This window comes from Paenarthrobacter sp. NPDC058040 (assembly GCF_042885775.1).
GTDB lineage: Bacteria > Actinomycetota > Actinomycetes > Actinomycetales > Micrococcaceae > Arthrobacter.
Genome location: NZ_JBHVRN010000020.1, coordinates 1 through 55,983, shown reverse-complemented (window position 1 = coordinate 55,983; position 55,983 = coordinate 1). Strand labels below are relative to the sequence as shown.

The following is a 55,983-nucleotide window of genomic DNA, read 5'->3' as shown; positions in this document are numbered from 1 at the left end:
TCACTGAGGCGGTCCAGACCTGTCATAAGATCATTTCCATGGCGGGTAAACAGGCAGAGGTTCCTCTTGCTATCTCAGTAACTCCAACCCTCGTCGCTGACCAGGTCTACGAGGCCCTTCGGGGTGCCATCCTCACGGGGGAGCTCCCAGGAGGATCTCCCCTTCGCGTGCGGGACGTTGCCAACATGGTAGGTACGAGCGTCATGCCAGTCCGCGAAGCCATTCGTCGCCTTGAGGAAACAGGGCTCGCAACCCGCGTAGCGGCACACCGTGGCGCGGTCGTTAGACAGTTCACGGTTACAGAACTCATCCACATCTACGACGTCCGCGCGATGCTGGAAGTGGAAGCAGCCCTACGGGGCACGCCAAAGGTCACCAACTCGGAAGTCGAGCTGATGGACGCAGCCCTGTCGCGCATGAATCAAGCCGTGAAGGAAGGCAGGGTAGGGGATGCCCTGGACGAGGACGAGGTACTGCTCCGGACGCTGTACTCGGCCGCGGGCAATCCTGTTCTCATGGACGTAATCGAGAACCTGTGGCTGCAATGCAGGCCATACAAAGTTATCGGGGCCACTGAAGCCATTGAGCGCAATGATCAAAGCCTCTGGACGCCCCAGCCGGCAATCCTTGAGGCAGTGCGGGCAGGAAACACGAAAGCTGTCATCAAGTTGACCAAACAATCTGTGGCTAGTGCGCGCAAGCGACTCGAAAAGCGTCTTGAGACTCAGTGACGTGGTCGGTTCCGAAGCCGGAACGCGTCACGGTCCAGTTGCCGTGTTTTGGCCTCCGGGCGGTTGCTTCTACGACCAATGCCCTCGAACGGCCACCATGACCAGGCAGTGAAACTGGCATCGCAGCTGCATAGGGGCCCGCTTTGGCGTATACAGCCCCAGCATCGATCTCCCGCAGCGCGTTGCCCACCGATACCTCCAATTGCCCCGCGGAGATGCTCAGTTGCTGCCCCTGGAACATCACGAGATTCGGTGGCAGCCAAACACCCGGCTTACTGCGGTGCAAACGGCTCCAGCCACTTCGGTCGGCTAAGACGCAAAGTGCCTGCAACAGCGGATTCCACACAGTCATTAATTGATCCGAAGTAAACACCTCGGCTGGTAAGCCCGGGACCATAATGTGCAAATTTGCCGGAGTTCGTCATGACGGTCTGGGCTGACTCTGGGAAAGAGCTCGGGTTGAGCATGCACAGGCACGTGTCGGTGTTCACGGTTGCACCAAAGTCTTCCAAGGTTTGAAGAAGCCCGGCTTGCTTTGCTTTCTCGTAGGTGAATCTGCTTGTCGTTACCAAAACCGTGGTGTCATGATTTTTCGTCTTTCCCTTGGTGGCAGCAGCCATTTCGACGAATTCTCCGAAGGTAAAGTGCGGGCTGCCTAGGACAACCTGGCTCACTGCCTTCCCAGACCCGGTTGATAGGTCTGCCCACACTTCCTCCAGTTCGTGCAGTTCCACGTCGAGAATTTTCAGTGGTTCCAGGCCCTGAAGTGCGGCGTCCACAGTTTCCGCCTCAGGAGTGATCCCCACCATGTGGAAAAGGCCGACGGCACCTGAAGTGGTGATTGTAGAGCTGAACGCCTTCAAGTCCTCAAGGCTTGGTTTAGTCCTGATGCCGTCAATTACTGGAACCAGTTGACCTGTGTGTTTGCCTATTAAGTATCCAAGGGTGGCGAAGTAGGTTCCGTCCGGATTTTGAACCGCGGGCACGCGGACCAGGAAATTTCCTACCCGGTTGCTTTCCATGTGCAGCCCGGACTGCGGCACACGACCTGTGATTGCAGCGCAGACATCCATGAAATCTCCGTGGCGGTTTGTGCGTGCGCCGATGACGCTGTTGGCGTACGTGATGGCGTTTGATTCTGCCCACAGGATGTCCTGCCCGTACTTCGGCGCATCGGGGTAGACATACGGTGTGCAGGAGAATATCGGCCGGGCACCCATCGCTTCAAAGGCGGAGGCAAGTTCATCGGCTTTGGCGGCGAACTCTTCCTCGATGTTCCGGTCCCGCCACCTCTTCCTATCTATGGAAATCGCATTGATGGTGGTGGGGACCCTGACCTTGGCTCCCAGCTGGGTGAGCTGACGGATGACCCGGAGGCTGCCCTCACCGGTATAGATGCTTCCGCCAATGTGAACGTGGGAGATATCGATGAGGCGCCGTGCCCCTTGAATCCGGGCTATGGCAAGAATAATGCGCATTGCGATCTGGGCAGCTTCACCGTGGTTGCCGGCGAGCATGCGCTTGTCCTCGCGGCTCAGTTGGACAGCGTCTTCTGACGCCGATGCCGAACCAGTCTTAAAGCCCGTCATACAGGCGCACCGTGCCTTCCATATCAATTTCTGCAAATTGGCCGCTGAGTGCACACTCGAAATCGTTGGTGTCCAGCACGATAACCGGAATTGTTTGCTGGTAAAACTCCTCAAAAACAACAACACCCAGGGAAATTATTTCGTCGGCTTCCCTCATGATGATGGCAGCAGGGCCATTTCCGAGGAAAAGCGCATCCACGAGAACGGCGCTGCCTGTGCTAGAGCCCTTACCCTTAGGGAGGACAAGGATCTTGCCAGCGACGCTTTGGCCGCGAAGGGAATGGCGATGATCAATGACGGTGCCCGTGCTGGGATCCAGGCCGCCCCAGAAGCTCAGCATTTGTTGACTACTTATCACCTCTCCGCGGCCGGCGCCGGGCACCAGTACCTGCGAAGCCTTCGCGACATGAGTTGGCTTGGTAGTACTCGTCATTCGTTCTTCCTGTTGTTTGTTTAGCTACTACAGAGGTGCGGTTGGAAAGCTGCCGGTGGCGGGAGCGCCAGAAGGTCGAAGCTGCTCCTCGCAGCCTGTGGTTCGTTGCGTTGCTGGGGGAATGGATTGACGCGCTCTGCTCCTGCCACGGCGTACGGCGCGGATGCAAAGATGATCCCGGCCGGACTGGTGGCGAGCACCGGAGCGGGGACTCTGGCCCCTGCTTGACGGCGCCCGGTGGTGTGGACGCCTGGCATGTGCGTCGCCACTTGGAGGTCTAACCACAATATAGATGAGATTTGTGATCTCATCAATAGGCAACCCTCCGGCCCGGTTCCTTCCCGGCAGCCTTAAATGACCTGGTCTGGAACCTGTCCTCGGGAACCGGCCGAGTCTGCATCGAGGAATTCGTCGGACACCGGAGGCTGCCGAAAGACCGTCGGCGTGCCCGACCAATGTGTGGAATAGCTGCCAGCCAGCCGTTAGGGGCAGATTTATGAGCCGGCAGGAGCTCAGGATGGGCTGACAATCATTCCAAGTCTCGCGGCGTCCGCGCGAAGTGTCTCTACGTAGAAGGTGATGTCTGTTGACTTCATCCGCTGCGAGAGTCCCGAAGCCGCGAGGCCCGCGACGAGTCTGCCTTGGCCATCGTGGACCGGTACCGCTACGACAAAGAGGCCCTCTTCGAGCTCACCGTCCAGTGTGGCGAAGCCCTGGATGCGGGCTTTGTCGAGCTCAGCAAGCAGTGCTGCGCGATCCGTAATCGTGAACTCCGTCATTGCGTCCAGTTCCGCCGGCACTACGGAGTGGATCTGGCGCTTGTCAACGTTCGCTAGCAGGATTCTTCCGGTAGCGGTTGCGTGCAGCGGGAAGCTGCGGCCTACATACTGCTGGGAAGGGGCCAGCAAACGGGTGCTGGAAGCCTGGGCAATCGTCTCCTGGGTAGTGGAGCTGGTGAACATGACGAACTCGACGGATTCGTTGACCTTGGCCGCGAGGCCATCCAGGATTACCTGTACGCGCGGCAGGATGTCCCTGTAGGGGTCTGCAAGCCGGCCGAGGTGGGCTGTCCGCCAGCCGAGCTTGAAGGTGCCACCCTCGCGGGCAAGAAGCCCGGTGTGGACAAGACTCTGGAGGATCCGGAAGGCCGTGGGGCGGGGCACGTCCGTCTCGATGGCGAGCTGCGCCGCACTGGCACCATCAGGGTGCTCGCCGACGGATATGAGGAGCGAAGCTGCCCGGAGGGCCGACCGATTCAGCTGGCTTAGCTCAGGGTCAATATCGGTCTCTCTGTCGTTCATGTCCGGCACCTGTCCGCTGATGGGAGACACCCCCCCTGCTCTGATCTATCGGGTTTCCATCCTACGGATCACGTCAGGAAAGACACATCCGGCACAAAGGCCCTCGCCCCAAACTATCCACCGCTCCAGCGCGGTTCTCGGTGCTCCCCCGCAACAGGGGATTGTCTTGACCCGGACCGCTGTGCAAAAATGAACAAGATGTCCATCAATTGGACAGACTTAGATCTACAAGCACACCTCAACTCACCTGCATCCGCGAAAGGATCGACGATGACCCTGCCCACGACCATGGCGGCCGTCCTGCTCACCGGCCATGGAGGCCCAGAAAAACTTGAGTACCGTACCGACGTTCCTGTGCCCAAACCGCGCGCCGATGAAGTTCTTATCCAGGTCGAAGCGGCCGGTATTAACAACACCGATATCAACACCCGCATCGGCTGGTACTCGAAGGCAGTGAGCGGGGACACCAACTCCACAGCAGCCAGCGGCGCAGACACCGCTGATGCCGACGATGCCTCCTGGTCTGGCGTGCCGCTAAGCTTTCCACGCATCCAGGGCGGGGACGTATACGGCAGGATCGTCTCTGTAGGCAATGATGTCGATGAAAGCCGGATCGGGGACCGCGTCCTTGTCCGCACGCTGATGCGCCACTACGTTGAGCACCGGCCCTATGAATGTTGGACTTACGGCAGTGACTGTGACGGTGGTTTCGCCCAATTCGCAGTCGCACCCGACAGCGAGGCCTACGCAATCGACTCGGACGTCTCAGCGACAGAGCTGGGAGCTGTCCCTATTGCCTACTCCACCGCGGAGGGCATGCTGCACCGGGTCCGGTTGGGTGCGGAGAAAGTCGTCATTACGGGCGCCTCCGGCGGGGTAGGTCTCGCGGCCGTGCAACTGGCCAAGCTGCGCGGGGCGGAAGTCATCGCCATCTGCTCATCCAGCAAGGCCGACGTCGTCCTCGCTGCCGGCGCGGACCAGGTGATTGAACGTGGCGCGGACTTGGTCGCCGAACTGGGCCCCCGTTCGGTGGATGTAGCGGTAGATGTAGTTGGAGGGGCGGGTGTGTCCGAACTGTTGGGTCTGCTTCGCCGCGGGGGCCGATACGCCATTGCCGGCGCCATCGGGGGGCCGCTGTCCGAGATCGACCTGCGCACGATCTATCTCAACGACCTTTCATTGTTCGGCTGCACCTTCCAGGAAGACGAAGTGTTCGAAAACCTGGTGCGGTACGTCAATAGTGGCCAGATCCGGCCGCTCGTTTCCAAGACCTACCCGTTGAGCGAGATCCACCGTGCACAAGAGGACTTCGTTTCCAAGTCATTCCCCGGCAAGCTCGTGCTCGTACCGCCTGCCGTTCAGTCGTAGCCCCGGCCCGTGTGGCGCCAAGAAACATAGGACCCAGGAATCGGAACCCATGAAAATTACAGAGATTGCCATCTACGCCTACGATCTTCCCGTGCGAAACGGCCCCTACCGTATGTCACATGGTGAGATCTTCTCACTCAACACCACTCTCGTTCGTGTAACTACCGACACCGGACTGACTGGTTGGGGCGAAACGTGTCCCCTCGGCCCAATCTATGAACAGACCCATGTAGGAGGCACCCGCACAGCCCTGGCCGAAATGGCTCAGGGGCTTGTCGGACAGGATCCGACCAATATTGTTCTGCTGCACCGGCGCATGGACGACCTACTCTACGGGCACCGGTACGCCAAGGCTGCATTCGACATCGCAGCCCACGACATCACAGGCAAACACCACGGCGTTCGTGTCGCCGATCTGCTCGGCGGCGCCGAAACTGAACGGATTCCCTCATATTATGCGCTGGCCGTTGACGAACCCGACGTTGTTGCCGAACGCGCCGCAGTGAAAGCGGCAGAAGGCTACCCCCGGCTGCAGCTTAAAGTTGGGGGCCGCCCGGTTGATCTGGACATCGAGACGATCCGCAAGGTCTGGGAGCGCGTCGGAAACCGGGGAATCAGCTTGGCCGTCGATGCCAACCGCGGCCTAACGGTGCGCGACACACTGCGGCTCAGCCGCGAATGCCCTGACATCCCCTTCATCATCGAACAGCCCTGCAACACTATCGAAGAGGTACTGGATGTGCGTTCGCGCACAAACCATGCGGTCTATCTGGACGAACTCACCACCGACCTTGCCAAAACCGTCGGCGCTGTTGCCCGGCGCGAATGCGACGGCCTCGGTCTGAAAGTCACCCGTGTCGGCGGTTTGCATCCTATGTCGGTCATTCGCGATGTGTGTGAGACCTACTCAACGCCCCACACCAGCGACGATTCCTGGGGCGGAGACATTATCGCCGCCGCCTGCGCGCACTTGGGAGCCACCATACGGCCTGACCTCAACGAAGGCGTATGGATTGCCCAACCCTATATCGAGGGCCACTACGACCCTCGCGGCGGCGTCACGGTCGAAGGCGGCCACATCCGTCTGCCGCAAGGACCCGGCCTCGGCATCGAACCAGACGAAACACTCTTTGGATCACCCCTGGCAGTGTTCGGCTAGCCAGTCCCGGGCACCAAGCAGCAATGCCCGGCGCCGTCGGTGTGGATGCCGCCCCGACGGCGCTCCGGCGGCTCCGTTATCGTCGTAAGCCCGGAAACCGGCCGGTGACGCTGGTACCGGGAACCATCTTGGCTGCCGAGAGGCAGCTGCCCGGGAATATGAGTTAGCCGGCCCCGAGCGTGATGTCGTATGCAGCTATGCGGCGGCAGAGCCAGACAAGTGCCCAACGGGGCTGCCGTAGACGGTATTCGTGTTTCCCTCCGCGACGACCTGGTCATCATAGGTGATTGACACCCCGGGTATCGGAGAAGTTGAATTCGCTGAGCTTGCGAGGTTGTCCGCCCAGGATGATTCCGGCGCTTGAGCCACTGTCTGCGAGCGTGTCGTAAATTGTGATCTTCTAGTCGCGGGCCCGCGAGTCGATGATTTCAAGTGCAGGAACCACAAAGTCTGTCGCTGCAATGATGCCCACGGCCGTGACATGCGGCCCGCCAACGTTGCGTTTGCACACGAAGTCTGGCTCGAGCTCGATATAAGGTTCAATGAGCTCATCCTGTGACCGCGGCAGGTTTTCGGGGTAAAACTGGCTGGCCAGGAGATAGCCGAAATCGGGTTCATCGACAGCAAAACTGTTCCGCTCGGCCTTAGCAAGGTAGCCAGGCATGACGCCCGCCTCTTTGTCACTGTCCCCTACCTAACGGCAGAGACTTCCTGCTGCATCCTAAAGGCGTCAGCACCAGTTCGATCGTCGGTGGACTCACTAGTGCTGGACTCACGGGGTCATCCTCGCGCCTGTGACTGGTCTTTGGTTGCAGAATGCGCGCCGCGGTGTCTGTGACCCTTATGGGCATCCACGTATCACCTTTAAGCCTGCGGGGATGCTTTCGCTGTCCACCATAGAGGACGCAAGTCCGGGAAACTCCAATAGGGCGGCTGAAAGCCATTGCCTTCTACGGCTGGTTGCGCGGTGCCGATACGGCCACGCTGCGGGTTTCGCTGCGGGTCACCAGGACGCGGCCAAGGCCCCTATCCTGGAATAGCCAAAAGAGCGTACGGTCGATCGCGATCATGTCGATCCGACCCGCCACTGTTTGGCCGTCCGTGCGCAGTACGGTGACGTGGTCGTCCCTGCGCAGCTTGGACCAATCAGGGATTGGATGCTTCCCCCGGGGTGCGACCGGAGCTTGCGGGGGTACGGATCTGGTCATTTCGTTATCCCGCTTTGGCAATGGGTGAATGCCCCTTGCAGGGGCCTTGGGACTGGTTTCCGGCCCCGGGCGTCTCGTGCGAGAGGTTAGCCCGGGGCCGGATTCTTGGGGTCCGGGAGCCGGACTTGTCTTTATTCGGGTTTGCCGTCCACGAGGCGGTTGATGTGCCAGGGGTTGGCGTCTTTGACGGCTGCCGGTCGCAGTTCCTCAGGGAAGTTTTGGTAGGCAACGGGGCGCAGGAACCGGTCGATCGCCAGCGTTCCCACAGACGTGGTCTTCGCGTCCGAGGTCGCCGGGAACGGCCCACCGTGGACCATGGCGTGACCCACTTCGACGCCCGTCGGCCAGGCGTTGATAATGATCCGGCCGACCTTGCGTTCCAGCGTGGGGATCAGAGGAGCGGCGGCCTCGTAGTCGGCGTCGGTCAGGTGCAGGGAGGCCGTCAGCTGGCCTTCCAGCTTGGCCGTGGCTTCGACGAGGTCCTCAATACCCTTGTAGCGGACTACGAGGGATGCGGCGCCGAAGACTTCCTCGTGCAGGACGGGGTTGTTGATGAACACGTCGAGGTCAGCGCCGAAGACGGCGGGTGCGGGTGCGTTCTCACCGGGGCCCTTTGTGCCGCGGCCAAGGATTTCGACGTCGGGGGCTGCTTCGAGCGCGTCGTGGCCGTGCTGCCAGGCGGTGGCGATTCCACCGGTGAGCATGGTTTGTCCGTGAAGATGGGCGATCTCAGCCGTGACGGCCGAGGCAAAGCGTTCGCCTGATTCTCCGGCCGGAACGAACACCAGCCCGGGCGAGGTGCAGAGCTGGCCGGAGCTGCCGGTGACGGAGCCGATGTACTGCTTGGCGAGGGCAGTGATGTCGTCGCCGGTGCCTGCGAGGGCGCCGGGGAACACATAGACCGGGTTGATGGAGGACATCTCCGCGTAGACCGGGATCGGTTCGGGGCGTGCCGCGGCGGTCCGCATGAGGGCGGTGCCGCCGGCACGGGAGCCGGTGAAACCCACTGCCTTGATTACGGGGTCTGCTGCCAGGGCCTGGCCGATGCTTGCGCCGGAGCCGTAGACGAGGGAGAACACTCCTGGGTGCAGTTCCAGGTCCTTGACGGACTTGGTGATGGCGTGGCCGACGAGTTCGGCAGTGCCCGGATGGGCGTTGTGGGCCTTCACGATCACCGGGCACCCTGCGGCGAAGGCCGAGGCTGTGTCTCCACCGGCGACGGAGAAGGCGAGCGGGAAATTGCTGGCACCGAAGACAGCGACGGGCCCCAGGGGAATCTGGCGCTGGCGGATGTCGGCACGCGGCATCGGGGTGCGCTCGGGCTGGGCGGGGTCGATCCGCGCACCGCGGAAGTCGCCCTGGCGGACAACATCGGCGAAGAGGCGCAGTTGGCCGGTAGTGCGGGCACGCTCGCCCCGGAGCCGGTCCAGGCCGAGCCCGGTCTCCTTGGAGGCGCGTTCGATGAGTTCCTCGCCGATGGCTTCGATGTTTTCCGCGATGGCGTCCAGGAACCGGGCGTGGTAGTCGGGGTCAAGGGCGCTGAAGGATTCGAAGGCGTGCTCGGCTGCGGCCGTGGCTTCCTGCAATTGCTTTTCGCTGATAAGCGTGTAGGAGGGTTCCAGTTGTTCATTGGTTGCCGGGTTGATGCCGAAGGCGGTGCCGGCGGTGCCGGCGGTTACCTCGCCGGCGATAAGGGAATGACCGTGAAGTGTCATGAGGGGTGCTCCTGGGTTGATTGGCTTAGGTGTTTCCTGCTCAGTTGTTGCCGGGGCCCAGGTGCCAGATTCCCAGCGCTGAGAGGAGCTCGCGGGGATCCCATATGACCCATTCTTCGGCGAGTTTGTCGCCGAAGAAGGTCAGGAACGAGGCCCCTGTGACGGTGACGTTGCGGCCTGTAGCGGGCACGTCCATGAACTCTCCGGTGTGCGTGCCGGTGGTCTGCCAGCGGATGGCCACATGGTCGCCGTCCTCAATGATCTGAAGGATCTCTGTTTTGGAATCGGGGAAGGCTGTGTGCATCTCTTTGATGGTTTCCCGCAACCTGGTGTATCCCTCGGCGCCGGATTTGGAGCGGCGAACGTAGCCAGGGGCCAGCAGTTGCTCGAAAGCGGAAAGGTCGCCGTTGCCCCAGGCACCGTTCCACGCCTTGAGGATGATGTCGTAGCGGCTCATGATGCGCTCCTTGCTTCTGCCGGGGCTGCTACAGCCGGTGCAGGAAACTCGATGGGAAGGTACTGGCCGAACTTGCCGCCACGGAAGAGCAGGGCGTCCCCGCTGCCTTCCTCCATGTTCGTGACGGATCCGACCACCATGTAGTGGTCGCCAACGACTACTTCGGCCGTGACGATGCAGTCGATGTAGGCCGTGGCGCCGTGCAGGTGGGGGGTTCCGAGCGGTCCCGGGCTGCAGGGCAGCCCTTCAAACTTTTCAGGGCCCTTACGGGAGAGTGACTTGCAGATGGGGATCTGGTCATCGGCGAGGATGTTCGCCGTGAACTTTTGCAGTTTGCGCAGCTTCGGCCAACTGGAGGAGGACTTGTCCACGCAGAACATCACCAAGGGCGGCTCCAGCGACAGGGACTGGAAGGTGCCTACGACGAGCCCAAGCTTTTCGTTGTCGTCGTTGATGCCGGTGATGGCGGTGACGCCGGTGGGCAGCTTGCCCAGGATCTGGCGGTAGAAGGCAGGTGTGATGTCGGCTGGTGCCGGCGGATTGGCTGGGGTGATATCCATGTCAATCTTCCTTGATCGAAGGGATGGAGATTTCAGTGGTTGTGGGTGAAAGTGCCGAAGCGGCCGCCATGGAAGATCAACGGCTCGCCTTCACCGGGGGTCATGTCCAGGACGCGGGCGATCACGACGACGTGGTCCCCTGCGGTGAATTGCTGTTCGACGCGGCAGTCGAACCATGCCAGGGCTCCGTGCAGGTGCGGGGTTCCCCACTCGGATTCACTCCAGTCCACGGTGCCGAGCTTGTTTTCGCCTTTGGCCGAAAGTGCCTTGCATACGCTTTGCTGGTTGTTGGCCAGCAAGCTGACGCTGAACGTTCCAGCCTCGGAGATTTTCGGCCAGCTGGTGGACGAATGCATGACGCTGAATGTCACGAGGGCTGGTTCCATCGACAACGAGGCGAAGGTTCCCACAATCATGCCGTTGTGGACCCCAGTTAGGACGTCCGTGGAGCATACGGCTGCGACGCCGGTGGGCAGGTGCCGCATCACGGAACGGTAGGTGTCGCCGCTGATGGGACGGGCGGCAATGGCGGTGCTGGTCATGGCTGGGCTTTCAGTTCCTGGTTGATCTGGCGGCTGACGCGCAGGCCGGATTCGATGGCGCCGTCGAAGAAGCCTGCCCAGATGTTGGCGATGTCGCCGCTGGCAAAGTGCAGGGCTCCTTCGGATGCTTGCTGTGCTGCGTGGTATTTGGTGAGCTGGCCGGGGCGCTGGACGAGCCAGGTTTCCTCGGCGTAGGGGTCCTCACCCCATTTGTGTCCGGTGACTTCGATGACTTCCAGGTCGTCGCGCCATACCTTGATGGCTTCCTGGACCTGCTGGATGTCCGTGACGTCGATGCGGTTGCCGTCGGCGCCGAAGCCCACCAGGACGGCGTCGTCCTCGCCAACGAATTCGGTGCGGATCACCGAGAGGGGCTTGTCCTGGGCGGAGTAGGCGAAGAACGGCTTGATGGGGCCCTTAACCCGGATCCAGGCTTTGACGCCTTGGGAGGCCGTGCGTTCGCGGGACGGGGCGAGCTTGCCCTCGGACAGGGCAGGTGTGACGTCGAGCTTGTGCAGGACGTTGACGGGCAGGGTGATGACGATCTTCTTCGCGCGGATCTGCTGGCCGTCGCCGTAGGTGACCGTGCCGCCGTCGTGGTTGTGTTCCACCCGGGTGACCGGGGAGTTGAGGCGGATGTCCGCCGCAGTGTCTGCGGCGATCGCGTTGATCAGGCCATCGTTGCCGTCCTTGAGGCGGTAGATAGCCGAGGCCTCGTGCATGAGGTGCCAATGGCCGGAGGAACCTGCGGTCCAGCGCAGGGCGTTGACGTAGGCGCACTGGTCCAGGGGTGCGTTGAAGTGGCCCACCCAGGCGGCTTCGTTGGCGTTGCGCTCGTCCTCGGAGAGGTCCAGCTTGTCCAGCATTTCCTGCAGATTGTATTGGTCTGCGTCGGCCAGGTTCTCCACCGTGAGCGGCGCGTCGGGGCGGGGCAGCCACTTGACCGTGTCCTCGAGCAGGCGTGTCATGCCGGGGTCGATGAGCTTCATGAAGTCGTCCAGGTTGCCGTGGCGAACTTCGTTGCCGGCCAGCCAGAACGTCTCTTCCGAGCGGGGGCCGCGAGAGACGTCCAGGCCGTACCGGGTGACTTCGGCCCAAACGTGGGGCTGGGTCCAGTGCATCCAGTTTCCGCCGAGTTCAAGGTTCTGGCCCAGGCGGCGTTCGGTCCACAAGCGGCCACCGAGCCGGTCGCGGGCCTCAAGGACAACAACGTGGTGGCCTCGGTTGGTCAGTTCGCGGGCAGTGATGAGTCCGGCCAGTCCGGCGCCGATGACGACGACGTCGGCCTGTTCGGTGTCGAAGGTTTCAGTCATGGGTATCTCCGTTGATCTAGGTGGCGATGCTTAGGGGGCGGCCGGGGCGAGGTTCTTTGCGCGGTGGGCCGTGGCGGGGTGGCCGTCAAGGGTGTACTTCTGGCCGAAGAGCTTCTCGCGCAGCGTCACCGGTTCCTGCTCCTCATCGCGGGGCGGGGCGATCAGGCCCTGTGCGCGGAGCTCGGGAAGAGCGAGTTCAATGAAGTCCTCCCAGCTTCCGGGCTTGGTGGTGTAGCTGAGGTTGATGCCGTCAACATCTGCTTCGTCCCGCCAGCGGCGCAGTTCCTTAGCCACTGTTTCGGGGGAACCGATCACCGTGGATCCGGTTCCACCGACGGCGAGGAACCCGGCGATTTGGCGCGGGGTCCAGTCGCGGTCCGGGTCGGCCTTGGAGAACATGTCCACCATGGATTGCCCGGCCTTCGTGCCTACCGAGCGGAGCGGAGTGTCGAGTTCGTACTCGGACATGTCGATTCCGGTCCAGCCGCTGAAACGCGCCAGGATGCCGTCGATCGGGGCGTTGTCCACGGCATTCCGGTACTTGGCCTGAGCCTCTTCATCGGTGGGAGCCACGACCACGGTCAACAGGACGACGATCCTGACGTCGCCCGGGTCCCGGCCGGCGTCGGCCACGGCCTGGCGGAGCTTCTCCACCGAGCGTTGGGTGCCTTCAACGGAGGTGCCCTGGAGGAACACGACTTCGGCGTGCTTGCCGCCGAATTCCATGCCTCGTGATGAGGCGCCGGCCTGGAACAGGACGGGGGTCCGCTGCGGGGACGGTGCACACAGGTGGAAGCCCGGAACAGTGAAGTACTTACCGGAGTGTTCGATCTGGTGGACCTTCGCAGGGTCGACGTACGTCGCCGAGGCCGGGTCATTGGCTACGGCGTCTTCTTCATAGGACGCTTCCCAGAGCTTGTAGACCACTTCCATGTATTCATCGGCCATGTCGTAACGCTCGGCCGGCGTGAGCTGCTGCTCACGGCCGAGATTGCGGGCCGCGGCTTCGGAATAGGAGGTCACGATGTTCCAACCCACGCGGCCGCCGGTGAGGTGGTCCAGGCTGCTGAACTTCCGGGCCAACAGGTATGGCGGCTCGTAGGTGGCCGAGACGGTCACGCCGAAGTTGAGGTGCTTGGTCACTGCCGCCATGCCGCTGATCAGGACCGTGGGATCGTTGATCGGAATCTGGGCAGCATCCCTGAGGGCTGCGTCTCCGTTGCCGCGATAGACATCGTGGTAGCCGACGTTGTCTGCGAAGAAGATGCCGTCGAAGCCGGCGTTTTCCAACATCTGCGCAGTGCTGGTCCAGTACTGCAGGTCGGTGTAGCGGTGACCTTGGTCGCCGTCGTTCCTCCACGACCCCGAGGTCAGGTGGGCGGGGGCGAAAACATCAAAAGCAAACAGGCTCAAAGGCGCATTTTTCATGGCAGCGGTGCTTCCTTGGACTCGTGCCGGACTGTGCAGGCAACTTCACTGACAACGTTCATCTTATGAACACTGCGTTCAATTTAGAATGTTGCTTGGATCACTGTCAAGAGGCCGGAAACATTGGGGGCTCCAGTCGGGTGATCCTTGACACGCAATGTGTCGGCTGTCATATTTTGATCATGACGTTCAACAAGCGAACGTGCGCATTCCTGTATCAAGGAGCTCCTTCACGGTCCAGTTTCTGCCGTACGAAAAGAACCCGCCTTGGAATCCAGCGGATGAGAACACGGAAGTCCTCCGCGACGAAACGACGAACCACGACTTGCCCGGTGTCTTCCACCAGTCGCCGGCTGTCAGGACCGGGGCTTCCCACTTCAAGACACAAAAGGACAACGATGTTCGAAAAATCCGAAACGCAACGCTCGGCCGCCGTCCGTGATACTAGGCGTCTGCGAAGTGAAGACTGCATAATTGTCGACAACAGCGAGCTGCGAAAGGCACAGATCGGTGCTGGCGTAGGCAATTTCATCGAGTGGTATGACATCGGAATTTACGGCTACTTGGCTGTGACCATGACGTCTGTTTTCACTGAAGGCATGGACGAGCGCATGGGCCTGCTGATTACCTTGCTGGGCTTCGCCGTTTCCTTCGTGGTGCGTCCTCTCGGCGGTATGATCCTGGGCCCTCTCGGAGACAGGATCGGCCGACGAAAGGTCCTCTTCTTCACTATGGCCCTGATGGCCGCCGCTACCACGGTCATCGGTTTGCTGCCCTCCGCCGGGCAGGTGGGCCTCTGGGTCATCATTCCCCTCTACCTGCTGAAGATGCTCCAGGGCTTCTCCACCGGCGGCGAGTATTCGGGCGCCGCAACGTACATCGCGGAGTTTTCCCCGGACCGCAACAGGGGCTTCATGACCGCCCTGCTGAACTCCGGCTCCATGCTTGGCTTCGCCGTGGGCGCCGGCGTGGTTGCCGTGACGACCATGGTGACCACGTCGCAATGGGGCGAATCGGCCATGCGCGACGGCGGCTGGCGCATACCCTTCCTGATCGCCCTGCCCTTGGGCATCGTCGCCATCTCCCTGCGAAGCCGGATCCCGGAATCGCCCAGCTTCGAAGTGGCCCACGAAAAGACCGCCACCCAAAACGTAAACCCCATCTTCGTGCGCCAAAACCTGCCGAACATCCTGCGTTTCTACTGGCCGCAGATTCTCATCGGCATCGCCCTGATCGCGGCGGACGGAACCTCCTCTTACATGCTCACCAGCTACATGCCGACGTACTTGGAGACACAAGTTGGTTCGCATGCCGTGCACACCGCAGTCGCCGCCGTCGTTGTTTTGGTGCTCCAGGCCATCCTCATACCAGTTGTTGCCCGCTGGTCCGACCGTATTGGCCGTAAGCCGATCTACACCATGGCCGCCGTCGGGAACCTTGTTTTGCTCATCCCCGCTTTTGCCCTCATGCACGTCGGTGCCCTATGGTCCCTTTACCTGGCCATGTTCCTGGTGATGGTGCCCAGCGCGTTCTTCCTGGCGCTGACCGGTGCTGTCATGTCTGAGCTGTTTCCCACCGCTTCGCGCTACGGGGGTGTGGGGGTCACCCACAACCTGTCCATTTCGATCTTCGGCGGTACCACGCCCCTGGTCAGCCAGATCCTCGTCGAAGTCACAGGCAACGCTTACGCGCCGGCGTTTTACATCATGTTTTTCTCGGCCGTCGCCCTTGTAGCTGTCGTGAAGATGCGCGAATCCGCCGCGCGTCCGCTTCTGGGCTCCGTCCCCGTGGTCAGTAGCAGTGACGAGGCGGAAGCCTTGGTCAAGGATCAGGACAACAACGAACGTCTGGACACTGCGACCATGCTGCTGACTTCGGAGCCTGTGGGAACCGCTGGTTCCTCGCACCGCTGAGAGTCGGCCAGACACCGGGCAGGGCAGTGTGACCCCAATGGCGGATTGCCCCGCCGGAGGTTGCCTGCAGACCTGCTCCCGCGGCGGAACAACCAGCCCCCGGCAGAAGGAAGAGAAGCGACATGGCCCAAGCAAAAAACGAGGCGTTCCCCCATGGGACGACGCCTTTGGGGGACCCAGGAGCCACCAACAAGTCAGTCATCAAAGCAATGAGTTTGCTGCGTGAAGTGGGTCGCCACAGGCAGGGCATAAACGTGACCGAACTGGCCCAGGCGGTGGCCGTTACACGACCGACGGCCTTCCGGCTGCTGCTGTCCCTGGAACATTCGGGCTTTGTCGATCGTGTGGACAACCGGTATCTTCTTGGCTGGCAGGTCGGACGGCTGGGCAAACTGGCAGACCCCTACGCGGCCGTTGTCTCCCGTATCCAACCGATCTTGGACGACTACGCCGCCCAAATGCGGGAAACGCTGGGGTTCTCCGTACCGCAGGGAGACCTTGCTTACGAAACGATCGCCGAGGCCACCGGAACCCGCTACCTGAGCGCCACGCACTTTCAGATCGTGGGCAGGGGCTACCCGCTACACGCCAGCGCTTCCGGAAAAATACTGCTGGCCGAACAGCCTGATGAGCGCCTATTCCAAACAGTACCCGAGGTGCTCGAACGTTTTACAGATTCCAGCATTACCAGCCGGGCGGCGTTAATAGCCGAAGTCCGGAAAGCCCGGGAAACAGGCTTCGCCGTCCTGGACAACGAACTCGAGGATGGGCTCTTTGCTGTAGCGTGCGCCGTTCGGGATCCCGATAAAAAACTGGTCGGAATCCTCTCCGTTAACGGACCCACGCAACGCCTTCGCTCCCGCAGCGTCCACGAAACCGCCGCGCAACTGTTCACCGCGGCACGTGCCATCTACCAAGCCATCAACACTCCTAGCAAAGGAACGCCTTGACCAACCCACAAGTCCAAATCCTCCGGTCGATTTCAAGCCTTTCCCTGCCCCGACTGGAGCCCAAACCGACTGCAACCAATGGCACCGAACCCCAGGACGCTACCGACAACGCCTTCACCGTCGAGGCAAGCAAAGTAGATATAGGGTTCTGGGAATGCTCCCCCGGAACCTTCACCACAGCCCGGCACGGAGTCAACGAAGTCATTCTGGTCCTGGAGGGCAAAGCCGCCTTGGTCTCGGACTCAGGAGAACGCACCGAGCACCAAACCGGGGACATGCTACTTATCCCGGATGGTTGGAGCGGCGTCTGGGAAATCCACGAGCACTTCAAGAAGCAATACATCACCGTTTCATCTGTCGCGTAGATCCGCTAACCGCCCGCAGCCACAAGGTTGAACACCTCGTTCGAAAACAGAAGAGGCAATAGGATGGGGTGGAGCGAAAGCCAAGGGCCTTGCCCTGACTAGATGAAGCGGGAGTAGACATGGCAACGGAAGCTGAACAAGCGGACATCGATGATGGTGTTGCGGTACCGGAAGAGCCCGCTGACTTGACTAACAAGTCCGTCATCAAGGCCACGGTCCTGCTCTCCGAACTCGGCCGCCACCGGCACGGGATCACTGTCACAGAACTTGCCCAGGCTGTAGGAATGACCAGGCCGACAGCGTTCCGCCTCCTGCTCAGCCTCGAACAGACAGGTTTCGTGGACCGTGTGGACAGCCGCTACCGGCTCGGGTGGGAGATGTCCCGCTTGGGCCGGCTGGCAGACCCGTACGCCGGAGCCGTCGCCCGCATCCAGCCCATCCTCGACGACTACGCCGCAAAACTGAAGGAAACCGTTAGCTTCTCCATGGTCAGAGGGGAGCTCGATTTCGACGTCATTGCCGAGGCCTCAGGCTCGCGGTATCTAAACGTCTCCCTGTATGTCGGCGAAACTTACCCCTTGCACGCCAGCGCTACAGGAAAGTTATTGCTCTCGGAACTCAGCGATGACAAAGTCTCCGAGGCGTTGCCCAAACGGCTTGCTTCCTATACCCCGCACACCATCACCACCAGGGAAGCGCTCTTGAAGGACCTGCGCGAAATCCGGGCACGAGGATACGCCATTTTGGATAACGAACTCGAAGAAGGGCTCTTCGTCGTCGCCTATCCCGTCCGTGAAATGGACGGCAGGTTGATGGGCATCATCTCGGTAAATGGACCCGTCCAGCGACTCAAATCCACCCAACTCCCAGGCACCATCGACCAACTCGGCAAAGCCGCACAAGAGATAACCAAAGCACTGACTTAGCAGGACCGGAAGACACGGCGGAACCCCAGCAAAGGGGTTCCGCCGTTTTTTGTTTCCGCAGACTGTTCACGACGTAACCCGTTGCGTTCAGTTGAGACCTGTGCCACAATGTGTAGACGTTCATTATATGAACGTCACGTTCAAAAACTTCTATCTCAGACGATGATACGCCGAGGTGTCCGTCTAAGCGGAAAGGGAGGGCAAATGTCCATCTCCATCGCCCATCGAGTACTAGCCAATGCCTTCGGCCGCCGCGTTGTGGCCCCGCTGGATGCGGCACCGGCCGCATCGGAAAGTGACGGCCTGTCGCGGCAGAGCACTCTTATGGGGCAGGTAACCTGCTCACCGTGGGAGGGCCTGTATCTGGACCAGGCTCACACTTCGTCCATTGCGGACGAGCTGGTCCAGGATCTGGAATCATTCCTCAAAAGCCTAGTGCGCGGAGAATAAACGATCGTCGACGGCAACCTGGCGCCGCTCGACCCCGCCGGTAGTCGCTCACCATTACGCATTCAGGGCGTCGCCGTTGGCCTCATCAACGTGGTGAGAATGCTCGCCGATCATGGTGCAGGCTGGTGGGCGCGCCCATGGCCACCACCCCGCTCTCCGCGGTGGAAACTGTTGGGCATCAGTGTCGCAGATGCCGTGGGCTGACTCTCAGAAAAGAAAAGACCGTTGAGCCCCGCAATATGAGAGCCCCGCACCTAACTGCGTAGTGTAAATTCCGCGCATCCGCACTCCAGCCAGGCGGCTGGCACGCGTACCTTTTGTGATTCCGCGACGGTTCTACGCCCGACCAGCGGCCTAGGCTCAATCCCAGGGAGAGGTGTCCTCGAACTGCTTGCGTCCTGGTGGTCATGACGTGAAGTTGCAGACCGTCCGATCACTACCACGCGCACCTTCACAGGGCCCTAGCCTTTCTTAGCCGTGGGCCATGATGAAGGTTCGCTGTCTGTAGGCGAGGTCATGGGCCAGCCAGCGACCAGGAGATGTTCAGACCAAGGGCGCTGCCGAATCAAGCTTAGCTATTGTTGGCGATCATCGGTCCCGTCGGCCACCGGTAACACTTCCGATGACATGGCTTCGAGTGACCCTTTCCTGAGGCTGATGCGACAGGAGCGCCGGTCGCGCGACGTTGCTGCAGCAGTCGAACATTGCCCAATCCGCTGTTGACGGCCAGCAAGAGCAGCGGTCGACGGCACGATGGCCGCTGCCGGCCGCGGTCCCCGACGCAACCTCTGTGGAATTGGGAGAATGCCTTTGCTCCCGTGCTTTGGTGAAATCGAAGCTCTACAGCATTCCGTTGCGTAGGGAGTGAACGGAGCGTTCATCATGCGTTTTAACCGTCCGACTCAATGCGGGCATAAATGGGGCGCTTCACAAAGCATTTGCCCACCCTCGAGCTATTGACGATGTGATGCTCACCACTCTACGCTGTGATCACTAATTAACCGCGGCGTTCATCAATTGAACGTCTGCAGGTGACTTCCTCCCCCAACTTCATTAGGAAGCCATGGACAACGAAACCCCTTTCATCCGAGTGGACAACCTCACCAAGGTTTTCCACCCCCGGCGCGGCGGAAGGAAGCTGCGCTTGTTTTCACCACAGTCGGCTCCGGCGGGGTTCACCGCGGTCGACAATGTCTCGTTCGACGTCAAACGCGGCCAGATCTTCGTCATCATGGGCCTCTCCGGCTCCGGCAAGTCCACCATAATCCGCATGATCAACCGGCTCATCGACGCCACCGACGGGTCCATAACCGTGGACGGCAAGGACGTGCGGTCGTTGCAACCGGCAGGGCTGCGCGACTACCGGAACCGGACCATCAACATGGTTTTCCAGCACTTCGGCCTCTTCCCGCACAAGTCGCTCGTAGACAACGTCGCCTTCGGGCTGAAAGTGCGCGGAGTCGCTAAGGCCGAACGCGAGGCCAAAGCGGCCAACGCACTGACCATCGTTGGCCTCGGTGACCGCATCCATGCGATGCCGGACCAGCTGAGCGGTGGCATGAAACAACGTGTAGGTCTGGCCCGTGCCCTGGCCACCGACGCCGAAATCCTCCTGATGGACGAGCCATTCAGCGCCCTGGACCCCTTGATCCGCAAGGACATGCAGGAACTGCTCATCAAGCTCCAGAACGAGCTGAAAAAGACCATCATCTTCGTCACCCACGACCTCAACGAAGCAATGTACCTGGGCGACCAAATCATGGTGATGAAGCAGGGTAAGAACATCCAGCGCGGAACCGCGCTGGACCTCCTCGAAGCACCGGCCGATCCTTACATCGAAGAATTCGTCGCCGAAGTGGACCGCAGCCGCGTCCTCACCGCAGCGATGATCGCCCGCCGTCCCGGTTCGGGAGGGCTGCAATCCCACGCCACCGTCCGGGTCGGCGCAGATACAGTCCTACACGAACTGCTCCCCACTCTGGCAACCGGAGCAGATCCCCTGGAAGTAGTAGACCCGGACGGCACCATCATCGGCAAGATCACCGCTGACGACGTATTTTCAGCACTCGCACCAAGCAAAAGGACCAGCCATGCAGTTTAGCGTCGGAACAGGATTCGCTGCCGTCATCGACTGGCTTTTGAGCAACTTCGGGGGGTTCTTCGACGGCATCTCCTGGCTCGTCAACCTCCTCGTCGGCCAAGTCTCCGGAGTTCTCATAGGCTTACACGCACTTGTAATCATCGGACTCCTGGCTGGCGCCGCCGCGCTGTTGGCACGAAGTCTGGGCCTGACCATCTTCACGGTCCTCGCCTTTCTGCTCATCCTCTCCATGGGCCTGTGGATTGAAAGCATGTCCACTCTGGCCGTTGTTCTGGTTTCGGTCGCATTCTCCCTGGCCATAGGCATCCCGGTTGGTATCTGGGCTGCGCTGAACACCACAGTCAGCGCAGTAGTCCGCCCGGTCCTTGACCTCATGCAGGCTATGCCCGTCTTCGTCTACCTCATCCCTGCCGTGTTCTTCTTCGGCGTCGGAATGGTCCCGGGCATCGCCGCCACGATTGTCTTCGCCATCCCGCCGGCCGTCCGCCTGACGGAACTTGGCATCCGGAAACTCGACCTCGAACTCCTCGAAGCCGCAACGGCCTTCGGCGCCCGCAAGGGTCTCATCCTCAAGGACGTCCAGCTTCCGCTGGCATTTCCGTCCATCATGGCCGGCGTAAACCAGGTCATCATGCTCGCGCTGTCCATGGTGGTCGTCGCAGGCCTCGTCGGAGCAGGTGGACTCGGCGGCGTCGTCGTCCAAGGCGTGGCCCAGCTCGATACTGCCCGCGGCTTCGAAGGCGGCCTGGCCGTCGTCATCCTAGCCATCTACCTCGACCGGGTAACGGGCGGCGCCAGTTCCTTCGGCGAAGTCCTGCGTGCACGTCGCCTGAAGAAGGAGCAGCGCGCCGCGGCCACCTCATCAGCACCCAAAATACTCGCATCAGCCCACTAAATCCCAACCCATCCACCGGAGGCATCATGTTCAAAAGGAAAATCGGCGCGCTCATTGCCTGTGCCACACTCATGGCCAGCGCCAGCGCCTGCTCTGGCGTAAACACCGCTGCAACCAACGCCGGAAGCGACAACAAGACCGTCACGCTCCTCACGGTTGCCGGCTACGATGACGTGGTCGCGCTCAACGGCCTGTGGCAGCAACTGTTCCAAGAGCACGGCTACACACTTCAGACCAAGCAAGCAGACCTGGCCGCCGGATACTCGGGCGTGGCACGCGGTGACATGGACGGCTTCGTGGACGCCTGGCTCCCATCAACCCACGGCACGTATGTCGACAAATACAAGGACAAGCTGCTCATTCCGGAGCAACCTTTCTACGGCAACGACCGTCTAGTCCTTGTAGCCCCGAAATCTGTGCCGGAAAACACTATCAGCGAGGTCGTGGCCAATGCCGAGAAGTACGGCTCGAAGGTCGTGGGCATTGAAGCCGGGTCAGGTGAGATGAGAATCCTTCCCGACGTACTCGCCAAATACGGGGCAACAGACAAGCTCAAAATCGTTGCTGGAAGCACTCCCGCGACCCTTGCAACTCTCAAAGACGCGGCTGCGAACAACAAGCCTGTCGTGGCCACTCTGTGGCAACCGCACTGGGCCTTCACGGCCATGGACATAAAAGTCCTTGAAGACGACCTCAGCGGATGGCCGAAACCAGACGGATCCTACGTCGTCTTCAATAAGGACTACGCGTCGAAAAACCCCGAGGTCGTCAAATGGATGACCAACATGAAGCTTACCGACGAGCAGTTCTCAACCCTCATGGCCGAAGTGAGCAAGACCCCGAGCAACCCGGTTGACGGAGCCAAGAAATGGCTTGAGAATCCCGACAACCGAAAGACCGTTGACTCCTGGTTCAACTAAAAACGACCTAAGCTAACACTGTCCGATCCCGGAGCGGCGCCTGCCGCCCCGGGATCGTTCCATTAACCGTAGGTACGGGAATCTGTGACGCTGTCAGAAGCACGCCGCCAGGAGCCTGCACTGACCGAGCCTGTTTCATCAGCGCGGTTCTGCGTCTGGGGCTGCAGATGTCCTGTAGCTCTGAGCACTTCGTCCAGCCAGCTGACCCTGTTGGCAAAACGTGCAGTCTTGCTTGGCAGCGTCCAGCGAATCGCATCGTGCTCCCAATCCAAAGTCAGCCGCCGCCGCGATGTGACAGCAGTGAATGCATGAACAAACCAGAGTTGCCCAGCAGCATCACTGAGCATCAGGACCGGCCCTTCACGAAGTTCCGTGATATCGGCGAGCTGGAGGCCGGTCTCCTCATGCAACTCGAGGAGCGCTTGCTCCCCGGCTGACATACCCTCTTCCAAAAAACCGGTAACACAATGCCAGCGTCCGCCGTCGTGAGCCGGACGCTGGCTGCGTTTTAGGAGGGCAATTTTTCCCCGCCACTCGATAACCACAGCCACAACGCTGCGCCTATCCTTGCGAAGGGGCACCTTGGTGCTCGAGTTCCCCACGAGGGTGGTCATTTTGCTCCTTCGGGCGAAGTGCGCACCTGCCGGCCTTGCGGTCTCAATGCAGCGAAGAGTTGAACCGCTCAGAGCCCGGACAATGGGATTGATGTGCATCTCAGCAGTCTGGGTGTTCATAAAATGACCGCTACGTTCAAATCATGGCACTATTCTGGCTAAGGGAGCAACAGGCTGTCTTGCCGAAAGATCACGGACTGGGAGGCGCCCGAGATGCCCTGCTGTCGGACGACTCCAGCGAGCCCTGGTCTCAGCAACGGCTCAAATCCGTGATCCCGAGATTATCCACGTGAGACACGTTGTTCGGATCCTTCGCTTCGCTACAGCAGGCATCTCCGTGTAACTGGGCTCGACATATGTGAGGGGTCCAGACAAAGGATCCATTGACGAGACCTCGCCCACCTCCCAGCGCAGCCCAACAAACGACTCCCAACGCACACCCCCTCATGACGTTTTCCGCCGCCCGCCTTCTCCCGGCAAGGCCCCTGACGTCTAGGCTGGGCTTGGCAAGTGATCCCAACCATTGACGACGGAGAACAACCATGAGCGAAATAACCACGGCAGAACGCGCGCAGCAGCTCAAGGCGCTGCATGAAGCCCCGGAAATCCTGAGCGTGGTCAACGTGTGGGATGCGATCAGCGCCTCAACCGTTGCGGCCCTTCCCCAGACGAAAGCCATCGCCACGGCAGGCCACTCGATCGCTGCTGCGTTCGGTTACGCCGATGGAACCATGCCCCTGGATGTCGCCTTGGATGGCGTGAAGAGGATCGTCAACGCAGTTGAGCTCCCGGTCACCGCAGACCTCGACGACGGATATGCGGACCCAGCGGAAACCATCCGTCGGGCGATCGGCATCGGAGTGGTGGGCGCCAATGTGGAGGACCGCTTGCGTCCTTTCGACGAGGCAGTGGCCCGGGTGAAGGCGATCGTTGAAGCCGCCGACGGCGAAGGCATCCCCTTCCAGCTGAACGCCCGCACCGACGCGATTGTCCGGGGTGGCGACCGCCCCATCAAGGAGAGCATCGAGGACGCCATTGCGCGTGGCCGGGCGTTCCTGGATGCCGGCGCTTCCCTGGTGTTCGTCCCGGGTGCGCTGACCCGCGAGACCATTGAGCCGCTGGTGGAAGGCCTCGGGCACGGCAAGTTGTCGGTCATCGGCGCCCCGGGTGCCGCCGCTGCCGCCGAGCTCCAGGAACTCGGCGTGGCGCGTGTTTCCTACGGGCCGTTCACACAGCGCGTCGCCTTGCGTGCCCTTCAGGACCTCGCCGCGGATCTCTACGGTACCGGCGTCATCCCCACGGACACCCCCGCCCTGAACTGACTGCGATAAAGAAAAGTCCCGCCACACCCCGGTGCGGCGGGACTTTTTTCATGATCCGGACCGTGTGTCGAAGGCCGCCGCGGACTCCCGCAGGAGACGCGCAACGGTATCCACCGGAAGCGATGTAGGTCGCCGCCGTTCGAACCGTCGCAAAGCAATGTGTCGGGTTCCCAAGCCCGGAACATCCAGGACGTCCACCTGGTCCTGGACTACGCCGGTCAGGGCCAGGGTGGGCACAATGGCAACACCCTCGCCGGCGGCAACCAACGCCAAGGCAGTCAACGTGTCCACATACTGGTGGACTGTCTCGATGCGAACGCCCGTGGAATGACGGAGCCGCCCCAGCACCGCAATGTTGGCTGCAAACGGCTCAACCCCCAGCCAGGGCAACGGCAGGCGGCTCAAGTCGATGCTTTCCGTAGCCAACAGCGACCCGGCCGGAACCACCAGTTTCCAGGGCTCGTCCAGCAGTGGTTCCTCCACCATTCCCGCTGCCAGGGGATGCTGCTCTGCCGCCGTCGAGTCTTTTTCCACTATCACTGCGTCGAGTTGGCGCTGTCGGAGCAACCGCATCAGGGGCGGGAAGCTGTCCTCGACGATTTCGATCTTCAGCTGCGGGTACTTGCTGCGCCATTCGGGGAGCCGTGGAATCACCACGGTACGCATGAAGCTGGTGAAGCCACCCACCCGGACAACACCGGCCACCTTGGCTTCGCCTTCCATCCGCGCCCGGGCAACATTGAGTGCCCTTTCAATCTCTTCACCGGCCTCCGCCATGGCCAAACCTGCGGGAGTGAGCACCGATCCCTTGGGCGTCCGCACCAGCAGGGCCTGCCCGGCTTCGCTCTCGAGTTTGCTCAGCTGTTGGGACACCGCCGAGGGCGTAATCCGCAGTTCGTCGGCCGCCGCGAGGACGCCTCCCGTGCGGGCCACAGCGAGTAAAACGAGGAGTCGGCGCGGGTCCATTTCCATGTTAAGAGATCCTAAATACCGGCTTCAGATAATTGCAATTGAACTAAACCAATATCTCCAGCAAGATCTATTTCAGGGCCTCATCTTCGGGCCCGCATCACACCAAATCTCCGCTCGCCGCTCTGGCCAGCGCCAACTCGTGAAAGGACTGAAATGGAAATGCTGTGGGAAGTTGTTGGATGGACCGGTGCAGCGGCGATGCTTGGCGCTTTCATGTCGGTGTCCATGGGTTGGCTGAAGCCGGGAATCAGCTTCCAAGTGGTGAATCTGTTCGGCGCGTGCGCCTTCATCATCAACGGAATGCTGCACCAAGCGTGGCCGTCGGTTGCCACCAACATCGCGTGGTTCCTCATTTCCAGCATCGCGATTCTCCGTATGCGCGCCAAGCAGCAGCAGCCGCTGGCGGCACCGGTCGAGGTGAAGGAATTTACGACGACGGACACCGGCACCCAGGTGGTAGTCCCGGTGGCCAAGTGCGCGTAGGCCACAAAAGGTAACCTCCCGCCGTCGTCGTCCGAGCGGGCGCCTATTCTGGGCAGTAACCACGCGACCAGAAGGAACCCCGCATGCCCAATCCCGACCGTCCTCTCCGCAAGCTTGGATTCCTGACCATCGGCCTGTTCGACCCGCGGATCCGGCGGCAGGGCACCGGTCAACGCTGGAGATCATCGAACTCGGCGAAAAACTTGGCTTCGACAGCGCCTGGCTCCGGCACCGTCACCTGCAGTTCGGGATCTCCTCGCCCATCGCAGTGATGGCCGCCGCGAGCCAGCGCACGTCCAGGATCGAACTCGGAACGGCGGTGACCCCGCTCGGTTGGGAGAACCCGCTGCGGCTGGCCGAAGACCTTGCAACGGTGGACGTGCTCTCCGGAGGACGGATCAACCCGGGGCTGAGCGTGGGTGAGCCCATGAACTACGACACCATAAAGCATGAGCTGTATCCGGCTTCCGCCGACGTGGAGGACTTCAGCTATGCCCGCGTGGAACGCCTTGCCCGGCTGGTTGCGGGCGAAAAGGTCAGGGAATTCTCCGGCAAACAGGGCGTGGTGGAGGAATTCTCCAACCGCGTGGAACCACACTCCCCCGGCCTGCGGGAACGGCTATGGTACGGGGCCGCCAGCCTGAAGTCGGCTGTGTGGGCCGGCGAAAACGGGTTCAACCTGCTTTCCAGCAGCGTCATTTTCCCTGAGGAGGGCCAGGAACCGGACTTCGCCGAGGTCCAGCAGGCACAGATCCGCGCGTACCGGGAGGCTTCAGCAAACAGTGGCCGCGTATCCCAAGGCCTCGTCGTCATCCCGACGGACTCCGCCACCAGAACCCAGCGTGAGAAGTACCAGCGCTACGTCGACGAACGCACACCCCGCACCAAGGCTCCTCAGGGCCCGAAACGGGTGATGTTTGCGCAGGACCTCATCGGCACCAGCGAGGAGATCGCCGAACAGCTTTACGCGCACAAGGGTTTCCAGGAGGTGGACGAGGTGGCGTTCGCGCTTCCGTTCAGCTTTGAGCACGAGGACTATGTGCAGATCCTCACGGACATTGCGGAGAAGCTGGGGCCGGCGTTGGGTTGGACCCCGGCCCAATAGTCAGTCCACAAACTCCGACTGCGTCTCGATGAAGTCCCAGTCCGCTTCCGTCAGCCCACCGCCGAGATCGTCCTGATGGGGTCCACCGGCCTCGGCGATGTGCTGGAGGACCTGCAGGGGAAGTTCCTCGGAGCGCAGGTTCTCGCGCAGCCATTCCTTGCTGTCCAGATGAAGATCCAGCCACCACATGAAGATTTCCATCACACGCCGCCTTCCGTTGATTGACCGCCGGTTGAGACCACGGATTAACGGTAGGCCGGGCCAGATTCACCTACAAGGGTCCCCAAAGAAAACCCCTTGTGGGGACGCCGCACCAGGGCCAATCTGTACGTAGGAACCACAGAGGGATCCCGCGATGGACTGTGACATCGAGCTGGAGATCGATACCGGCTCTGCACGCGGCGAATATACGGTGCACGTGGTCCGTGCACCGGCGGGAGGCCACGCGTCCGGCATCTTCACACTGGACGTGGACGGCATCCAGGACCGGCTACCCCAGCTTGAAGCCACCGTCCTCGCCTCGGCCGTGGCTGCCCGGCGAACACTCCCGATCGCGGAGGTCGCCGTCCGCGAAGTGGGTCAGGAACTCTTCCAAGCACTCTTCACCCGCGAGGTTTACGGCACCTACCGTGCCAGCCTCGGCGCGGCGCAGCATGCGGGCCAGCAACTCCGCGTGGTCCTGCGCCTGGCCGCGCCGGAGCTGGCCATGATGCCGTGGGAGACGCTCTTTGACCCCGAAACGGAGACGTACCTCTGCCAGACCGAGCCCCTCCTGCGGCACGTCCCAGCCCCCGACTACAACCAGAACCCTCTCGATGTTGCCCCTCCTCTGAGGATCCTCGGCATCGTCGCCTCGCCCCGCGACCTCCCGGCCCTTGATGTCCAAACCGAGAAGGACCACCTCAGCCGTGCGCTGTCAGGACCGGTGGACGAAGGCCGCGTAGAGCTTGTCTGGTCCAAAACCGGCACGTGGGACGATGTCCAGTCCATGCTCCTCGCCGGTCCGTGGCATGTGGTCCATTTCGTGGGCCACGGCGACTACGACTCCCGTACCGACGAGGGCCGGATCGCTTTGGTGGGTCCCGACGGCCGCGCCGCCATGGTCCGCGCCGTCCGGCTCATGGCCCTCCTGAGCGTCGCCGCACCGCGACCCCGGCTGGTGGTGCTCAACTCATGCTCTTCCGGCGAAATGGGCCAGGCCGACCTCTTCTCCGGCACGGCATCAGCCCTTGTCAGGAGTGGAATCGGCGCCGTCGCCGCCATGCAGTTCGCCATCAGCGACGCCGCTGCGATCGCCTTCGCCCACGGCTTCTACTCCGCAATCGCCAACGGCCGAACCGTGGACGAAGCCGCGCGCGTCGGCCGCATCTCCGTCATGGCGAGCCCGGACGGCACCCTCGAATGGGTCACCCCGGCCCTCTACGTCCGCGGCGGTTCCACACAGTTGTTCACCCTCAAGGGCCCGCCGCGCGCGCCAGTATCGCAGGAAAGCCCGACGCCGGGACGCACCTTAAGCGGCCTGGGCTCGCCTCGCGAGCAGAGCACGACGCCGGCCGGTGCCGTGCGTGGGCACCCAGCCTTCCCTGCCGGCTCCGCAGGCATACCCCCAAGAGATTCCAGCGCTGCCAGCGCCGCGCAAAGCAACGCCGAACAAGCCATGAAGCGCGCCCAGCTCCGGGCCCTGTATGTGCAGGCCTCCGCGGAGTTGCGGTCCCGTCGGTACGAGGCAGCGATCGAACTGTTCAACGACCTCCTGACCTTGGAACCCGACTACCGGGACGCCCCCACGCTTCGAAACACCGCCCAAGAACGAATGGACCTCTCGTGGGCTTATCGCGATGCACTGGCCGCCGAGGAAGCCGGCGATTGGTTGGCCGCAGCGGACGGCTTCGCCCGCGTCCAGGCCGATCCCGCCTACCCCGACGCCGCCACACGCAAGCAGGACTGCGAACGTCGGCAGCGCATTGCCGATCTTCAGGGAGAACTCCGCTACCACTCGTCGCTGGGTTCGTGGGAAACGGTGCTGGATGTCTCAAGTGAGCTGGCCACCCTGAACCCGGGCTCGGCGGATCCCGACGGCCTGGCCACGGCAGCCAAGGCCGAGATCGAGAAGGCAAAGCCGCCGGAACGCCCGGAGGAACCGCAAACCGAGGAGCCGGAAGAACAGCACGGCTCCTACACGGCCTTCGACCCTCCTCCCGAGCCCACCCGGAGGCCGGCGAGCGAGCAACGAACCAGCGACGCAACCACACAAGACGCCCCGATAACCCGCCCGGCAGCAATCCCAAGCGACCGGGCCGCCCGCCCCGGCCGCCCGGAGGCACCAAGCCAGGTTTCGGCACATGCTGAAGCACCGGCGTCGAACGCTGTGCCGAACGCGAGCAAGGCACCCGCGCGGGCACCGACGTCGAACATCAGGCCGCCGGATTGGATCCCGCTGGCCTGGGGCGCCGCGTCGCTGATGCTTGCGGGGCTGCTCGGCGCGGGGTTCGCCGTCTACTTCATCTGGTTCGACCTCAATTACTGGTACGAGAGCGGCGGCGACGCCTCCCTGAGAATCGTCTACGGCCTGGTGGCGCCGTTCGGGTACCTGATGCTCGCCGTCGCCGGCTTGCCCGACCGGACCATCCTGGGCCGCACAGTCATGGGCGGGCTGGTGGTGGCGCACGGAGTCTTTGGTTTGTCGGGCCTGAATTACACCGTGGAAACCAGCACTTTGGTGGGGAGTTTCGTCACGGCCGGGATAGGCCTGTGGGCAGGCGCCCTCGCGCTTAGATCGCAGCAGGACCGGATGCTGGGCGGGTTGCTGATGCTCGCCACCGTATCGATTCCCATCGTGTGGATCCAGGACAAAGGGACGTTCACCGAGTCGTGGTACCGGACGCACGCCTACTTCGCCTTGATCCAGTTGTTGGTCCTGGCAGCTGCCGGGGCCGGGATGTTGGTGGCGGCACGCCGCCAGCGGACACGTTCGTTGGAGAGGACAGCACCATGACCCGCTTGGTTGAGTTCGCCACGGACGACGGCGGCACGGTGGTTGTGGAGGTGGCGAGCTCAGCCGGGAGCCTGGTCACGAGGGGTGGCGACCACTCGGCGGAGCACACGGGAGTGTTCGCGCGGGCCCAGCAGACGTTCCAACGCGCGCTGGAGCATGTCCGCCCGGCCGTCCAGGGAGTGATCGACGAGTTACTGAGCCTGGAGAACCGGCCCGACGAACTGAGCGTGGAGTTCGGGATAGACCTGCACGCGGAAGCGGGCGCGTTCATCGCCGCGGCCAGCACGGGATCCAACTTCACCGTACGCCTGACGTGGAACAAACCCACCCCTCCCAAAGACCCAACTGGGTCGCATTAGTGCGCGTTTTGAGCCGCGAAAACGCGCACTAATGCGACCCAGTTGGGGGAGCGAACGGCCTGTTCAAGCCCCTCCCGCGGCGCAACAATAAGGTATGGCTGCGGAAAATTTCAGCGGGCGCATTCCCTTGGTTGTCGGTGTCTTGCCGGACCAGCACGTGGAGGTCCTGCAAACCGCCCGGACCCTCGCCGAGCAACTCGGGGTGCCCTTGGTGTGCGCGTATGTGGACGAGGCCAGCTACCTCGTGGAGTGGGATCCCTCCCGCGAGACCCACCGGATGTCCCTGCATCCGGAAAAGGACGACGAGGATGTTGCAGCCGTCCGGGGCGACCTGGGAAAAGCCATCGCCAACGCCATGGACGGCGGCGCCGCCGAGTGGACGCTGCGTTTGCTGGCCGGCGATCCGGCCCGCGCCCTTGGGCGACTCGCCGAGGACATCAAGGCCTCGATGATCATTGTCGGCACGCCGGAACCGGGCCTGGGGCATCGGATTTCGGAGGCATTGAACGGCTCCGTGGCGGCGTGGCTGAGCCATCACCAACGGCGTCCGGTGCTGATCGTGCCGCAGAAAAAACGGCCGGAACCCGCCTCGAAAAACTAAAGCGAAAGTAGTAATTCGAGGTGGTGGCAATGGGGGCGCACGGCACGTAGAGTATTTACTGCAGGTGGGCGAGAGCCCCTGCCTCAAAGGCTGCTCCGGAGTGCGTATCCCCCAATAACGCACTCCGGAGCTTTTGTTTAAGCAACGGCGTACCGCGTACGACGGCGGCACCCGCCTCAGGCGCGGAGGCTCACCTCACGAAGGTGTACAGGAGTGCAGCCATCCCGAAGCCCACAATGGAGAGCACCGTCTCCAGCACGGTCCACGTCTTCAGGGTGTCCTTCACGGACATGTTGAAGTACTTGGAGATGATCCAGAACCCGCCGTCGTTCACGTGGCTGGCGATGATGGACCCCGAGGAGATGGCCACCACAATCAGGGCCAACTGCGGCTGGGTGTACCCCGTGGCCAGGCTCGGAGCCAGGATGCCACCGGTGGTCACGATTGCCACCGTGGCCGAACCCTGGGCGATGCGCATGCCGGCGCTGATGACGAACGCGGAGAGGATGATCGGCAGGCCGGCCTGGGCCAAAGTATCTGCCACGGCCTTGCCCACACCAGTGGCGGACAGGACTGCGCCGAAGAAGGCACCCGCACCAACCACCAGCAGGATCATGCCCACGGGGCGCAACGACGAGCCCGTGATTTCGCTGAGCTCGGCGGCGGTCATGCCGCGGCGGATACCCAGCAACCACATGGCCAGGAGCACGGCGACGGTCAAGGCAATCGCCGGGTTGCCGAAGAACTGGAGCGTGTCGCGGAACGGTCCGGCCGGGGCGAAGATGTTGCCGAACGTACCACCCAGGATGAGGATCATCGGCAGGCCGATGGCCAGCAGCACCAAGCCGATGGACGGCTCGTGGCCGCGGGAAGTCTCGGCCTCTTCAACGATCCGGTCCTCAGGCACCGACACCATCACACGCTTGCCGATCCACGTGCCCCACAAGATACCGGAGGCGAACCAGGCGGGGATACCGCAGATGAGGCCCATCAGGATGATCCAGCCAAGATCCACGTGGAACAGGCCGGCAGCGGCGACGGGTCCCGGGTGCGGAGGCAGGAAGGCGTGGGTCACGGAGAGGCCGGCGAGCAAGGGCAGCGCGTAGAGGGCAAGCGACTTTCCGCCGCGAATGGCAGCCACGTAAACCAGAGGTGCCAGCACGAAGATGCCGATATCGAAGAACACCGGGATACCCAGCACGAAGCCGGTGATACCCATGGCGAGCGGGGTTCCCTTTTCGCCGAAGATCTTCACGAGCCTGCCCAGCAGCACCTCGGCACCGCCGGACCGCTCCAGGATCGCGCCCAGCACAGTACCCAGGCCGATGATCACCGTGATGTGGCCAAGGATGCCCGCGAAGCCCTTCTCAATGAGGGCGTCGCTGCTCTTGGTGGCTGATCCCACCAAGGCTTCCACCGAGATCCCGCCCACCAGGGCCACCAGCACACCCGTTCCCACCAGGGCGATGAACGGTTCGAGCTTGACCTTGATGATCAGGAACAGCAGGAGCGCGATGCCGGCGCCTGCCAGGAGGAGCAAGCCGACGGTATCGTGCCGCAGCCAGTCGAGGAATTCATTCATGGACGTTACTTTCTAGGTGGGTCCTACTTGAGGGTGCCGGTGAAGGCTGCGGCACGGGCCGCGATGTCTGCCCAGTCGCCTGCAGCGACTGCTGCGGGCGGGACTACGCTGGTGCCGCAGCAGACTGCGGCAGCACCGGCGTCGAGGTAGCTCTTGGCGTTGGAGGCGTCGATGCCTCCGGAAGGAAGCAAGCGGATGCCCGGGTAGGGGCCCTGCAGGTCCTTCAGGTACGCCGGTCCGAGCTGCCGGGCGGGGAAAATCTTGACGGCGGCCGAGCCGAGATCCAGCGCCTGAGCCACCTCCGTGGGGGTCATGGCGCCGAGGCTGAAAGGTACTCCTGCCGCTGCTGCGACGGCCGCGACTTCTGGCCGGAGTCCGGGCGTCACCAGGAACTGCGCACCGGCGTCGATGGCCGCGCGGGCCTGGTCGCCGGTCATGACGGTGCCGATCCCGACGGCGGCGCCATGCTCGGCTGCCGTCTCCGCCGCGCGCTGGACGTGCTTGAGCGCATCCGGGGTAGTGAACGTGAGCTCGACGCTGCGGATGCCGCCGTCGGCCAACGCCCGGCAGAGGTCCGCAGCGTCCGTGATGGACGGCGCCCGGACCACCGCGAGGGTGCGGTCGGCTTCGAGTTGCTGGAGGAACTGCTCGGGGGTCATTGTTGTCCTTCTTTGTTGGACCCGGCTTCGCGGGTGAGGCCGTCGCTGTGCCGGCGCAGGGCGCGGCCGCTGCGCGCACCGGTGGGTTTGCCGCCGTCGATCGCTGCCGTGCCGTTGACGAACACGTACTGGATGCCGCTGGCGGCTTGGCGGGGATTCTCGAAAGTGGCCTCGTCGCGGATGGCCTCCGGATCGAAAAGTACGACGTCGGCGGCGAACCCTTCGCGGACCAGTCCCCTGTTGTGGAGCTTGAGTCGTGCGGCGGGGCGGCCACTGAGGTGATGGACCGTTTCCTCGAGGCTGAGCAGTCCGAGGTCGCGGGAGTAGTGGCCGAGGTAGCGCGGGAACGTGCCCCAGGCGCGGGGGTGTGGCTTGGCTCCGACCAGGAGTCCATCGCTTCCGCCGGTGTGCGTGCGGTGCTTCATGATGGTCTGGACGTTTTCTTCATGGCCTACGTGCTGCAGGATTCCGGTCCCGAGGCGGTCCTCGGTGAGGATGCGCGCGAAGACGTCGAAAGGCTCTTCCCCGGTTTCGGCGGCAATGCCCTTGATGGACTTGCCGACGTAGCCGGCGAGCGCCGGGTTCTGCACGCCGCTGATCTCCAGGGTTTCCCATTCGGCCACCACTCCGTGGCACCCGTCGGAGCCGTAGATTTCCACGGCTTCGCGGATTTTGGCCCGCGTTTCGGGGTGGGCCAGCCGCGCCAGGGTGGCCTCGGTTCCGCCGGACGAGGCCCAGCTGGGGAGGATCGCGGAGAGGGTGGTGGCTCCCGGGAGGTAGGGGTAGGTGTCCAGGGTGATGTCCACGCCTTGCTCGAGCGCAGCATCGATCAGGTCAAGGAGTTCGCCAGCACGGCCCTTGTTCTCGGCGAAGTTCATGGTGGCGTGGGAGAGGTGCAGGGCGCAGCCCGTGTTCCTGCTCAGTTCGATCATCTCGGCGTACGCGCCCAAGGCGTTCTTGCCGTAGGAGCGGTGGTGCGGAGCGTAGAACCCGCCCAGTTCGCCCACGGTCCGGCACAGTCCGGTGAGTTCTTCGGTCTTGGCGTACATGCCCGGGGTGTAGGTCAGCCCGGAGCTCATGCCCACGGCCCCTTCTTCCATGGCCGCGCGGACCACGTCCTGCATCTGCTGCTGTTGCTCCGGCGTGGGGTCTCCCTCAGCAAAGCCCATCACCACGGCCCGGACGGTTCCCTGCGGAACGAGGTAGGCAGCGTTGGTGGCGATCCGGCCTCCGTCTTCAATCCTGTCCAGCCGGTCGAGGTACTCCCCTACGGTCCGCCAGTTCCAGTCGAAGTCGGCGGGATTGTCATTCCAACCGGCGATCTTCTCCCGGACCCCAGCCAGCGTGGCATCGTCCACCGGTGCGTAGCTCAGGCCGTCCTGGCCCAGGAGTTCCGTGGTGACGCCCTGGCTGAGCTTGGCGTAGTGCTCCCTGTTAATAAGGAGTTGCAGGTCAGAGTGCGCATGCATGTCAATGAAACCCGGGCTCAGGGCCAGGCCGGTGGCGTCGATGACGCGGTCCGTTTCCGCGGCGGTGAGGGTGCCGGCGTCGGCGATCTTTGCAATCACCGCACCGTCCAGCAGGACGTCCGCGGGGCGGCGGTCCGCTCCGGTTCCGTCCACCAGGGTGGCATTGCTGATGAGGGTCTTCATGGGGAGTCCTAGAAGAAGGTATGGATGAGGTCGACGACGGTCTGGTCACTGTTGGTGTCGGCCAGGACCGGGATGACGGTCCATTTGTCGAACGCCGTGCACGGGTGGGACAGGCCCAGTCGAACCACGTCGCCTGGGCGGACCGTGGTGGTGGCGGGGTCGAAGGTCATGAAGGAATGCTGGTCATTGACCGACGTGATCCCGGCTCCAGCCAAGGGCTCCATGGCACCACCCAGCGCATGGCCGATGAGCTGTGGCTCAGGGAGTCCTTCGTCGAAGGGGAGATCGCGTTTGCCGGCGTCGAGGATGGCCAGGCCGGGCTCCGTCTGGGACACGACGCGGGCCCACCCGTACATTCCGGCCTTGAACGGCTGGTCCCCTTCGCGGGAGAACGGCGAGATTCCGCGGTAGAAGCCGTCGTCGTGGACGATGTAGGCGCCGCTGCGGATCATGAGATCCACTCGGGGGCCGGTTCCGCTGTTGATGCACGGTGACAGGACCGTCACCACGTCGTCGAAGTACGCGCTTCCGCCGGCCGTGAGGATCACGGAGCCGGAACCGTACAGACCCGCGGCGAGGAGTTCCTCATGGAGCAGCCGCATCTGGGCGAGGTACCCACGGACGGCGGCCAGGCCGGCGTCGTCCGCTGTGTGCGCCAGCGAGCCTTCGTAGCCGCTGACGCCCACCAGCCGCAGCTTGGGCGAGGCGGCAATGGCCCGGGCCACCTCTATGGCAGCGTCCACGCCGCGGGCACCGGTCCGGCCGCCGTGCGCGCCCAGTTCCACCAGGACGTCCAGCACGGCATCGCTACCGGCAAGGGTCCGGTTGATGACGTCCACGGTTCCCAGGGAATCGATCCAGGAAAGGATGGTGGTGTCTTCGGGCTGGCCTGCGACCCACTGGATCGCGTGCGGATCGGTGAGGCTGTTGGCGAGCTGCAGGTTCTTCACGCCGAATTCGCGGGCCACCCTGAGCTGCGCGAAGTTGGCCAGCGTGATGCCCCAGGCACCGCGGTTGAGCTGCTCGGTCCAGAGCTGCGGGGACATGGTGGTCTTGCCGTGCGGGGCGAGCAGGACGCCGTGGTCCGCGCACCAGGCTGCGAGGCGGTCCGCGTTGGCGTTCAGGGCGCGGGCATCGAGCGTGAGCAGCGGGGTCTGGAGGTCGGCGAGCGTCGGCTTGGCTGCGAGGAACTCCGCGTGCGTGGCTCCGTTGGCGGTTGCGGGCACGGCCTTGTGCCGCCAGTCGAGCGGGCGGTCTGCCAAGGCTGCCACGGCGGTTGCCGAGATGGCTTCGGAAGTGTTCACGCGTTGGTTCCCTTCGCGGTGCTGCGTCTTTGAGGCTGCGGGGTGGATTGTGGTTGCGTTGCGTATTTTGCAACGCTGGTTGCAAACCTGCTGGTGATATGTCTAACATGGTGGCGGATTGAGAGTCAAGGCCGCAGCACGCCCCGCGAGGCCCCTCAAACCGCTGTGGATCGACTTGTCTGCGGCGCAAAGAACCGCTGCAAAGCGCGAAAATCGGGCACCGGGAGTTTCATGCTGTCTGCTGTATGTGTTGGCGAGACCATGGCCATGCTCACCCCCGTCCAGGCTGTTCCCCTGCACCTGGCAACGGAGCTCCACTGCGGGATCGGCGGCGCCGAGTCGAACGTCGCCATGGGGCTCGCAGCCATGGGACTGGACACGCATTGGGTGAGCCGCGTTGGCCACGACGGCTTCGGCACGCGCATCCTCCAGGACCTCCAAGAGCACGGCGTGGGAGTCTCCGGCGTCGAGGTTGACCCCGTACGGCCCACTGGCGTCTACGTGAAGGTCCCCGCCCAGGAAACAGACCCCGACGGCGGCAGTTCAGTCTTGTACTACCGGCAAGGATCGGCGGCCTCGGCCATGGGACGGTCCACTTTGGCTGATCCGGCCGTTTCTTCTTTGCTGGAAAACGCCGCGCTTATCCACCTGAGCGGAATCACGGCCGCGCTCTCCCCCGACTGCCTGGCACTGCTGGAAGCCATCCTCACCGCGCCGCGTAACGGCCGCATCATCAGCTTCGACGTCAACTGGCGCGCAGCCCTCTGGGCAGGGCAGGACCGTTCCATCCTGCAGCGGCTGGCGAACCTGGCCGACGTCGTTCTTGTGGGTAAAGACGAGGCCGAACACGCGTTCGGCACCACCGATGAAGCCGAACTCCGCCGCCTCATGCCGGACCCGGACGTGCTGGTCATCAAGAACGAGGCGATCAGCGCCATCTCTTTGGACCGGAGCGGCACCCGGGAAGAGGTGCCCGCACTGTCCGTCGCCGTCGTCGAACCTGTTGGCGCCGGCGACTCGTTCGCCGCCGGTTACCTCAGCGGCATGCTGTTCGGCTTGGGCCAGAAGGAAAGCCTGCGCCGCGGCCATGTTGCCGCCGCGTGCACGCTCACCGTCCACGGCGATCGGGGCCCGCTGCCCGACGCCGCCGAGCTCGCAGCCATCCTCGATTCTTCGGATGCGGCGTGGGCTGCTATCCATGTTGAAGGCGGACAATTCAACACCAGAACCGGAGCGTGACACCTTGAGCCAAAGCCTGATGCGGGCGATCGACCTGCTTGGCGAACTCGCCGCGAAACCAGCAACCCTGGACGAGCTCTCGTCCAAGGCCTCCGTGCACAAAACCACCGTGATGCGGCTCCTGCACGCCCTCGAGGAAAAGCGGCTGGTGGTCCGCGACGACGATCAACGCTTCATGCTCGGCTCCAAACTGTTCGAACTGTCCTCGCTGGCCCTCGAGCAGCGCGACATCCGCAAAGTGGCGCACCCTCACCTGGCCGAGCTCAACGGCCGCACCGGACACACCGTGCACCTTGCCGCCTTCGAAGGGAACGAGGTGGTGTACATCGACAAGTTCGAGTCGCACCACCCGGTCCGCATGTACTCGCGCATCGGCCTGACTGCATCGTTGCACTCGGCCGCTGTGTCCAAGGTCCTCCTCGCGGACATGCCGCGCAGCCGGCAGGAAAAGATCGCCGCGGGGTTGGACTACGTCAAAGTTACCGAGAACACCCTGACCTCCCCCGAGGCCCTGCTGGCCGAACTGGAACAGGTCAGGATCCAGGGCTGGGCCCACGACAATGCCGAGCACGAAGCATTCGTGCACTGCATCGCGGCCCCCATCCGCGACGCCAGCGGCGCCGTTGTTGCCGCAGCCTCTTGTTCGGTACCGGTAGTGATGCTCAGCTATGAAGGCTTGCTTGAGCTGCTGCCCGACCTCAAAGCCAGCACCGAGGCCGTCTCCAACGACCTCGGCTGGATCAGCCACGAAAGGAACTCAGCATGAGTGAAAAGACCGTAGTACTCACCGAAAACGCCCCCGCCCCGGCACACGTTTTCTCGCAGGGCATCAAGAAGGGCGGCATGTTCCAGGTCTCCGGCCAGGGACCCATGGACCCGGCCACCAACCAGTACATCGGCGAGGGCGACGTCCGCGTCCAGACCCGTCGCACGCTTGAGAACGTGAAGGCCATCCTGGAAGCCGGCGGATCCTCCGTTGAGGACGTCCTGATGTTCCGCGTCTACCTCACCACCCGCGACGACTTCGCCGCCATGAACGAGGTCTACGGCGAGTTCATCCGCGAGAACGTGCCCAGCGGCCTGCTCCCCAGCCGCACCACGGTGTTCGTTGACCTGCCGCACGAGGTCATGCTGGTGGAGATCGACGCCCTGGCCGTCACCGCGTAGGTTCCCCGTCCCGAGGTTAGCGAGAGAGGGTTCGCTTGAAGGGGCGTTTTGGTGAGAGAGCATCGGTCCCCACCGACGCTCTCTCACCAAACGCCCCCTTTAGGGGCAACGCTCTCTCACCAAACACCCCCTTTAGGGGCGACGCTCTCTCACCGCAAGCCGGGAAACCTCTAGTCCTCGGGGGCTTCAGTGGGGTGTTTCTTGGCCCGGCCCCGCAAGCAGAGGACCAAGAAGGTGGCTCCCATGGTCCCGAAGGCTATCCAGGCGGGGTTTGCCAAGATGCCCATGGCCACCGCCAGAATGGCGAAGACTATGCCAATCGGCAGGAAGGCCTGGTCCTTCGATTTGTGGTCCCTGGCCGACGGCCCTGATGTTTGATCTGTGTCCCCATTCACCCTTGTGAGGCTACGGTCCCTTCGGCCGCGGCGCAAAGTCTGGCTCAGGAGGCAAGGCGCTTCGGGGTGAGGTTTGGCGGGACGGCGGGCACCCGTTGGCGCTTGGCGTACACGCGGGAACGTTGGCTGGACAGGGCCAGCAACACCAGGATGTCCGTGGCCAAGCCCGCGAGCCCGGCTTCGAGGGTGATGCTCGTAGCTCCCGTTGAGGCGTCGATGGCTTGGACCAGGATGGAGAGGGAACTCAGGCCCATCGCGATCACCCGGGCGCCGTTGCTTCCCAGGAAGATCCGCCAGGCGAGGAACACCTCCCCCAGCCCGAAGACCAACACGATGATCCCCACAATAGTGACTGCCGCCGTCGTACTTTGCGGGTCCGCCGGGGAGTCACTGAGCGTGACGTCGGCGAATTCGCTGGAAGAAGTGAACAGCGTGACAGCCAGGGCGAGGGCTGCGAGCGCCCTGACCACCACCAGGGCGGCACCGACGATAGTGGGCGCAGGACGGCGGTCGCGACTGTCCGTCTGTTGGGGCACCGGGGACGCGGGGACCGGAACCGGGCGGGCGTCGACGACGGGAAGGTCGCCGTCCGTGGAGATGGAATCGCCACCGCCATTCCGCGAGTGGTATCCCGTGGAGAAGTCCTTGATGACCCGCACCGTGACGGCAGGCTCGCCCTGGGACACGGTCTTCACGATGTGGTCCCGTTCAACGTCCGTGTTCTGCTCGATCTTGTGCGTGATCTGGAGCGTGAACAGGGAGAACCCCACGCTGCGGTCGTAAGTTCCGGCCGCAAGCCAATCCACTTTGTGTCCGCCTGGGAGCATCCAGCCCTCGGGGCAACGCCAGAAGCGCACATGATGGCGTTTGCCCGGATTGTTGTCCACTTCCTGTTGGTAGGCGAAGTCCTGTTGCCGGTCGAACAAATACAGCGGGCTGACCGGTGCCTGCTCATAGCTTTGCCGCAGGATGGTGGAGCTGATGATGCGGCGGCTGCTGGCGAAGGTGACGTCGTCTGCGATGGTCCAGCCCGCGCGGCGCATGATGGCGTGGATCTGCCGTTCCGCGCCGAGGAGTGCCACGTTGACGGGATCGCCGAGGAGTCCGTCGCTGGTCCTTGCCCGGCCAATGAAGTATCCCGGAACGTAGATCGTGGTCAGTATCCGGTGGAGGCGTGGCAGGAGCAGGTAGGCAAGGAAGGCCCAGAACACCAGCCAGGACCACAACTGGCCCCAGCCGAGCTGGAGGCTCTCGCCCACCAACAGGAACGCAAGCCACACAGCCGCGGCGCCGGCCAGCACGAAGAAGCCGTGATCGAGCCAGGTGTCTGTGGCCTCCTTGCTCGGCGCCTTGTACATGGTTACTCCCCCGGTTGCGTTCCTTAAGCTTGGGGGTTCGGACCGGGGTTGTACATGGCGATCGGTGACGCCGTCACGCCCCAAGGGCTGAGTCACGCAGTAAGAGGACAGACACATCCTTGCGATGCCAGGGACAATGAGTGATCGCAGGACCAGTGTCAGCTGGCGAGTTTATGGTGGCGCTGCAGCAGAAGGTGCACAGCCTCCCGGACCAATGCGCTCTGGCCCTTTCCCGTTTCCTTGATCAGATCGGTGAACGCCTGGTACTCCTGCTCCGAAATCCGCCCGCGTACCGTCGGAGAAGGGCCTGCGGACTGTTTCTGACCCACTTTCGGACGCCCTGGACGCAGTGCTGCTTCGAGGGCTTCCTCACTGCCAAACTCGCGCAACAGGAATGACCTGCCAGCCGAGGCAGCGTCGGCTCCATGCAGGGCAACGCCCTTTCCCCGAACATCGGTGTCGGGGTCGCTCAGACGCTGCGCCAGCGCCTCATAATCCATTTCGTCTCCAGCCATCTGGGTGCTCCTCTCGGAATCGACTGAATTTTGGTCCTAACCGCATCGCGTGGAAGATGGAGGACTCCCTGCCGTCGCCCAACTCATGCACCAGAATCTCAATCTCACGATCTGTCTGGGCATGCTCAGGACCGATGTAGAGAACGATCCTGCCCTCTTTTACAGGCTCGTCCAATACATGGACGAAGTTCGCGTTCAAGATCGCATAAGTCTGGTCCCGGCGCGAAACGCCGTGCCTCTCGCTCGATGGTTCCCACCGGGGCGCCATAATCCACCCTACTATTTTGTAGCAATAAACTGTAGCACCATTTTATCGAATGCCGTGCAGCGACAAGGAAGCGCAAAGCCGCTATGTGGATTTCGGAGCCTAGGTTCGATCTTGCCGTCAGTACGATCAACGACCGGACACACGACCCACTCCGACAGAAAGACGGAAAGAGAGACTCACTTCGCCGCAAGGTCGACAAACAGCTGCCAAGGATGCTTAGCATGAATACGCCCGGCCAGCCCGGGTACGTGACCTCTTGAACGACCCCTCGGACGGTCACCGTTGATGCGGTGGCCACGTAAAGGAGAAAGCTGTGCGGGAGCCTGTAGTCAGCGAGAGTGTGTCGGAGACCAACGCGGGGCCGGCGGAAAAGTCCGCGGATACGCCAGAGGAAACGGTAGAGGCAACAGAAGAGGCTCCCACCAGCGAAGCCGCCGAGATCACGTTTGACGAGCAGTTCTACCCCGCGCGCCCCAAGGCACTCAGGCCGATCGCCCGCCGTCGTCAATTCTTCGCCGCCCGGCCCTCATTGGAGTTCGACGGCCTGAACAAGACGTACGTTGACTGGCTGCGGAACCAGTCGATGCTGGGGGACGCGAACACCCTGGCGCGGCAGCTCTCAGGCCAAGCGAGCATGTGGCAGAACGCGTACGCCAGGCCCAACCCGAGGGCCGCGGTGGAGAAGGCCCCGGTGTGGTTCACGGCGTATCCGTTGTCCTTCATCACGCGCGAGAACCAGTCCTTCCTGTCGGCGCTGGGTGATCCCGAACTGTGGAAGGCCTTCCGCGAGATCGGCATCCGCGGCCTCCACACCGGCCCCGTGAAGCTGGCCGGCGGCATCAGCGGCTGGTCCCAGACCCCCAGCGTGGACGGGCATTTTGACCGCATCAGCATGGCTATCGACTCCGCGTTCGGCACGGAAGAGGAGTTCCGCCGGATGTGCGAGATCGCGGCCGAGCACGACGGCACGGTGATTGACGACATCGTTCCCGGGCACACCGGCAAGGGCGCCGACTTCCGGCTCGCCGAAATGAACTTCCGGGACTACCCCGGCATCTATCACATGGTGGATATCCCCGAGGAAGACTGGCACCTCCTGCCCGACGTTCCCGAAGGCAAGGACTCGGTGAACATCAGCCCGGACGCGGAACAGGCCCTGCAGAGGGCCGGTTACATCATCGGCCGCCTCCAGCGCGTGATCTTCTACGAGCCGGGCGTGAAGGAAACCAACTGGAGCGCCACCCGGCCCGTCGCGGACACCACCGGCAAGGTCCGCCGGTGGGTGTACCTGCACTATTTCAAGGCCGGGCAGCCCTCCATCAACTGGCTGGACCCCACTTTCGCCGGAATGCGCCTGGTGGTTGGCGATGCCCTGCACTCGTTGCTGGACCTCGGCACGGGAGCACTGCGTCTTGATGCCAACGGCTTCCTGGGCGTCGAGAAGAGCGCCGAGGAACAGCCGGGTTGGTCCGAAGGCCACCCCTTGTCCGAGGCCGCCAACCAGCTGATCGGCTCGATGATCCGCAAGGTGGGCGGCTTCTCCTTCCAGGAACTCAACCTCACCATCGACGACATCAAGGCCCAGTCCGAGGCAGGTGCTGACCTTTCCTACGACTTCATCACGCGCCCGGCGTACCACTACTCCCTGGTCACCGGGGATACCGAGTTCCTCCGGCTGACGCTTCGCCTGGCCGCGGAGATCGGTGTGGACCAGGCGTCCTTGGTCCATGCCCTGCAGAACCACGACGAACTCACCTACGAGCTCCTGCACTTCGCCGCCGGCCACCGTGAGGATGTGTTCGAACTCGGCGGCGAGGAACTGACCGGCGCCGAAGTGGCAGAGAAGGTCCAAAGCACGCTCCGCGAGCGCCTGACCGGTGAGAACGGCCCCTACAACGCCGTCTTCACCACCAACGGCATCGCCTGCACCACGGCGAGCTTCATCATGGCGGCTATCGGCATCAAGGATCCGGAAGCCATCACGCCTGAGCAGGAGGCCCAGGTCCGTGATGTCCACGTGCTCCTGTCCATGTACAACGCCCTTCAACCCGGCGTCTTCGCGCTGTCCGGCTGGGACCTTACCGGCATCATCGCCTTGCCTCGCGAGGTGGTGGGTGAGCTGACTGCGCAAGGCGATACCCGCTGGATCAACCGGGGCGCCCACGATCTCATGGGAACGCGGCCGGACGCCCGCACCTCGTCGGCTGGCATGCCCCGCGCCCGCAGCCTCTACGGATCCCTCCCGGACCAGCTTCAGGACCCCGGCTCCTACGCGCGCCGCTTGCAGGAAATCCTCCGCGTGCGGGAGACCTCCGGCATCGCCACGAGCACCCTCCTGGACGTGCCGGAGGTTTCCAACCGCGCTCTGCTGGTGCTGGTGAACCAACTCGGCGATGGAAACCTGGAGGTCACGGTCCTGAACTTCTCCGACCAGGACATCGCCGGCAGCATCCAGTCCCCACACCTGGTTCCGGGCTCCACGGTCCACGACCTCTTCAGCAGCTCGGACGTGGGCCAGGTGGATGACCTGCACAGCTTCTTCCTGGAGCTCGGCCCCTATCAGGGCACGGCGTTGGTGCTGCGGGACCCGGTTGAGGAGCCAACCGCCGGGACACCCAACTGAGTCGCATTTGTGCGCGTTTTGAGCCTTCATAACGCGCACTGCTGCGACCTACTTGGGGACGCGCACGACGTCGGCACCCGCCTGAGTGCCGCCGTCGCGGTTTCGCAGCAAACGCCCATGCGGCGAGCCGCCGTTAGGCGCTCATACCCGGTTTATGTCCGGCAGTCAGAAGAATGTAACCAACTTTGCGGAAATTTAGGGGACCCCCGTGCCGCCACCACCAACTTTGGCCGCGCACCACAGCGACTCGCCGGGCTTCGTCGGCGTGTTGGCCCGGACGGAAGCCAAAGTAGGTCGTGGCGGTACACCCAAGCGATGATCGCCCCAACGCAGCGAACGACGGCGGGAGGTTCCCGCCGTCGTTCGCGTGTGAAGGTGTGCTGGATGTGAAGGTGATCAGGAGTTAAAGATCACGAAGAACTTCCGGATGCGTTCCTTGATGTCCCACGTGCCCTGCCAGCCGATGGGGAAGAAGGCAGCGTTCCCGGCTTCAACGGTGACGGGTTCCTTGCCGTCTTCGGTGACCACCATGCGGCCTTCGAGGACGTGGATCACTTCGCCGCGCTCCAGGAACTCCCAGCGGGACAGGCCCGGGGCGGCTTCCCACACGCCGGAGAGGATGCGGGAATCGTCGCTGGCGAACGGGACAGCCATGCGCACGGCGATGTCGTCGCCAAGGACTTCGGCGAAGGGCTGGCCCAGGAGGGACTTCTCGAGGTCTGTCTCGAAGAGTTCCTTGGGCTGGAATGTTGTGGCCATGTGGATCTGCCTTTCTGCTGGCACCGCTTCTGTGCGGGTGCTGGTGGATGGATTCCGCGGGTTGCTATCCATCTTGTGCGGTATCCATCGAAGCTAAAACCCTCAATCAGGAGTGTTTTACGCTATCCCTTTGGACGGGCTCCCTCCGCCGCTTAAGCTCCCCGGCCAAAGCATCCAACGCCACGAACACCAACAGGCTCCAGCCCAGCAAGGGCAGGAAGAATCCCACAGCCACCATCACCGTGATGGCCGCCAGCACGCCTGCCCAATGCCCTCGCAGGAACGCGCCGCGCGGAGCAGGCCGGCCTACAGCCCAGGCGCTGCCGCGGGTAGGGCGCCGCTTCCACCACATCACGTAGCCCCAGACCACCATGGCCGCCAAGCCCAGTGCCACAGCCAACAGCAGCACTTGGTTCGCGAGTCCAAAGAGCAACCCCATGTGGGCGGCGATCCCCCAACGGGTGAGCTTCGCAGCAAGGTTGAAGTTGTCAAAGTCCAGGCGGTTGGTGATCTGCCCCGAGGAAGGATCGACGGCAACAGCGCTGGCCGACGCCGGCCACTCCCGCCCGGCTTCCGTCACCGACCAAGCCGTTCCCGGCTTGGTGGACGGCTTGATGTCGATCATTGGCGCTTTGATGATGTCCGCTCGCGCCGTGCTGCTCACGGAATCAAACAAGGCTGGATTGAAGGTTTCTTGAGCCACGGCTGTGGTGCCAACAGCCCCGCCGGATCCGTGGCCGGAATGGTCTCCACCCGCCGTCGTTCCTTCTCCTTTCAGCGATGTCTTCAGGCTCGGCGTGGTCCAGTCCAAGGCGGTCCGCAGCGTCCCCACGTTTGCTCCCGCGTTGGCGGACCACGTGAGCCCAGTGGCGGACAGGAACAGGAACGCCACGAGCATCATCGTTCCCGTAGTACCGTGCAGCCACACAATGCGGGCCCGGCCGGTCCGCGGACGCGGCGCACTCTGGCGCTTGCGGCGGATCCGCTCGATCCACACCAACAGCCCGCCCAACGCGATCACCCACAGCCACGACGCCGCGAGCTCGCTGTAGATCCGCCCGGGCTCGCCCAGGTTCAGGGAACGGTGGAGATTGGAGATCCAGGTCCTGATGGGGAGAGCCCCACTGCTTCCGTATGTGGGCAGGTCGCCTCGGATTTCGGCTGTGCCGGGGTCAACGAACAGCGTCCGGTACGTCGATTCGCCCAGGCCCGGGTCAGTGAAGAGCACCCGTGTGGTGTCTTCCGGCCCCGGGGCGGGACGCACGGACACGGGAACCGCTCCGTCGGCCACTTCCATGGCGGCCTTGACCTGCGTGGACAGCGGCAAGGGGTTCGCAACGGCCTGAACGCGCAACTCCTTGGCGTACAGGGCCGGCTCAAGTTGCGGCGCCATCGCGTACAGGCCGCCGCTTAGCGCCGCGACCAGCAGGAATGGCCCGGCGAGGATACCCGCGTAGAAATGCAGGCGGAGAAGGAAGGCCCTGAACCAGCCGCCCTGGGGCGGGGTGGGCTCGGATATTGATGGGTCGGGTGCCCCGAGCGGGGGCTTGGCAAGGAGAGTCATGGTGGTGTCTTTCGGAAAGTTTTTGGGCGCGACAACGCGAGAGGGCGCGACAACGCGAGAGGGCGCGACGTCGAAGGGAGCACGACGGCGGCGCGGCGCACCTCGGGCGCGTGGCTACCCAACTGGGTCGCAGTTGAGGCCGTTATGAGCGCTGGGAACGACCTGATCTGCTACCCAGTTGGGGGTGCTCACGGTGGGGCGCTCACGGTGGGGCGCGCCGAGGCGGGGTGTGCGCGGAGCGCGGGGTGGAGTTTGCGCCGGAAGGGTCAGCGCTTCGCGGGGCGGGTGCGGGCCAGGGCAGTCACACCGGCGGCAAGTCCCACCAATCCCGCAGCAAGACCGAACCAGCCAGCCGTCGAACCTCCATCAGAGGCGGGCGTCGTCGCCGCAGCAGGGGCAGGCGTCGCCGTTGAACCTGCGGCGGCGTGGTGGTCGGCCGTTTCAGCGTCCTTGGCAGTGGTGACAAACGACGGCGCGGGGTGCTTCGGCTCGTCCTGTCCCTCAACCGTCTTCTGGTCCCAAGCGACCACTGTTCCGTCGGTGTACGTCTGCTTGGCGGGCAACGTGATGGTGGTTCCGGCGTCGGGCAGGACACCCACGGAGATGGAGAATGTCTGGTACTCGTTCTGCCCGATCTGGTGCGCGTCGTCAGCGGTCCACACCACGGAGCTCGGAGCCTTGGTGACCGTGGCGCCGTTGACCGTAACGGGCTTGGGCAGGTCGGCGGTGACCACCTGCGCCGACCAGCCATCCACGGGCTTCACGGAGACAGAGTTGAACGGAGTGTCCGTGGGCAGCGCAACTTCGAGCTTGCTGGTCTTGGCCGAGGCGGATTCGTTCGGGACGCTGAACGTCAGGTGGGTGTAGCCGCCCGCCGTCGTGCTTTCCGGGTCCACGTGGACGTGGGCGGAGGCTGCGGCAGCGCCTGCGGCGAGCATTCCGGCAGCCATTCCAGCGACGGAAAGGGACTTGAGGGTACGGCGAATGGGGCTCTTCATGGCTTGATGCCTTTCACAGAAAAAGGGGGTATCCGGCCTGGGATTGTCCCGGCCGGTAACTGTGCCGCCTGTTTCCAATGAGTGAAGCGCGGAAGGTCTCAGGCGGCGGGCATCATCGCCGGCGGACCCCGCCAGGTGGGCATGCGGCGGACCAGCTGGTCGCGCGGAAGCACGATCGGAGCTGCGACGGGCCCGGGGACCCTCGCAGGAACGATCACGAAGGGTTCGAGCAGCTTCGCAAGGGGCCGCAGCCAGGCGGTCACCGCCGCAAGCGCGCCTTCACCGCGGGCAAGCACGACGGCGGTCACAACAGTTGCGAGGGCGTGCGCGGCAAACATTTGCCAGTCACTTGAAGCCTGCCCAGCTGCAGCGGATCCAAGGGCGTCAACAGGTATTCCGGGCGCATGGTGTGCATGCCCTCCCGGGGAGGAGGCTCCCGTGGATACGGCAGAGAGCGAGTGGAAGGCCCAGTGAAGCCACGCCTGCCCTGCGCCCAGGAGGCCGGCGAGCACGGGGAATGACAATCGGAACGTGGTGAGGATGGCTACCGGCAACACCGTCAGGGCACAGAGGCCCAGGAGGATGACGGGCTCGGGAAGGACTCCCCCACCGGCCAAGTGTCCTCCGGAGGCCAGGCCGATGATGAGCAGTGAGATGAGCCCGGTTCGGAGCAACCGGAAAGAAGCACGGGCCTTCATGGGTGCTCCTTTCCGGTTGCTCGGGGACTGCGCTTCCACGTCCGGGAACCGCAGTCCAATGGTTCACAATTTTACGGGCGTACCCGGAGGTAACTCCGTTTGCTGCGAAAGTTACGCGAACGCCGGTTACGCGAACGTCTTGCCGGCGGATCCGAGTTGCTGTGCTGCTTCGACGATGCGGGCTGCCATGCCGGCCTCGGCGGAAGCACCCCAGACGCGGGGGTCGTAGGTCTTCTTGTTGCCCAAACCGCCGTCGACCTTCAGCACGCCGTCGTAGTTGGCGAGCATGTGCCCGGCCACCGGGCGGGTGAAGGCGTACTGGGTGTCGGTGTCGATGTTCATCTTGATCACACCGAAGGACACAGCGTCAGCGATTTCCTGCTCCGAGGAGCCCGAGCCGCCGTGGAACACCAGGTCGAAGGGGTTCTCCTTGCCGATCTTCGCACCAACCTCGGCCTGGATCTGCTTGAGCAGTTCGGGCTTGAGCTTGACGTTGCCCGGCTTGTATACGCCGTGCACGTTACCGAACGTCAACGCGGTCAGGTAGCGGCCGTTCTCGCCCGCACCCAGGGCCTCGATGGTGGCGAGGGCGTCCTCGGTGGTGGTGTAGAGCTTCTCGTTGATCTCGTTCTCCACACCGTCCTCTTCGCCACCGACGGTGCCGATCTCAACCTCGAGGATGATCTTCGCGGCAGCTGCGCGCTGCAGCAGTTCGCGCCCGATGCGCAGGTTGTCTTCCAGGGTTTCGTGCGAGCCGTCCCACATGTGCGAGTTGAAGATCGGGTCCTTGCCGGCCTTCACTGCTTCCTCGGACGCTGCGAGCAGCGGAAGGACGAAGCCCTCGAGCTTGTCCTGCGGGCAGTGGTCCGTGTGCAGGGCGATGTTGACGTTGTAGTTCTTCGCCACTTCACGGGCGAACGCGGCGAAGCCCAGGGAACCGGCCACCATGTCCTTGACCGACGCGCCGGACCAGTACGCCGCACCACCGGTGGAAACCTGGATGATGCCGTCGGATTCTGCCTCGGCGAAACCGCGGATCGCAGCGTTCAGAGTCTGCGACGACGTCACGTTGACCGCAGGATAAGCGAACCCTGACGTCTTCGCTCGGTCGATCATCTCGGAGTAAATCTCTGGGGTTGCAATGGGCAAGGTGACTCCTATGGTTAGTTGGCCACGACGCCAGTGGACTCGTACGTGGCGATCTTGCCGATTCGGCGTTCGTGGCGTTCGGCATTCGTGAACGGCTCGGCGAGGAACGCCTTGATGAGCTCCGTGGCTTCCTCCACGGTGTGCTGGCGGCCGCCAACAGCCACCACGTTGGCGTCATTGTGCTGGCGGGCCAGCACGGCCGTGTCCAGGTTCCAGGCCAGCGCGGCGCGCACGCCCTTGACCTTGTTCGCGGCGATCTGCTCGCCGTTGCCCGAACCGCCCAGAACTATGCCCAGGGCGTCCACGCCTGCGGCTTGGTCATTGACGACGGCGACCGCGGCGTTAATGCAGAAGGAGGGGTAATCGTCCTCCGGATCGTAAGAGGTGGGCCCGTGGTCCACCATCTCGTACCCGCTCTCCGTGAGGGCGGTGATGAGGTGCGAGCTGAGCTCAAGCCCGGCGTGGTCGGTTGCGATGTGAACGCGCATGGGTGGTCCTTCAGGCTTTCTGGAGTTCGGGGGTGGCTGTTGCGGCGAAGGCGAGCTGCCCGTTGGTCCGCAGCGATTCAATGGCATCGGCCGGCGAGGGCTTTCCGTAGACGGCCGAACCGGCCACGAAGATGTTGGCGCCGGCCTCGGCCGCGCGGATGATGGTCTCCTCAGTAATGCCCCCGTCCACCTGGATAGCGACGTTCACGCCGGAACCGTCCACGGCTTCGCGGGCGCGGCGGATCTTGGGGAGGACCACGTCGAGGAACGCCTGGCCGCCGAATCCGGGTTCCACGGTCATGAGGAGCAGCATGTCCAACTCGGGGAGCATGTCCAGGTACGGCTCGATGGGAGTCGCGGGGCGCAGGGCCATGCCGGCCCTGGAGCCACGTGCGCGGAGTTCGCGGGCTAGCTTGATGGGAGCCATCGCCGCCTCCACGTGGAACGTCACCGAGTCCAGGCCGGCGTCGGCGAACAGCGGAGCCCAGCGGTCGGCGTCGGCGATCATCAGGTGGGCGTCCAGCGGCACCGGGCTGACTTTCTGAATCCGTTCCACCACCGGCAGGCCAATGGTCAGGTTCGGCACGAAGTGGTTGTCCATGACATCCACGTGCACGGCGTCGGCGTTGCTGATACGGGCCAACTCGGCTTCGAGGTTGACGAAGTCGGCCGAGAGGATGCTGGGGTTGATGCAGCACGTCAGGGGTGAGGTGGACATGATGTCTGCCTTTCGGAAACGGTCAGAGCGGGAAGTAAAGGGCGTGGAGACCCCGGGACAGGGGTCTCCACGCGGGGGCGCCAGATGCAGGGGCGCCCGGGGAGGGAGGCTTGCGGGGCTCAGGCAGCCTGGCGTACGGCGGCGAGTGCGCCTTCGACGTCGGCCAGGAGTTCCTTCCAACTGGCCACGAACTTCTCAAGGCCTTCGGACTCGAGGAGTGCAACAACCTCGTCGTAGGAAACACCGATGTTCTCCAGGGCGTCCAGCACCTTGGCGGCCTCGGCGTAGGTGCCCGTGAGGGTGTCACCCTTGGCCACGCCGTGGTCGAAGGTGGCGTCCAGGGTCTTCTCCGGCATGGTGTTGACTACGCCGGCGGCAACCAGTTCGGTGACGTAGAGCGTGTCCGGGTAGGCCGGATCCTTCACGCCGGTGGAAGCCCACAGCGGACGCTGGGCACGGGCGCCGGCCTGGGCCAGGACGTTCCAGCGCTCGGTGGAGAACAGTTCCTCGAAGACTTGGTAAGCGAGGCGGGCGTTGGCAACACCGGCCTGGCCCTTGAGTGCCTTGGCCTGCTCGGTGCCGATCGCGTCGAGGCGCTTGTCGATCTCGGTGTCCACGCGGGAAACGAAGAACGAGGCGACGGAATGGATCTTGGACAGGTCATGGCCGTTGTCCTTGGCCTGCTTGATGCCGGCCTGGAACGCGTTGATCACGGCGCGGTAGCGGTCCAGGGAGAAGATCAGGGTCACGTTGACGCTGATGCCCTCGGCGAGCACCGCGGTGATGGCTTCGAGGCCTTCCAGGGTGGCGGGGATCTTGATCAGGACGTTGTCCTTGTTGACCTTCTTGTGCAGTTCCTTGGCTTCGGCGATGGTGCCGGCGGTGTCCCACGCCAGGCGCGGGTCGACTTCGATGGACACGCGGCCGTCAACGCCGTTGGTGGCCGCGGCGATCGGGGCGAAGAGATCGCAAGCGGCTGCGACGTCGGTGGTGGTGAGCTCGAAGATGGTCTCTTCCACGCTGGATCCGGCGGCGGCCTGCTCTGCGATCGCGTCATCATAGTCAGAACCGGAGGTAATCGCGGCCTGGAAGATCGACGGGTTGGTGGTCACGCCAACCACGTTCTTCTCCTCGATGAGCTTCTGCAGGCTGCCCGTCTGGAGGCGGTTGCGGGAAAGATCGTCCAGCCAGATGGAAAGGCCAGCCTCGGAAAGCTGTGCGGTGGGGGTTGTGTTGCTCATGGCTTCTTCCTTTGGAAAGAGGTGGCAGTACGACGGCGGCGGGACGGTATGCGCTGCGTCCCGCCGCCGTCGTACTGCAGTTCGGGGGTTAGTTTCCGACGGCGGCCAAGGACTCCATGGCCGCTGCCGTGACGGCTTCGGCGGTGATGCCGAATTCGGTGAAGAGCCGCTTGTAGTCAGCGGAAGCACCGAAGTGCTCGAGGCTGATGGAGCGGCCGGCGTCGCCAACGAATTCACGCCAGCCCAGGGACAGGCCGGCCTCAACGGAGACGCGGGCCTTGACCGAGGACGGGAGGACAGATTCGCGGTAGGCCTCGTCCTGCTTCTTGAACCACTCAACGGAAGGCATGGACACAACGCGGGCGGCGATGCCTTCGGACTGGAGAGCCTGGCGGGCTTCGACGGCCAGGCTGACTTCCGAACCCGTGGCGATCAGGATGACCTGCGCGTCAACCGTCTTGCCGTTCTTGGATGCCTCGGCCAGCACGTAGCCACCCTTGGCAACACCGGCGGGTGATGCGAAAGTATCACCTGTTGCGTCGCCGGTGCCGCGGGCAAAGACCGGGACGTTCTGGCGGGTCAGGACAATGCCGGCCGGGTTTTCATGGTTCTCGAGGATGGTCTTCCAAGCGACACCAACCTCGTTGGCGTCGGCCGGGCGGACCACGTCCAGGCCGGGGATGGCGCGGAGGGTGGCGAGCTGCTCCACGGGCTGGTGCGTCGGGCCGTCTTCACCCAGGCCGATCGAGTCGTGCGACCAGACGTAGATGGACGGGACGCCCATCAGCGCGCCCAGCCGGATCGCGGGCTTCTGGTAGTCGGAGAAGATCAGGAACGTACCGGAGAACGCGCGGGTCCGGCCGTGCAGCGAGATGCCGTTCACGATCGAAGCAGCGGCGTGTTCCCGGATACCGAAGTGCAGCACGCGGCCGTACGGGTTGCCCTTCCAGGCGTCGGTGGAACGCGAGGCCGGGATGAACGACGGCGAGCCCTCAATGGTGGTGTTGTTGGACTCGGCCAGGTCGCAGGAACCGCCCCACAGTTCCGGCAGTGCCGGGCCGATCGCGTTCAGGACCTTGCCGGAGGCGGCACGGGTTGAGACGTCCTTGCCGGCCTCAAACACGGGCAAGAGTTCGTCGATGCCTGCAGGGAGCTGCTTGGACTCGATGCGTTCCAGCAGTGCCGCGCCCCCGGGGTTGGCGGACTGCCAGGCGTTGAAGGAAGCGTCCCACTGTTCGCGGGCAGCCGCGCCGCGGTCCACCACCTTGCGGGCGTGGGCCAGGACTTCTTCGTCTACCTCGAAAGACTTCTCCGGGTTGAAGCCAAGGACTTCCTTCAATGCTGCGACTTCCTCGCCGCCCAATGCCGAACCGTGGATCTTGCCGGTGTTCTGCTTCTTCGGGGCCGGGTAGCCGATGATGGTGCGCAGCGAAATGATGGACGGGCGGGTTGTCTCGGCCTTGGCCTTGAGCAGCGCGGTGTAGAGCTCCTGGACGTCTTCGACGTAGTCTCCGGTCTTGGTCCAGTCCACGCGCTGGGTGTGCCAGCCGTAGGACTCGTAGCGCTTCAGGACGTCTTCGGTGAACGCAATGTCGGTGTCGTCTTCGATGGAGATGTGGTTCTCGTCGTAGACAACAACGAGGTTGCCCAGTTCCTGGTGGCCGGCCAGCGAGGAAGCCTCGGAGGTGACGCCTTCCTGGATGTCGCCGTCGGAAGCGATGACCCAGATGGTGTGGTCGAACGGCGATTCGCCGGCGGGAGCATCGGCGTCGAACAGGCCGCGCTGGCGGCGCTGGGAGTAAGCGAACCCGACCGAGGAAGCGAGTCCCTGGCCCAGCGGGCCGGTGGTGATTTCCACGCCCTTGGTGTGCCTGTACTCCGGGTGGCCCGGGGTCAGGGAGCCCCAGGTGCGGAGGGTTTCGAGGTCCTTCAGCTCCAGGCCGTAGCCGGAGAGGAACAACTGGATGTACAGGGTCAGGGAGGAGTGGCCCGGGGAAAGGATGAAACGGTCGCGGCCGATCCAGTCGGCATCGCGCGGGTCGTGGCGCATCAGCTTCTGGAACAGCAGGTACGCCGCCGGAGCCAAGCTCATGGCCGTACCCGGGTGGCCGTTGCCCACCTTCTCCACAGCGTCGGCAGCCAACACGCGGGCCGTGTCTACGGCGCGCTGGTCCTCTGCGGTCCAGTCGAGGGTTGCGGTTTCAGGATCTGCGTCGCTGAATGTAAGAACCGCGCTTGCTGATGGATTCACGATTGATCCCCTTTGATGTGGTCATCGGCCACGGAGGCCGAATTCATGCTTTGGTTGATTTCCATACTTCCGAAACAAAGGGGTGGGTAAAACACTGTTTTCTGACAGTTTTTGACTATACTTTCGGACAGGGCGGATTTTTTGCCCGGATGGTTGCGCAGCGAAGCGCAGCCACCAAAGAGTCCCTCAAGGAATTAGCCATGACCCTCACCAACACCCCATGGCCGCTGCTGCATTCCGTGGCGGCCCTGGCCGATGCTCCCCTGTCCCAAATCGCCGAGCGGCTGCGCGAAGCCACGCTCCCTTCCGTGGGCAGCACTGCGCTTGTCATCTTCACGGAAGACTGCACCGGCCGGCCGCAGAAGAAGGCCGGCGCGGAGGAGATCATCTCCCGTGTTTCCATCGAAGAGCTGGACAACCTCCGCGCGGAGCTGCCCGACGACGGGCCCTGGCGCGGCGAAGCCGAGCTGGCGGGCAAGCCCCGGCAGGCACTTGCCCTCAAGCACGCCCCCAGCAACGCCCTCCTGGTGCTCACCGACCCCCGCCTGATGGAGCCGGAGAGCGAGGACGGGCTCGAAATGTTGAGGTACCTGTGGAACCTCACGGCGCGGCGCATCCAGGAAAAAGTGGCGGATGCACCGCCGTCGTACCTCATTGAATCGCGGGCGGCGTCAGCCGAACGCCTCCGCGTCACCGCGGAACTGACGGACCTGCATTCCACCACTTTGGAGACGCTCCTGGCAGCCCTCCGCTCCAATTCGCTGGACGATTCCACGGCACGCAACACCGTGACCGATCTCGCCGCAAAAGCCTTGGTTGGCCTGCGTACACACAGCGACCGCACCACGGATCTGGTGAAAGAACCCGTGGCCAAGGCCTTTGAACGACTGCGGGATGACCTCCGCCCGCTCACGAGTTTCAGCGGCATCGAGGTCCAGTTCATCGAGCCTCCGCTGAACGGCAGGGCACTTCCCGGCGAGGTTGCGCACGCCGCGCGCGCCATTGTCCGCGGCCTGGTTTTGGCCATGATGGAACAGCCTGAAGTGAGCCGGATCCGCACCCACTGGGACTGCGACGGCGAGAACCTGCTGATCAACGTCCGCGACGACGGCGGCGGCGCCTTGACCACCGAGGACCCCAACATCAGCCGACTGGACCGTCGCGTGCAGGCGCTCACCGGACAGCTCCGGATGGACGTCATGGCAGGCTGGGGCGCCGACGTCTTCGTCTCGCTCCCGCTGGATCTCCCGGCACGCCCGGCAGGCGACGTGACCGGCTGGAACCTCGCGGCCCGCGAACTTGAGGTCCTGCAGCACCTCGCGTCGGGGCACCGCAACCGCACCATCGCGTCCTCCATGGGCATCAGCGAGAACACGGTCAAGTTCCACGTGCGGAACCTCTTCAAGAAGCTCGACGTCGGTTCGCGGACCGAGGCGATCGCGCTGGCCCACAGCCACGGCATGCGGCCCTCGTAGCCCCCGGCGCGGGCACGGAAACGGGCACGGGAAGAAGCGGGACGACGTCGGTCGTCCCGCTTCTTCTGTTTTTGGCCTAGGAGTGAAAAACCATACTAAAGAGTAGGTACTAGGCAGCTGGCTTGGTGGCGTGACCCCCGAATTGGTGCCGTAGGGCAGAGACCATTTTCATGGCCGGAGAGCTGTCCTCGCGCGAAGCGAAACGGGCAAACAGGGCTGCGGTGATGACGGGAGTGGGGACGGCGTTGGCAATCGCTTCCTCAACGGTCCACCGCCCCTCGCCGGAATCCTCGACGTAGTCGCCGATGGTCCGCAGACCAGGGTCCTCGTCCAAGGCTTTGACCATCAAGTCCAGCAGCCAGGATCGAACCACTGTTCCCTTTTGCCAGGCGCGGAACGTACCCGGAAGGTCCTTGATGATGTCCTTGACCTCAAGGAGCTGGTATCCCTCGGCGTACGCCTGCATGAGGCCATACTCGATCCCGTTGTGCACCATCTTGGAGTAGTGGCCAGCACCCACCCCGCCCACGTGGACAAAGCTGTCAGCGCGTTCGCCGTCAGGCCGCAAGGCATCGAAGACGGGGAGTGCACGCTGGATGTCTTCCGGCTCGCCACCGACCATCAGGCCGTAGCCGTTGTCCAGGCCCCAGACACCACCGGAAACGCCGCAGTCAGCAAAGCGGATGCCGCGTTCGGCGAGCAACGCGCTGTGTTTCTGGTCCTCTGTGAACCGCGAGTTGCCGCCGTCGATCACCAGGTCGCCGGGGCTGAGCTTCTCGCCCAGCTCGCCAATCACGGCCTCCGTGGCGGCACCGGCCGGGACCATCACCCAGATGATCCGGGATTCCGGCACGGTTTGGACCAGCTCATCCAGGGCCTGAACATCGGTGACGTCCGGGTTGGGATCAAAACCGGTGACGGAAATGCCGCCGTTGCGCAGCCTTTCGCGCATGTTGAAACCCATTTTTCCAAGGCCTATCAATCCGATGTGCATGGGGGCGGCTCTTTCGTTTTAGGTGGTCATGGTGGCGAACATGAGGGCCATGGTGGTGGCGCCGGCGGCTTCGAGGCCGTGTTCGGTGCGGGTGTTTTTGGTGTGGTGGTG

The 55,983-nt window shown here is 63.3% G+C and carries 52 protein-coding genes and 1 pseudogene; 22 read left to right on the top strand and 31 right to left on the bottom strand.

Annotated elements, in window-relative coordinates; all coding sequences use genetic code 11:
• The first annotated feature begins 38 nt into the window (after positions 1–38).
• Entirely contained in the window at positions 39–731 is a 693-nt protein-coding gene (locus ACFVSJ_RS22415) for a GntR family transcriptional regulator (protein ID WP_387439322.1), read from the top strand.
• A gap of 272 nt (positions 732–1,003) precedes the next feature.
• Here ACFVSJ_RS22415 and ACFVSJ_RS22410 read toward each other — a convergent pair whose 3' ends face one another.
• From ACFVSJ_RS22410 to ACFVSJ_RS22400, 3 genes are all read right to left on the bottom strand, one after another.
• On the bottom strand, positions 1,004–2,320 hold the full coding sequence (locus ACFVSJ_RS22410; protein ID WP_387439341.1) for an aconitase X: 1,317 nt from the start codon (positions 2,318–2,320) through the stop codon (positions 1,004–1,006).
• Positions 2,307–2,753 (bottom strand): aconitase X swivel domain-containing protein, encoded by a 447-nt coding sequence (locus ACFVSJ_RS22405; RefSeq protein ID WP_387439321.1) that lies wholly within the window; start codon positions 2,751–2,753, stop codon positions 2,307–2,309. Before ACFVSJ_RS22405 ends, ACFVSJ_RS22410 begins: the two co-directional genes overlap by 14 nt.
• A gap of 512 nt (positions 2,754–3,265) precedes the next feature.
• Positions 3,266–4,054: an IclR family transcriptional regulator gene (locus ACFVSJ_RS22400; RefSeq protein WP_387439320.1), complete on the bottom strand. Its 789-nt coding sequence runs from the start codon at positions 4,052–4,054 to the stop codon at positions 3,266–3,268.
• A 270-nt stretch (positions 4,055–4,324) separates the two neighbouring features.
• On the opposite strand from ACFVSJ_RS22400, the gene ACFVSJ_RS22395 reads away from it, so the two are divergent.
• Together ACFVSJ_RS22395 and ACFVSJ_RS22390 are read left to right on the top strand one after the other, a co-directional pair.
• The gene (locus ACFVSJ_RS22395; protein ID WP_387439319.1) at positions 4,325–5,422 is read left to right on the top strand and encodes an alcohol dehydrogenase family protein; all 1,098 of its coding nucleotides are present in this window, start codon (positions 4,325–4,327) and stop codon (positions 5,420–5,422) included.
• 49 nt (positions 5,423–5,471) lie between these two features.
• Positions 5,472–6,581 carry a mandelate racemase/muconate lactonizing enzyme family protein gene (locus ACFVSJ_RS22390; RefSeq protein ID WP_387439318.1) on the top strand — a complete coding sequence of 370 codons (1,110 nt, stop codon included), beginning with the start codon at positions 5,472–5,474 and terminating at the stop codon, positions 6,579–6,581.
• A 400-nt stretch (positions 6,582–6,981) separates the two neighbouring features.
• Here the strand turns inward: ACFVSJ_RS22390 and ACFVSJ_RS22385 are convergent, their stop codons facing one another.
• From ACFVSJ_RS22385 to ACFVSJ_RS22350, 8 genes are all read right to left on the bottom strand, one after another.
• Positions 6,982–7,245 (bottom strand): hypothetical protein, encoded by a 264-nt coding sequence (locus tag ACFVSJ_RS22385; protein WP_387439317.1) that lies wholly within the window; start codon positions 7,243–7,245, stop codon positions 6,982–6,984.
• A 286-nt stretch (positions 7,246–7,531) separates the two neighbouring features.
• Positions 7,532–7,789, bottom strand: a complete 258-nt coding sequence (locus ACFVSJ_RS22380) for a hypothetical protein (protein ID WP_387439316.1) — start codon at positions 7,787–7,789, stop codon at positions 7,532–7,534.
• Between the two features lie 131 nt (positions 7,790–7,920).
• The gene (locus ACFVSJ_RS22375) at positions 7,921–9,504 is read right to left on the bottom strand and encodes an aldehyde dehydrogenase (NADP(+)) (protein ID WP_387439315.1); all 1,584 of its coding nucleotides are present in this window, start codon (positions 9,502–9,504) and stop codon (positions 7,921–7,923) included.
• A gap of 40 nt (positions 9,505–9,544) precedes the next feature.
• Positions 9,545–9,961: an ester cyclase gene (locus ACFVSJ_RS22370; RefSeq protein ID WP_387439314.1), complete on the bottom strand. Its 417-nt coding sequence runs from the start codon at positions 9,959–9,961 to the stop codon at positions 9,545–9,547.
• Positions 9,958–10,521, bottom strand: coding sequence for a flavin reductase family protein (locus tag ACFVSJ_RS22365; protein ID WP_387439313.1), 564 nt, complete (start codon positions 10,519–10,521; stop codon positions 9,958–9,960). Before ACFVSJ_RS22365 ends, ACFVSJ_RS22370 begins: the two co-directional genes overlap by 4 nt.
• A gap of 32 nt (positions 10,522–10,553) precedes the next feature.
• Entirely contained in the window at positions 10,554–11,063 is a 510-nt protein-coding gene (locus ACFVSJ_RS22360; protein ID WP_387439312.1) for a flavin reductase family protein, read from the bottom strand.
• Positions 11,060–12,376, bottom strand: a complete 1,317-nt coding sequence (locus tag ACFVSJ_RS22355; protein WP_387439311.1) for a flavin monoamine oxidase family protein — start codon at positions 12,374–12,376, stop codon at positions 11,060–11,062. The genes ACFVSJ_RS22360 and ACFVSJ_RS22355 overlap by 4 nt, the downstream gene beginning before the upstream one ends.
• Positions 12,377–12,406: 30 nt before the next feature.
• On the bottom strand, positions 12,407–13,804 hold the full coding sequence (locus ACFVSJ_RS22350) for an LLM class flavin-dependent oxidoreductase (protein ID WP_387439310.1): 1,398 nt from the start codon (positions 13,802–13,804) through the stop codon (positions 12,407–12,409).
• Positions 13,805–14,202: 398 nt separating this feature from the next.
• On the opposite strand from ACFVSJ_RS22350, the gene ACFVSJ_RS22345 reads away from it, so the two are divergent.
• The 8 genes from ACFVSJ_RS22345 (at position 14,203) to ACFVSJ_RS22310 (ending at position 22,324) form a co-directional block, all read left to right on the top strand.
• Positions 14,203–15,717, top strand: coding sequence for an MFS transporter (locus tag ACFVSJ_RS22345; protein ID WP_387439309.1), 1,515 nt, complete (start codon positions 14,203–14,205; stop codon positions 15,715–15,717).
• A gap of 122 nt (positions 15,718–15,839) precedes the next feature.
• Entirely contained in the window at positions 15,840–16,667 is an 828-nt protein-coding gene (locus ACFVSJ_RS22340) for an IclR family transcriptional regulator (RefSeq protein WP_387439308.1), read from the top strand.
• Positions 16,664–17,032 (top strand): cupin domain-containing protein, encoded by a 369-nt coding sequence (locus tag ACFVSJ_RS22335; protein WP_387439307.1) that lies wholly within the window; start codon positions 16,664–16,666, stop codon positions 17,030–17,032. The genes ACFVSJ_RS22340 and ACFVSJ_RS22335 overlap by 4 nt, the downstream gene beginning before the upstream one ends.
• 119 nt (positions 17,033–17,151) lie before the next feature.
• A complete protein-coding gene (locus tag ACFVSJ_RS22330) occupies positions 17,152–17,958 on the top strand; it encodes an IclR family transcriptional regulator (protein WP_387439306.1) in 807 nt (268 codons plus the stop codon).
• Between the two features lie 204 nt (positions 17,959–18,162).
• Entirely contained in the window at positions 18,163–18,408 is a 246-nt protein-coding gene (locus ACFVSJ_RS22325) for a hypothetical protein (protein ID WP_387439305.1), read from the top strand.
• Positions 18,409–19,471: 1,063 nt separating this feature from the next.
• Positions 19,472–20,509: a betaine/proline/choline family ABC transporter ATP-binding protein gene (locus ACFVSJ_RS22320; protein ID WP_387439304.1), complete on the top strand. Its 1,038-nt coding sequence runs from the start codon at positions 19,472–19,474 to the stop codon at positions 20,507–20,509.
• Positions 20,499–21,404 carry an ABC transporter permease gene (locus ACFVSJ_RS22315; RefSeq protein WP_387439303.1) on the top strand — a complete coding sequence of 302 codons (906 nt, stop codon included), beginning with the start codon at positions 20,499–20,501 and terminating at the stop codon, positions 21,402–21,404. The genes ACFVSJ_RS22320 and ACFVSJ_RS22315 overlap by 11 nt, the downstream gene beginning before the upstream one ends.
• A 26-nt stretch (positions 21,405–21,430) precedes the next feature.
• Complete coding sequence (locus tag ACFVSJ_RS22310) at positions 21,431–22,324, top strand: glycine betaine ABC transporter substrate-binding protein (RefSeq protein WP_387439302.1); 894 nt, start codon at positions 21,431–21,433, stop codon at positions 22,322–22,324.
• 62 nt (positions 22,325–22,386) lie between these two features.
• On the opposite strand, the gene ACFVSJ_RS22305 is transcribed toward ACFVSJ_RS22310, so the two are convergent.
• On the bottom strand, positions 22,387–22,938 hold the full coding sequence (locus ACFVSJ_RS22305; RefSeq protein WP_387439301.1) for an NUDIX domain-containing protein: 552 nt from the start codon (positions 22,936–22,938) through the stop codon (positions 22,387–22,389).
• Positions 22,939–23,480: 542 nt separating this feature from the next.
• Between ACFVSJ_RS22305 and ACFVSJ_RS22300 the strand changes: the two genes are divergently transcribed.
• Positions 23,481–24,260: an isocitrate lyase/phosphoenolpyruvate mutase family protein gene (locus ACFVSJ_RS22300; RefSeq protein WP_387439300.1), complete on the top strand. Its 780-nt coding sequence runs from the start codon at positions 23,481–23,483 to the stop codon at positions 24,258–24,260.
• Positions 24,261–24,308: 48 nt separating this feature from the next.
• Here the strand turns inward: ACFVSJ_RS22300 and ACFVSJ_RS22295 are convergent, their stop codons facing one another.
• On the bottom strand, positions 24,309–25,232 hold the full coding sequence (locus tag ACFVSJ_RS22295; RefSeq protein WP_387439299.1) for a LysR family transcriptional regulator: 924 nt from the start codon (positions 25,230–25,232) through the stop codon (positions 24,309–24,311).
• A 159-nt stretch (positions 25,233–25,391) separates the two neighbouring features.
• Here ACFVSJ_RS22295 and ACFVSJ_RS22290 point away from each other — a divergent pair, with 159 nt between their 5' ends.
• Both ACFVSJ_RS22290 and ACFVSJ_RS22285 read left to right on the top strand, forming a co-directional pair.
• Positions 25,392–25,715 (top strand): hypothetical protein, encoded by a 324-nt coding sequence (locus ACFVSJ_RS22290; RefSeq protein ID WP_387439298.1) that lies wholly within the window; start codon positions 25,392–25,394, stop codon positions 25,713–25,715.
• A gap of 83 nt (positions 25,716–25,798) precedes the next feature.
• Positions 25,799–26,820, top strand: a pseudogene (locus ACFVSJ_RS22285) (LLM class flavin-dependent oxidoreductase).
• Here ACFVSJ_RS22285 and ACFVSJ_RS22280 read toward each other — a convergent pair.
• Positions 26,821–27,021, bottom strand: a complete 201-nt coding sequence (locus tag ACFVSJ_RS22280; RefSeq protein ID WP_387439297.1) for a hypothetical protein — start codon at positions 27,019–27,021, stop codon at positions 26,821–26,823.
• 154 nt (positions 27,022–27,175) lie between these two features.
• On the opposite strand from ACFVSJ_RS22280, the gene ACFVSJ_RS22275 reads away from it, so the two are divergent.
• From ACFVSJ_RS22275 to ACFVSJ_RS22265, 3 genes are all read left to right on the top strand, one after another.
• Entirely contained in the window at positions 27,176–29,815 is a 2,640-nt protein-coding gene (locus ACFVSJ_RS22275; protein WP_387439296.1) for a CHAT domain-containing protein, read from the top strand.
• The gene (locus ACFVSJ_RS22270; RefSeq protein ID WP_387439295.1) at positions 29,812–30,174 is read left to right on the top strand and encodes a CU044_2847 family protein; all 363 of its coding nucleotides are present in this window, start codon (positions 29,812–29,814) and stop codon (positions 30,172–30,174) included. Before ACFVSJ_RS22275 ends, ACFVSJ_RS22270 begins: the two co-directional genes overlap by 4 nt.
• Before the next feature lie 94 nt (positions 30,175–30,268).
• Positions 30,269–30,775 carry a universal stress protein gene (locus ACFVSJ_RS22265; protein WP_387439294.1) on the top strand — a complete coding sequence of 169 codons (507 nt, stop codon included), beginning with the start codon at positions 30,269–30,271 and terminating at the stop codon, positions 30,773–30,775.
• Positions 30,776–30,965: 190 nt separating this feature from the next.
• Here ACFVSJ_RS22265 and ACFVSJ_RS22260 read toward each other — a convergent pair whose 3' ends face one another.
• Genes ACFVSJ_RS22260 through ACFVSJ_RS22245 form a run of 4 tightly spaced genes read right to left on the bottom strand, consistent with a single transcriptional unit; the run spans position 30,966 to position 35,972 of the window.
• Positions 30,966–32,357 (bottom strand): GntP family permease, encoded by a 1,392-nt coding sequence (locus ACFVSJ_RS22260; protein WP_387439293.1) that lies wholly within the window; start codon positions 32,355–32,357, stop codon positions 30,966–30,968.
• Between the two features lie 23 nt (positions 32,358–32,380).
• Entirely contained in the window at positions 32,381–33,016 is a 636-nt protein-coding gene (locus ACFVSJ_RS22255; RefSeq protein WP_387439292.1) for a bifunctional 4-hydroxy-2-oxoglutarate aldolase/2-dehydro-3-deoxy-phosphogluconate aldolase, read from the bottom strand.
• The gene (locus ACFVSJ_RS22250; protein ID WP_387439291.1) at positions 33,013–34,668 is read right to left on the bottom strand and encodes an amidohydrolase family protein; all 1,656 of its coding nucleotides are present in this window, start codon (positions 34,666–34,668) and stop codon (positions 33,013–33,015) included. Before ACFVSJ_RS22250 ends, ACFVSJ_RS22255 begins: the two co-directional genes overlap by 4 nt.
• Positions 34,669–34,676: 8 nt before the next feature.
• A complete protein-coding gene (locus tag ACFVSJ_RS22245) occupies positions 34,677–35,972 on the bottom strand; it encodes an amino acid deaminase (RefSeq protein WP_387439290.1) in 1,296 nt (431 codons plus the stop codon).
• Positions 35,973–36,203: 231 nt separating this feature from the next.
• Here ACFVSJ_RS22245 and ACFVSJ_RS22240 point away from each other — a divergent pair, with 231 nt between their 5' ends.
• Genes ACFVSJ_RS22240 through ACFVSJ_RS22230 form a run of 3 tightly spaced genes read left to right on the top strand, consistent with a single transcriptional unit; the run spans position 36,204 to position 38,378 of the window.
• A complete protein-coding gene (locus ACFVSJ_RS22240; RefSeq protein ID WP_387439289.1) occupies positions 36,204–37,211 on the top strand; it encodes a sugar kinase in 1,008 nt (335 codons plus the stop codon).
• Entirely contained in the window at positions 37,171–37,977 is an 807-nt protein-coding gene (locus ACFVSJ_RS22235; RefSeq protein WP_387439288.1) for an IclR family transcriptional regulator, read from the top strand. The genes ACFVSJ_RS22240 and ACFVSJ_RS22235 overlap by 41 nt, the downstream gene beginning before the upstream one ends.
• Positions 37,974–38,378, top strand: a complete 405-nt coding sequence (locus tag ACFVSJ_RS22230; protein WP_024818727.1) for a RidA family protein — start codon at positions 37,974–37,976, stop codon at positions 38,376–38,378. Before ACFVSJ_RS22235 ends, ACFVSJ_RS22230 begins: the two co-directional genes overlap by 4 nt.
• 170 nt (positions 38,379–38,548) lie before the next feature.
• Here the strand turns inward: ACFVSJ_RS22230 and ACFVSJ_RS22225 are convergent, their stop codons facing one another.
• The 3 genes from ACFVSJ_RS22225 to ACFVSJ_RS22215 all read right to left on the bottom strand — a co-directional run bounded on the left by ACFVSJ_RS22225 (position 38,549) and on the right by ACFVSJ_RS22215 (position 40,646).
• A complete protein-coding gene (locus ACFVSJ_RS22225) occupies positions 38,549–38,773 on the bottom strand; it encodes a hypothetical protein (RefSeq protein WP_387439287.1) in 225 nt (74 codons plus the stop codon).
• A 44-nt stretch (positions 38,774–38,817) separates the two neighbouring features.
• Positions 38,818–40,131, bottom strand: a complete 1,314-nt coding sequence (locus ACFVSJ_RS22220) for an LssY C-terminal domain-containing protein (RefSeq protein ID WP_387439286.1) — start codon at positions 40,129–40,131, stop codon at positions 38,818–38,820.
• Between the two features lie 158 nt (positions 40,132–40,289).
• Complete coding sequence (locus ACFVSJ_RS22215) at positions 40,290–40,646, bottom strand: hypothetical protein (RefSeq protein WP_387439285.1); 357 nt, start codon at positions 40,644–40,646, stop codon at positions 40,290–40,292.
• Positions 40,647–41,227: 581 nt separating this feature from the next.
• On the opposite strand from ACFVSJ_RS22215, the gene treS reads away from it, so the two are divergent.
• Entirely contained in the window at positions 41,228–43,537 is a 2,310-nt protein-coding gene (gene treS, locus ACFVSJ_RS22210) for a maltose alpha-D-glucosyltransferase (protein ID WP_387439284.1), read from the top strand.
• A gap of 396 nt (positions 43,538–43,933) precedes the next feature.
• Here treS and ACFVSJ_RS22205 read toward each other — a convergent pair whose 3' ends face one another.
• The 9 genes from ACFVSJ_RS22205 to tkt form a co-directional block, all read right to left on the bottom strand.
• Positions 43,934–44,296, bottom strand: a complete 363-nt coding sequence (locus ACFVSJ_RS22205; protein ID WP_387439283.1) for a cupin domain-containing protein — start codon at positions 44,294–44,296, stop codon at positions 43,934–43,936.
• Between the two features lie 106 nt (positions 44,297–44,402).
• On the bottom strand, positions 44,403–45,860 hold the full coding sequence (locus ACFVSJ_RS22200; RefSeq protein ID WP_387439282.1) for a PepSY-associated TM helix domain-containing protein: 1,458 nt from the start codon (positions 45,858–45,860) through the stop codon (positions 44,403–44,405).
• Between the two features lie 266 nt (positions 45,861–46,126).
• On the bottom strand, positions 46,127–46,858 hold the full coding sequence (locus ACFVSJ_RS22195; protein ID WP_387439281.1) for a YcnI family protein: 732 nt from the start codon (positions 46,856–46,858) through the stop codon (positions 46,127–46,129).
• Positions 46,859–46,956: 98 nt separating this feature from the next.
• Positions 46,957–47,556, bottom strand: a complete 600-nt coding sequence (locus tag ACFVSJ_RS22190; RefSeq protein ID WP_387439280.1) for a hypothetical protein — start codon at positions 47,554–47,556, stop codon at positions 46,957–46,959.
• 126 nt (positions 47,557–47,682) lie between these two features.
• Entirely contained in the window at positions 47,683–48,705 is a 1,023-nt protein-coding gene (gene fbaA, locus ACFVSJ_RS22185; protein ID WP_387439279.1) for a class II fructose-bisphosphate aldolase, read from the bottom strand.
• A gap of 14 nt (positions 48,706–48,719) precedes the next feature.
• Positions 48,720–49,193, bottom strand: a complete 474-nt coding sequence (locus ACFVSJ_RS22180; RefSeq protein ID WP_387439278.1) for a ribose-5-phosphate isomerase — start codon at positions 49,191–49,193, stop codon at positions 48,720–48,722.
• A 10-nt stretch (positions 49,194–49,203) separates the two neighbouring features.
• Positions 49,204–49,911 (bottom strand): ribulose-phosphate 3-epimerase, encoded by a 708-nt coding sequence (gene rpe / locus ACFVSJ_RS22175; protein ID WP_387439277.1) that lies wholly within the window; start codon positions 49,909–49,911, stop codon positions 49,204–49,206.
• 119 nt (positions 49,912–50,030) lie between these two features.
• Positions 50,031–51,152 (bottom strand): transaldolase, encoded by a 1,122-nt coding sequence (gene tal / locus ACFVSJ_RS22170; RefSeq protein ID WP_387439276.1) that lies wholly within the window; start codon positions 51,150–51,152, stop codon positions 50,031–50,033.
• 88 nt (positions 51,153–51,240) lie between these two features.
• A complete protein-coding gene (tkt, locus tag ACFVSJ_RS22165; protein WP_387439275.1) occupies positions 51,241–53,403 on the bottom strand; it encodes a transketolase in 2,163 nt (720 codons plus the stop codon).
• Between the two features lie 200 nt (positions 53,404–53,603).
• Here tkt and ACFVSJ_RS22160 point away from each other — a divergent pair, with 200 nt between their 5' ends.
• Positions 53,604–54,878, top strand: coding sequence for a LuxR C-terminal-related transcriptional regulator (locus tag ACFVSJ_RS22160; protein ID WP_387439274.1), 1,275 nt, complete (start codon positions 53,604–53,606; stop codon positions 54,876–54,878).
• A gap of 109 nt (positions 54,879–54,987) precedes the next feature.
• On the opposite strand, the gene gnd is transcribed toward ACFVSJ_RS22160, so the two are convergent.
• Complete coding sequence (gene gnd / locus ACFVSJ_RS22155; RefSeq protein WP_387439273.1) at positions 54,988–55,872, bottom strand: phosphogluconate dehydrogenase (NAD(+)-dependent, decarboxylating); 885 nt, start codon at positions 55,870–55,872, stop codon at positions 54,988–54,990.
• Positions 55,873–55,983: the final 111 nt, after the last annotated feature.

Bases quoted from the DNA above. Each gene is read 5' to 3' on its own strand.
- ACFVSJ_RS22240 (WP_387439289.1), top strand. From the start codon at position 36,204: ATGCTGTCTGCTGTATGTGTTGGCGAGACCATGGCCATGCTCACCCCC.
- tal (WP_387439276.1), bottom strand. From the start codon at position 51,152: ATGAGCAACACAACCCCCACCGCACAGCTTTCCGAGGCTGGCCTTTCC.
- ACFVSJ_RS22395 (WP_387439319.1), top strand. From the start codon at position 4,325: ATGACCCTGCCCACGACCATGGCGGCCGTCCTGCTCACCGGCCATGGA.
- ACFVSJ_RS22315 (WP_387439303.1), top strand. From the start codon at position 20,499: ATGCAGTTTAGCGTCGGAACAGGATTCGCTGCCGTCATCGACTGGCTT.
- ACFVSJ_RS22215 (WP_387439285.1), bottom strand. From the start codon at position 40,646: ATGGCTGGAGACGAAATGGATTATGAGGCGCTGGCGCAGCGTCTGAGC.
- ACFVSJ_RS22295 (WP_387439299.1), bottom strand. From the start codon at position 25,232: ATGGAAATGGACCCGCGCCGACTCCTCGTTTTACTCGCTGTGGCCCGC.
- ACFVSJ_RS22160 (WP_387439274.1), top strand. From the start codon at position 53,604: ATGACCCTCACCAACACCCCATGGCCGCTGCTGCATTCCGTGGCGGCC.
- ACFVSJ_RS22220 (WP_387439286.1), bottom strand. From the start codon at position 40,131: ATGTACAAGGCGCCGAGCAAGGAGGCCACAGACACCTGGCTCGATCAC.
- ACFVSJ_RS22195 (WP_387439281.1), bottom strand. From the start codon at position 46,858: ATGAAGAGCCCCATTCGCCGTACCCTCAAGTCCCTTTCCGTCGCTGGA.
- ACFVSJ_RS22350 (WP_387439310.1), bottom strand. From the start codon at position 13,804: ATGAAAAATGCGCCTTTGAGCCTGTTTGCTTTTGATGTTTTCGCCCCC.
- ACFVSJ_RS22270 (WP_387439295.1), top strand. From the start codon at position 29,812: ATGACCCGCTTGGTTGAGTTCGCCACGGACGACGGCGGCACGGTGGTT.
- ACFVSJ_RS22410 (WP_387439341.1), bottom strand. From the start codon at position 2,320: ATGACGGGCTTTAAGACTGGTTCGGCATCGGCGTCAGAAGACGCTGTC.
- ACFVSJ_RS22190 (WP_387439280.1), bottom strand. From the start codon at position 47,556: ATGAAGGCCCGTGCTTCTTTCCGGTTGCTCCGAACCGGGCTCATCTCA.
- ACFVSJ_RS22375 (WP_387439315.1), bottom strand. From the start codon at position 9,504: ATGACACTTCACGGTCATTCCCTTATCGCCGGCGAGGTAACCGCCGGC.
- ACFVSJ_RS22235 (WP_387439288.1), top strand. From the start codon at position 37,171: ATGTTGAAGGCGGACAATTCAACACCAGAACCGGAGCGTGACACCTTG.
- ACFVSJ_RS22405 (WP_387439321.1), bottom strand. From the start codon at position 2,753: ATGACGAGTACTACCAAGCCAACTCATGTCGCGAAGGCTTCGCAGGTA.
- ACFVSJ_RS22385 (WP_387439317.1), bottom strand. From the start codon at position 7,245: ATGCCTGGCTACCTTGCTAAGGCCGAGCGGAACAGTTTTGCTGTCGAT.
- ACFVSJ_RS22255 (WP_387439292.1), bottom strand. From the start codon at position 33,016: ATGACCCCCGAGCAGTTCCTCCAGCAACTCGAAGCCGACCGCACCCTC.
- ACFVSJ_RS22360 (WP_387439312.1), bottom strand. From the start codon at position 11,063: ATGACCAGCACCGCCATTGCCGCCCGTCCCATCAGCGGCGACACCTAC.
- ACFVSJ_RS22340 (WP_387439308.1), top strand. From the start codon at position 15,840: ATGGCCCAAGCAAAAAACGAGGCGTTCCCCCATGGGACGACGCCTTTG.
- ACFVSJ_RS22390 (WP_387439318.1), top strand. From the start codon at position 5,472: ATGAAAATTACAGAGATTGCCATCTACGCCTACGATCTTCCCGTGCGA.
- ACFVSJ_RS22205 (WP_387439283.1), bottom strand. From the start codon at position 44,296: ATGGCCACAACATTCCAGCCCAAGGAACTCTTCGAGACAGACCTCGAG.
- ACFVSJ_RS22250 (WP_387439291.1), bottom strand. From the start codon at position 34,668: ATGAAGACCCTCATCAGCAATGCCACCCTGGTGGACGGAACCGGAGCG.
- ACFVSJ_RS22345 (WP_387439309.1), top strand. From the start codon at position 14,203: ATGTTCGAAAAATCCGAAACGCAACGCTCGGCCGCCGTCCGTGATACT.
- ACFVSJ_RS22275 (WP_387439296.1), top strand. From the start codon at position 27,176: ATGGACTGTGACATCGAGCTGGAGATCGATACCGGCTCTGCACGCGGC.
- ACFVSJ_RS22355 (WP_387439311.1), bottom strand. From the start codon at position 12,376: ATGACTGAAACCTTCGACACCGAACAGGCCGACGTCGTCGTCATCGGC.
- ACFVSJ_RS22400 (WP_387439320.1), bottom strand. From the start codon at position 4,054: ATGAACGACAGAGAGACCGATATTGACCCTGAGCTAAGCCAGCTGAAT.
- ACFVSJ_RS22260 (WP_387439293.1), bottom strand. From the start codon at position 32,357: ATGAATGAATTCCTCGACTGGCTGCGGCACGATACCGTCGGCTTGCTC.
- ACFVSJ_RS22280 (WP_387439297.1), bottom strand. From the start codon at position 27,021: ATGGAAATCTTCATGTGGTGGCTGGATCTTCATCTGGACAGCAAGGAA.
- ACFVSJ_RS22180 (WP_387439278.1), bottom strand. From the start codon at position 49,193: ATGCGCGTTCACATCGCAACCGACCACGCCGGGCTTGAGCTCAGCTCG.
- ACFVSJ_RS22365 (WP_387439313.1), bottom strand. From the start codon at position 10,521: ATGGATATCACCCCAGCCAATCCGCCGGCACCAGCCGACATCACACCT.
- rpe (WP_387439277.1), bottom strand. From the start codon at position 49,911: ATGTCCACCTCACCCCTGACGTGCTGCATCAACCCCAGCATCCTCTCG.
- ACFVSJ_RS22300 (WP_387439300.1), top strand. From the start codon at position 23,481: ATGAGCGAAATAACCACGGCAGAACGCGCGCAGCAGCTCAAGGCGCTG.
- ACFVSJ_RS22415 (WP_387439322.1), top strand. From the start codon at position 39: ATGGCGGGTAAACAGGCAGAGGTTCCTCTTGCTATCTCAGTAACTCCA.
- ACFVSJ_RS22230 (WP_024818727.1), top strand. From the start codon at position 37,974: ATGAGTGAAAAGACCGTAGTACTCACCGAAAACGCCCCCGCCCCGGCA.
- ACFVSJ_RS22290 (WP_387439298.1), top strand. From the start codon at position 25,392: ATGCTGTGGGAAGTTGTTGGATGGACCGGTGCAGCGGCGATGCTTGGC.
- ACFVSJ_RS22310 (WP_387439302.1), top strand. From the start codon at position 21,431: ATGTTCAAAAGGAAAATCGGCGCGCTCATTGCCTGTGCCACACTCATG.
- gnd (WP_387439273.1), bottom strand. From the start codon at position 55,872: ATGCACATCGGATTGATAGGCCTTGGAAAAATGGGTTTCAACATGCGC.
- ACFVSJ_RS22305 (WP_387439301.1), bottom strand. From the start codon at position 22,938: ATGACCACCCTCGTGGGGAACTCGAGCACCAAGGTGCCCCTTCGCAAG.
- ACFVSJ_RS22370 (WP_387439314.1), bottom strand. From the start codon at position 9,961: ATGAGCCGCTACGACATCATCCTCAAGGCGTGGAACGGTGCCTGGGGC.
- ACFVSJ_RS22325 (WP_387439305.1), top strand. From the start codon at position 18,163: ATGTCCATCTCCATCGCCCATCGAGTACTAGCCAATGCCTTCGGCCGC.
- ACFVSJ_RS22200 (WP_387439282.1), bottom strand. From the start codon at position 45,860: ATGACTCTCCTTGCCAAGCCCCCGCTCGGGGCACCCGACCCATCAATA.
- ACFVSJ_RS22380 (WP_387439316.1), bottom strand. From the start codon at position 7,789: ATGACCAGATCCGTACCCCCGCAAGCTCCGGTCGCACCCCGGGGGAAG.
- ACFVSJ_RS22320 (WP_387439304.1), top strand. From the start codon at position 19,472: ATGGACAACGAAACCCCTTTCATCCGAGTGGACAACCTCACCAAGGTT.
- ACFVSJ_RS22330 (WP_387439306.1), top strand. From the start codon at position 17,152: ATGGCAACGGAAGCTGAACAAGCGGACATCGATGATGGTGTTGCGGTA.
- ACFVSJ_RS22265 (WP_387439294.1), top strand. From the start codon at position 30,269: ATGGCTGCGGAAAATTTCAGCGGGCGCATTCCCTTGGTTGTCGGTGTC.